Source organism: Paenibacillus sp. RC67 (assembly GCF_030020805.1).
Taxonomy (GTDB): Bacteria; Bacillota; Bacilli; order Paenibacillales; family NBRC-103111; genus Paenibacillus_S.
The window spans coordinates 2,387,348-2,445,018 of sequence record NZ_CP125098.1 but is presented as its reverse complement, the minus strand read 5'-3'; the positions used below and the strand labels follow the sequence as shown (position 1 = coordinate 2,445,018).

The 57,671-nt window shown below is 46.6% G+C and carries 56 protein-coding genes and 1 pseudogene (2 of these 57 running past the window's edge); 9 read left to right on the top strand and 48 right to left on the bottom strand.

All coding sequences use genetic code 11. The features are described 5' to 3' along the window. From QMA13_RS11030 to mntR, 9 genes are all read right to left on the bottom strand, one after another. Nucleotides 1-809, bottom strand: partial view of a CvfB family protein gene (locus QMA13_RS11030; RefSeq protein ID WP_282941416.1) — the 5' portion only. The gene continues 97 nt to the left of window position 1, outside the view; the window shows 809 of its 906 coding nt (coding positions 1-809); it begins with the start codon at nucleotides 807-809; the stop codon falls past the left edge of the window. Then, nucleotides 806-1,153: a ribosome silencing factor gene (rsfS, locus tag QMA13_RS11025; RefSeq protein WP_282941415.1), complete on the bottom strand. Its 348-nt coding sequence runs from the start codon at nucleotides 1,151-1,153 to the stop codon at nucleotides 806-808. Before rsfS ends, QMA13_RS11030 begins: the two co-directional genes overlap by 4 nt. Nucleotides 1,154-1,188: 35 nt before the next feature. Continuing rightward, nucleotides 1,189-1,791 (bottom strand): bis(5'-nucleosyl)-tetraphosphatase (symmetrical) YqeK, encoded by a 603-nt coding sequence (gene yqeK, locus QMA13_RS11020; protein WP_282941414.1) that lies wholly within the window; start codon nucleotides 1,789-1,791, stop codon nucleotides 1,189-1,191. After that, entirely contained in the window at nucleotides 1,781-2,368 is a 588-nt protein-coding gene (locus QMA13_RS11015; protein WP_282941413.1) for a nicotinate-nucleotide adenylyltransferase, read from the bottom strand. The genes yqeK and QMA13_RS11015 overlap by 11 nt, the downstream gene beginning before the upstream one ends. An 82-nt stretch (nucleotides 2,369-2,450) precedes the next feature. Then, complete coding sequence (gene yhbY, locus QMA13_RS11010) at nucleotides 2,451-2,744, bottom strand: ribosome assembly RNA-binding protein YhbY (protein ID WP_282941412.1); 294 nt, start codon at nucleotides 2,742-2,744, stop codon at nucleotides 2,451-2,453. A 248-nt stretch (nucleotides 2,745-2,992) separates the two neighbouring features. Then, complete coding sequence (locus tag QMA13_RS11005; protein ID WP_282941411.1) at nucleotides 2,993-3,847, bottom strand: shikimate dehydrogenase; 855 nt, start codon at nucleotides 3,845-3,847, stop codon at nucleotides 2,993-2,995. 23 nt (nucleotides 3,848-3,870) lie between these two features. After that, nucleotides 3,871-4,992 carry a ribosome biogenesis GTPase YqeH gene (gene yqeH / locus QMA13_RS11000; protein ID WP_481858159.1) on the bottom strand — a complete coding sequence of 374 codons (1,122 nt, stop codon included), beginning with the start codon at nucleotides 4,990-4,992 and terminating at the stop codon, nucleotides 3,871-3,873. 13 nt (nucleotides 4,993-5,005) lie between these two features. Further along, a complete protein-coding gene (locus QMA13_RS10995; protein ID WP_282941410.1) occupies nucleotides 5,006-5,503 on the bottom strand; it encodes a YqeG family HAD IIIA-type phosphatase in 498 nt (165 codons plus the stop codon). A 136-nt stretch (nucleotides 5,504-5,639) separates the two neighbouring features. Then, nucleotides 5,640-6,062 (bottom strand): transcriptional regulator MntR, encoded by a 423-nt coding sequence (mntR, locus tag QMA13_RS10990; RefSeq protein WP_282941409.1) that lies wholly within the window; start codon nucleotides 6,060-6,062, stop codon nucleotides 5,640-5,642. Nucleotides 6,063-6,284: 222 nt separating this feature from the next. Between mntR and splB the strand changes: the two genes are divergently transcribed. Further along, complete coding sequence (gene splB, locus QMA13_RS10985; RefSeq protein WP_282941408.1) at nucleotides 6,285-7,346, top strand: spore photoproduct lyase; 1,062 nt, start codon at nucleotides 6,285-6,287, stop codon at nucleotides 7,344-7,346. On the opposite strand, the gene QMA13_RS10980 is transcribed toward splB, so the two are convergent. From QMA13_RS10980 to QMA13_RS10965, 4 genes and pseudogenes are all read right to left on the bottom strand, one after another. Continuing rightward, complete coding sequence (locus QMA13_RS10980) at nucleotides 7,343-8,050, bottom strand: cytochrome c biogenesis CcdA family protein (protein ID WP_282941407.1); 708 nt, start codon at nucleotides 8,048-8,050, stop codon at nucleotides 7,343-7,345. The genes splB and QMA13_RS10980 overlap by 4 nt on opposite strands. Nucleotides 8,051-8,113: 63 nt before the next feature. Next, nucleotides 8,114-8,917 (bottom strand): metal ABC transporter permease, encoded by an 804-nt coding sequence (locus tag QMA13_RS10975; RefSeq protein ID WP_282941406.1) that lies wholly within the window; start codon nucleotides 8,915-8,917, stop codon nucleotides 8,114-8,116. A gap of 39 nt (nucleotides 8,918-8,956) precedes the next feature. After that, a pseudogene (locus QMA13_RS10970) lies at nucleotides 8,957-9,634 on the bottom strand (metal ABC transporter ATP-binding protein); the annotation flags it as partial. 134 nt (nucleotides 9,635-9,768) lie between these two features. After that, nucleotides 9,769-10,725: a metal ABC transporter substrate-binding protein gene (locus QMA13_RS10965; protein WP_282941405.1), complete on the bottom strand. Its 957-nt coding sequence runs from the start codon at nucleotides 10,723-10,725 to the stop codon at nucleotides 9,769-9,771. 293 nt (nucleotides 10,726-11,018) lie between these two features. On the opposite strand from QMA13_RS10965, the gene QMA13_RS10960 reads away from it, so the two are divergent. Continuing rightward, nucleotides 11,019-11,612 carry a PDDEXK family nuclease gene (locus QMA13_RS10960; RefSeq protein ID WP_282941404.1) on the top strand — a complete coding sequence of 198 codons (594 nt, stop codon included), beginning with the start codon at nucleotides 11,019-11,021 and terminating at the stop codon, nucleotides 11,610-11,612. A gap of 220 nt (nucleotides 11,613-11,832) precedes the next feature. Here the strand turns inward: QMA13_RS10960 and QMA13_RS10955 are convergent, their stop codons facing one another. The 9 genes from QMA13_RS10955 to QMA13_RS10915 form a co-directional block, all read right to left on the bottom strand. Beyond that, nucleotides 11,833-12,906, bottom strand: coding sequence for a Gfo/Idh/MocA family protein (locus tag QMA13_RS10955; RefSeq protein ID WP_282941403.1), 1,074 nt, complete (start codon nucleotides 12,904-12,906; stop codon nucleotides 11,833-11,835). A gap of 67 nt (nucleotides 12,907-12,973) precedes the next feature. Next, nucleotides 12,974-14,980, bottom strand: coding sequence for a methionine--tRNA ligase (metG, locus tag QMA13_RS10950; protein ID WP_282941402.1), 2,007 nt, complete (start codon nucleotides 14,978-14,980; stop codon nucleotides 12,974-12,976). Nucleotides 14,981-15,087: 107 nt separating this feature from the next. Continuing rightward, nucleotides 15,088-15,231: a hypothetical protein gene (locus QMA13_RS10945; protein ID WP_282941401.1), complete on the bottom strand. Its 144-nt coding sequence runs from the start codon at nucleotides 15,229-15,231 to the stop codon at nucleotides 15,088-15,090. A gap of 168 nt (nucleotides 15,232-15,399) precedes the next feature. After that, nucleotides 15,400-15,642 carry a membrane protein insertion efficiency factor YidD gene (gene yidD / locus QMA13_RS10940; RefSeq protein ID WP_282941400.1) on the bottom strand — a complete coding sequence of 81 codons (243 nt, stop codon included), beginning with the start codon at nucleotides 15,640-15,642 and terminating at the stop codon, nucleotides 15,400-15,402. A 204-nt stretch (nucleotides 15,643-15,846) separates the two neighbouring features. Further along, nucleotides 15,847-17,151, bottom strand: a complete 1,305-nt coding sequence (locus QMA13_RS10935) for an ABC transporter substrate-binding protein (RefSeq protein ID WP_282941399.1) — start codon at nucleotides 17,149-17,151, stop codon at nucleotides 15,847-15,849. A gap of 108 nt (nucleotides 17,152-17,259) precedes the next feature. Continuing rightward, a complete protein-coding gene (locus QMA13_RS10930) occupies nucleotides 17,260-18,639 on the bottom strand; it encodes a sulfatase family protein (protein WP_282941398.1) in 1,380 nt (459 codons plus the stop codon). A 33-nt stretch (nucleotides 18,640-18,672) separates the two neighbouring features. Then, nucleotides 18,673-20,325, bottom strand: a complete 1,653-nt coding sequence (locus QMA13_RS10925; RefSeq protein WP_282941397.1) for a DUF4091 domain-containing protein — start codon at nucleotides 20,323-20,325, stop codon at nucleotides 18,673-18,675. 153 nt (nucleotides 20,326-20,478) lie between these two features. After that, nucleotides 20,479-21,999 (bottom strand): sulfatase family protein, encoded by a 1,521-nt coding sequence (locus tag QMA13_RS10920; RefSeq protein WP_282941396.1) that lies wholly within the window; start codon nucleotides 21,997-21,999, stop codon nucleotides 20,479-20,481. Between the two features lie 66 nt (nucleotides 22,000-22,065). Next, the gene (locus QMA13_RS10915) at nucleotides 22,066-23,454 is read right to left on the bottom strand and encodes a sulfatase family protein (RefSeq protein ID WP_282941395.1); all 1,389 of its coding nucleotides are present in this window, start codon (nucleotides 23,452-23,454) and stop codon (nucleotides 22,066-22,068) included. Nucleotides 23,455-23,607: 153 nt separating this feature from the next. Here QMA13_RS10915 and QMA13_RS10910 point away from each other — a divergent pair, with 153 nt between their 5' ends. Next, nucleotides 23,608-24,474, top strand: a complete 867-nt coding sequence (locus QMA13_RS10910) for a helix-turn-helix transcriptional regulator (RefSeq protein ID WP_282941394.1) — start codon at nucleotides 23,608-23,610, stop codon at nucleotides 24,472-24,474. 85 nt (nucleotides 24,475-24,559) lie between these two features. Here the strand turns inward: QMA13_RS10910 and QMA13_RS10905 are convergent, their stop codons facing one another. From QMA13_RS10905 to QMA13_RS10860, 10 genes are all read right to left on the bottom strand, one after another. Beyond that, nucleotides 24,560-25,126 carry a hypothetical protein gene (locus tag QMA13_RS10905; RefSeq protein WP_282941393.1) on the bottom strand — a complete coding sequence of 189 codons (567 nt, stop codon included), beginning with the start codon at nucleotides 25,124-25,126 and terminating at the stop codon, nucleotides 24,560-24,562. Nucleotides 25,127-25,236: 110 nt separating this feature from the next. Further along, nucleotides 25,237-26,055: an inositol monophosphatase family protein gene (locus tag QMA13_RS10900; protein ID WP_282941392.1), complete on the bottom strand. Its 819-nt coding sequence runs from the start codon at nucleotides 26,053-26,055 to the stop codon at nucleotides 25,237-25,239. Between the two features lie 37 nt (nucleotides 26,056-26,092). Further along, nucleotides 26,093-27,388 (bottom strand): UDP-N-acetylglucosamine 1-carboxyvinyltransferase, encoded by a 1,296-nt coding sequence (gene murA / locus QMA13_RS10895; protein WP_282941391.1) that lies wholly within the window; start codon nucleotides 27,386-27,388, stop codon nucleotides 26,093-26,095. Nucleotides 27,389-27,452: 64 nt separating this feature from the next. After that, complete coding sequence (locus tag QMA13_RS10890; RefSeq protein WP_282941390.1) at nucleotides 27,453-28,196, bottom strand: FHA domain-containing protein; 744 nt, start codon at nucleotides 28,194-28,196, stop codon at nucleotides 27,453-27,455. Nucleotides 28,197-28,463: 267 nt separating this feature from the next. Next, nucleotides 28,464-29,342, bottom strand: coding sequence for an aldo/keto reductase (locus QMA13_RS10885; protein WP_282941389.1), 879 nt, complete (start codon nucleotides 29,340-29,342; stop codon nucleotides 28,464-28,466). Between the two features lie 53 nt (nucleotides 29,343-29,395). Further along, nucleotides 29,396-31,411 (bottom strand): GTP-binding protein, encoded by a 2,016-nt coding sequence (locus QMA13_RS10880; RefSeq protein ID WP_282941388.1) that lies wholly within the window; start codon nucleotides 31,409-31,411, stop codon nucleotides 29,396-29,398. A gap of 23 nt (nucleotides 31,412-31,434) precedes the next feature. After that, nucleotides 31,435-32,403 (bottom strand): aldo/keto reductase, encoded by a 969-nt coding sequence (locus QMA13_RS10875; RefSeq protein WP_282941387.1) that lies wholly within the window; start codon nucleotides 32,401-32,403, stop codon nucleotides 31,435-31,437. 27 nt (nucleotides 32,404-32,430) lie between these two features. Then, the gene (locus tag QMA13_RS10870) at nucleotides 32,431-32,841 is read right to left on the bottom strand and encodes a VOC family protein (RefSeq protein ID WP_282943370.1); all 411 of its coding nucleotides are present in this window, start codon (nucleotides 32,839-32,841) and stop codon (nucleotides 32,431-32,433) included. A gap of 199 nt (nucleotides 32,842-33,040) precedes the next feature. After that, the gene (locus QMA13_RS10865) at nucleotides 33,041-33,535 is read right to left on the bottom strand and encodes a hypothetical protein (protein WP_282941386.1); all 495 of its coding nucleotides are present in this window, start codon (nucleotides 33,533-33,535) and stop codon (nucleotides 33,041-33,043) included. Between the two features lie 218 nt (nucleotides 33,536-33,753). Further along, a complete protein-coding gene (locus QMA13_RS10860) occupies nucleotides 33,754-33,936 on the bottom strand; it encodes a hypothetical protein (protein ID WP_282941385.1) in 183 nt (60 codons plus the stop codon). A 328-nt stretch (nucleotides 33,937-34,264) separates the two neighbouring features. Here QMA13_RS10860 and mgrA point away from each other — a divergent pair, with 328 nt between their 5' ends. After that, entirely contained in the window at nucleotides 34,265-35,251 is a 987-nt protein-coding gene (gene mgrA / locus QMA13_RS10855; RefSeq protein WP_282941384.1) for an L-glyceraldehyde 3-phosphate reductase, read from the top strand. A gap of 149 nt (nucleotides 35,252-35,400) precedes the next feature. Here mgrA and QMA13_RS10850 read toward each other — a convergent pair whose 3' ends face one another. The 5 genes from QMA13_RS10850 to QMA13_RS10830 form a co-directional block, all read right to left on the bottom strand. Continuing rightward, nucleotides 35,401-36,342, bottom strand: coding sequence for a DUF4367 domain-containing protein (locus QMA13_RS10850; protein ID WP_282941383.1), 942 nt, complete (start codon nucleotides 36,340-36,342; stop codon nucleotides 35,401-35,403). 50 nt (nucleotides 36,343-36,392) lie between these two features. Beyond that, a complete protein-coding gene (locus tag QMA13_RS10845) occupies nucleotides 36,393-37,142 on the bottom strand; it encodes a hypothetical protein (protein WP_282941382.1) in 750 nt (249 codons plus the stop codon). Further along, nucleotides 37,139-37,720, bottom strand: coding sequence for an RNA polymerase sigma factor (locus QMA13_RS10840; RefSeq protein WP_282941381.1), 582 nt, complete (start codon nucleotides 37,718-37,720; stop codon nucleotides 37,139-37,141). Before QMA13_RS10840 ends, QMA13_RS10845 begins: the two co-directional genes overlap by 4 nt. Before the next feature lie 241 nt (nucleotides 37,721-37,961). Next, the gene (msrA, locus tag QMA13_RS10835) at nucleotides 37,962-38,948 is read right to left on the bottom strand and encodes a peptide-methionine (S)-S-oxide reductase MsrA (RefSeq protein ID WP_282941380.1); all 987 of its coding nucleotides are present in this window, start codon (nucleotides 38,946-38,948) and stop codon (nucleotides 37,962-37,964) included. 98 nt (nucleotides 38,949-39,046) lie between these two features. Then, on the bottom strand, nucleotides 39,047-40,069 hold the full coding sequence (locus QMA13_RS10830) for a ketoacyl-ACP synthase III (RefSeq protein ID WP_282941379.1): 1,023 nt from the start codon (nucleotides 40,067-40,069) through the stop codon (nucleotides 39,047-39,049). A 201-nt stretch (nucleotides 40,070-40,270) separates the two neighbouring features. On the opposite strand from QMA13_RS10830, the gene QMA13_RS10825 reads away from it, so the two are divergent. Further along, on the top strand, nucleotides 40,271-41,533 hold the full coding sequence (locus QMA13_RS10825; RefSeq protein WP_282941378.1) for a TolB family protein: 1,263 nt from the start codon (nucleotides 40,271-40,273) through the stop codon (nucleotides 41,531-41,533). A gap of 17 nt (nucleotides 41,534-41,550) precedes the next feature. Here the strand turns inward: QMA13_RS10825 and QMA13_RS10820 are convergent, their stop codons facing one another. After that, a complete protein-coding gene (locus QMA13_RS10820) occupies nucleotides 41,551-42,129 on the bottom strand; it encodes a helix-turn-helix domain-containing protein (RefSeq protein WP_282941377.1) in 579 nt (192 codons plus the stop codon). A gap of 120 nt (nucleotides 42,130-42,249) precedes the next feature. On the opposite strand from QMA13_RS10820, the gene QMA13_RS10815 reads away from it, so the two are divergent. After that, on the top strand, nucleotides 42,250-43,485 hold the full coding sequence (locus QMA13_RS10815; protein WP_282941376.1) for a CynX/NimT family MFS transporter: 1,236 nt from the start codon (nucleotides 42,250-42,252) through the stop codon (nucleotides 43,483-43,485). 96 nt (nucleotides 43,486-43,581) lie between these two features. Here QMA13_RS10815 and thrC read toward each other — a convergent pair whose 3' ends face one another. After that, a complete protein-coding gene (gene thrC, locus QMA13_RS10810; protein ID WP_282941375.1) occupies nucleotides 43,582-44,973 on the bottom strand; it encodes a threonine synthase in 1,392 nt (463 codons plus the stop codon). Nucleotides 44,974-45,175: 202 nt separating this feature from the next. Between thrC and QMA13_RS10805 the strand changes: the two genes are divergently transcribed. Beyond that, a complete protein-coding gene (locus QMA13_RS10805) occupies nucleotides 45,176-45,928 on the top strand; it encodes a 3'-5' exonuclease (protein WP_282941374.1) in 753 nt (250 codons plus the stop codon). A 67-nt stretch (nucleotides 45,929-45,995) separates the two neighbouring features. On the opposite strand, the gene QMA13_RS10800 is transcribed toward QMA13_RS10805, so the two are convergent. The 4 genes from QMA13_RS10800 to QMA13_RS10785 form a co-directional block, all read right to left on the bottom strand. Beyond that, nucleotides 45,996-46,718 (bottom strand): DsbA family oxidoreductase, encoded by a 723-nt coding sequence (locus QMA13_RS10800; RefSeq protein WP_282941373.1) that lies wholly within the window; start codon nucleotides 46,716-46,718, stop codon nucleotides 45,996-45,998. A gap of 61 nt (nucleotides 46,719-46,779) precedes the next feature. Beyond that, complete coding sequence (locus tag QMA13_RS10795) at nucleotides 46,780-48,174, bottom strand: multi antimicrobial extrusion protein MatE (protein WP_282941372.1); 1,395 nt, start codon at nucleotides 48,172-48,174, stop codon at nucleotides 46,780-46,782. Nucleotides 48,175-48,288: 114 nt separating this feature from the next. Next, nucleotides 48,289-49,698 carry a glucuronate isomerase gene (uxaC, locus tag QMA13_RS10790; protein WP_282941371.1) on the bottom strand — a complete coding sequence of 470 codons (1,410 nt, stop codon included), beginning with the start codon at nucleotides 49,696-49,698 and terminating at the stop codon, nucleotides 48,289-48,291. A gap of 84 nt (nucleotides 49,699-49,782) precedes the next feature. Then, nucleotides 49,783-51,279, bottom strand: a complete 1,497-nt coding sequence (locus tag QMA13_RS10785) for a tagaturonate epimerase family protein (protein ID WP_282941370.1) — start codon at nucleotides 51,277-51,279, stop codon at nucleotides 49,783-49,785. Between the two features lie 187 nt (nucleotides 51,280-51,466). Between QMA13_RS10785 and QMA13_RS10780 the strand changes: the two genes are divergently transcribed. After that, on the top strand, nucleotides 51,467-52,315 hold the full coding sequence (locus QMA13_RS10780) for an AraC family transcriptional regulator (protein WP_282941369.1): 849 nt from the start codon (nucleotides 51,467-51,469) through the stop codon (nucleotides 52,313-52,315). Here QMA13_RS10780 and QMA13_RS10775 read toward each other — a convergent pair. From QMA13_RS10775 to QMA13_RS10760, 4 genes are all read right to left on the bottom strand, one after another. After that, entirely contained in the window at nucleotides 52,312-53,427 is a 1,116-nt protein-coding gene (locus QMA13_RS10775) for an AbrB family transcriptional regulator (RefSeq protein ID WP_282941368.1), read from the bottom strand. The two genes, QMA13_RS10780 and QMA13_RS10775, sit on opposite strands and share 4 nt — an antisense overlap. Before the next feature lie 284 nt (nucleotides 53,428-53,711). Beyond that, nucleotides 53,712-53,933: a hypothetical protein gene (locus QMA13_RS10770; protein ID WP_282943369.1), complete on the bottom strand. Its 222-nt coding sequence runs from the start codon at nucleotides 53,931-53,933 to the stop codon at nucleotides 53,712-53,714. A 26-nt stretch (nucleotides 53,934-53,959) separates the two neighbouring features. Beyond that, complete coding sequence (locus QMA13_RS10765; protein WP_481858158.1) at nucleotides 53,960-54,664, bottom strand: peptidylprolyl isomerase; 705 nt, start codon at nucleotides 54,662-54,664, stop codon at nucleotides 53,960-53,962. A gap of 130 nt (nucleotides 54,665-54,794) precedes the next feature. Continuing rightward, nucleotides 54,795-56,081 (bottom strand): Gfo/Idh/MocA family protein, encoded by a 1,287-nt coding sequence (locus QMA13_RS10760; protein ID WP_282941367.1) that lies wholly within the window; start codon nucleotides 56,079-56,081, stop codon nucleotides 54,795-54,797. A 141-nt stretch (nucleotides 56,082-56,222) separates the two neighbouring features. Here QMA13_RS10760 and QMA13_RS10755 point away from each other — a divergent pair, with 141 nt between their 5' ends. Continuing rightward, nucleotides 56,223-57,110 carry an AraC family transcriptional regulator gene (locus QMA13_RS10755; RefSeq protein WP_282941366.1) on the top strand — a complete coding sequence of 296 codons (888 nt, stop codon included), beginning with the start codon at nucleotides 56,223-56,225 and terminating at the stop codon, nucleotides 57,108-57,110. 264 nt (nucleotides 57,111-57,374) lie between these two features. Here the strand turns inward: QMA13_RS10755 and QMA13_RS10750 are convergent, their stop codons facing one another. Continuing rightward, a protein-coding gene (locus QMA13_RS10750) for an aminopeptidase (RefSeq protein WP_282941365.1) crosses the window boundary here: on the bottom strand, nucleotides 57,375-57,671 show its 3' portion. Its footprint extends 819 nt past the window's final position; the window shows 297 of its 1,116 coding nt (coding positions 820-1,116); the start codon falls outside the window, past its right edge; its stop codon occupies nucleotides 57,375-57,377.

The following is a 57,671-nucleotide window of genomic DNA, read 5'->3' as shown; positions in this document are numbered from 1 at the left end:
GCACGCTTAAAGGCAGATTTGCTTATTTTGAAGCGTTGTAAAATAACATCGGCTGGAGTTTCATCTGAGTAAGGCATGGAGCCGTTTGGTCTTTCTCGTAAGAACTGTAATAGCTTCTCAGCATCCTCATCCCGCCCGATTTCTTTGGGAGCACGCATCGTTAAATTCACTTTGCCATCCTCCCGGATATAGCTAACTCGAACATCGACTTCTTCTCCAAGCCGGAGCAGCCTTGTCCGTTCCGAAGCGTGAACCATACCAATCACACCAAAACCGACTACACCGCCATCGCAGACCACGAAGGTACCGATTTGCAGTGTCTTGTACACTCTGCCCTTAACCCATTTATTCCTCCATGTTTCCGGAGCATCGAAGCAAAGCGGCAGCAAGTCCGCTTCCCCTGCAAGCTTGGCCACCAAACGTCCCTGTCTGTCATGAGCCAGCAGGACGAAGACTTTATCCCCTATCTGGGGACGAAGCTCTGGCAATTCAGGCAGCTCACGGAATGGAAGCAGCAGGTTACGTCCTAAGCCCATCTCCAGGAAACATCCAAAGCGACGATGAATATCGACCACTTCAAGCAAGGCCACTTCGCCAAGTTGAATTAACGGTTCTCGCATCGTAGCCGCCAAACGATCTTCCGTGTCATAAAACAAAAATACGTCAACCCGGTCGCCTATCTCAATCTCACCAATCACTTCACTATAATGGAGCAGAACGTCCTCATAGCCATCCGTGAGAAAATATCCGTTGGGCGAGACTTCTCTCGCCACCTCCAGATTCATTCGGGTTCCTGCTTCGAACCTCATACCTGCTCAACCACTTTCGCGTCGGACCAGAGTCTCTCGATATTGTAATACTCCCGGTCATCGCGGTGAAATACATGAATAACAACGTCTCCCAAATCTACAAGAACCCAACGCGCCGTATCCATTCCTTCCATACCGCGAACTCTTGTGCCCTTCTCCTCGGCCCGCTTACGAATCTCTGTAGCAATGGCCTGCACTTGTGTCTCCGAATTCCCGTGGCAAATCACGAAATAGTCGGCGATCAGGGAAATCCCCTGCAGATCCAACGTCACCACATTCATCGCTTTTTTATCATCAGCCGCTTCTACTACTAGGGCCATCAATTTATCCGGGCTTATACTCATTCATTTTCCTCCTCTATGTTTAACCCACTGTTATCCTATTGCACATTATCCATGTTAAAGGCAATTTGTTCCTGCCTTTTGATTTCATCAATGAGACTATTACGTGAATACATGGTTAACGGGTAAACCTTCTTACCCTTTTCTAATAAAAATCGAATCGTTCCGTCAAAAGCGGCAACTAATGCCTTCTCTACACTATGTTCGGCGATTTCACGGATATTATTCACTCCTGGGAAATCCCGTCCCGGCTCGATATAATCGGCCAGACAGACCACCTTTTCCAAAAGCGTCATGTCCGCTCTGCCTGAAGTATGATAGCGAATTGCACCTAGAACCTCTTCGTCCTCGATACCATAATCCCGTTGAGCAATAAATGCACCGGCAAAGGAATGCCAAAGCTCTTTGTCGTAATCGAGCAAATCAGGAGGCAAGCCGTTTTCCCTGATGATGGTTTCCTGATCCTTGACAGGCCAGTATTTGCACACATCGTGAAGAATGGCTGCCAAGAATGCCTTCTCGGGATCACATCCGTATTGACGCGCGAGCATGACAGCCGATTCCATCACGCCTAGCGTATGCTCCCACCGTTTAGCCGGCATTTGAGCTTTAACCGAATCCATCAGCTGTTTACGATCCATAAATCCCGTTCACCTCAATATAGTCATATACACCATCTGGAACCATATACCGAATCGATTTGCCTTCAGCTACCCGTTCTCGAATGGATGTCGAGGACAGCTCCATAAGTGGCATGGACACTATTGAAACGGCTTGCCTCACTTGATCCGATAACTGCTTGACATCCAATTCGTACCCGGGCCGCTGAAGTCCGATAAAAGAAATCAGCTGAACCAGCTCATCGAATTTGTACCATTTGGGTAAATATTGCACCATATCAGCGCCGATAATATATGAAAAATGAATTCCGGGGTGCTGCTGTTTCAACAGCTTCACCGTATCAATGCTGTATGAAACTCCGCCCTTTTGCAATTCTATGTCGATGGGCCGGAAATAAGGATGTCCCTCCACCGCTTTGCACACCATCTCCCAGCGCTGCTTTGGAGTCGCCCCCGGAGCTTGCTGCTTATGCGGCGGCACGTTAGTCGGCATGAACCATACCTCATCCAACGCAGATTGTTCGAACGCACATTGCGCCGCGATTAAGTGGCCGATATGAATCGGATCAAAGGTGCCGCCCATGATGCCAACCTTCATGCTCCCACCTCGTTTTGCTCCAGTTATTATAGCGTTTGAACAACAGTAAGCCCCAAAGGCGAGGCTTCTTCACTATCTCAGCCTAGACTGGCAGAACTATCGTTTTTTTATCGCGGGATTCCTTGTAGAGAACGATGATTTTGCCAATGACCTGAACCAACTCTGCACCTGCTTCGTCAGCCAACTGTTGACCTACTTCGTTACGATCTTCCATGCAATTGTTCAACACGGTTACTTTAATCAGTTCCCGAACCTCAAGCGCTTCCTCAATGTGACGAATCAAATGCTCGTTGACGCCGCCTTTGCCTACTTGGAAAATCGGGTTCAAATGATGCGCCATAGAGCGCAAATATCTTTTTTGTTTACCTGTTAACATTTTTTTGCCTCAATTCTGTTGTGATGCGTGTTGGGCGATAGTTTGAAACCAAAATGAGAAATTAAATCAGATTACAAGCTTCAGCAAGTTCCTCCGATCGCTGTTGTTTCCGGATTTCTTATTATATATCGTTCATGGATGAAATCCGTAAACAAAGGCGAACACTATCGTTTCTACGGTACTTGCTAAGCTCTCCATCTTACATTTTCTCTGGGAAAAGATCAAAACAATCGCTCAACACGTGTGTGTTATTTAAAAGATTGTTCTACGACTTGGCGCATAGCAGTGATAGGAGCTGGAACGCCAGTCCAATATTCAAAAGCATACGCGCCTTGATAAATGAACATTCCCAATCCACAATGGATTTTGGCGCCTCTGGCTTCAGATTCACGCAGAAACCTGGTTACCAGCGGGGTATACACGGTGTCGCTTACGACAAGCTTGTCATGAATTAAGGATGTATCCATAGGAACAGTATCCACATTAGGATGCATACCTGCCGGTGTAATATTAACGACCAGACTTACATCACCGACAACCTCTGGTATCGCATCCGTCCCCAACCCGGTTGTTTGGGTGAACTGAGAAAGTGAGCGGGCCAAATCAACTGCCTTTTCAGGATTCCTGTTGGAAATGTAGATATGGGAAGCGCCTTCCTTGGCCAGCGCATAGCCTACACCGCGTGCAGCCCCACCGGCTCCTAGCATAAGCACTTTTTTGCCGCGCAAATCAATGCCCGTCTCTTCCTTCAACGAACGAACGTAACCGATACCATCTGTGTTGTATCCCGTCAGACGGCCGTTATCATTGACGATAGTATTAACAGCTCCGATAACGCGTGCTCCCTCATCGATCTCGTCCATATAGTCCATGACTTCCACTTTATGAGGAATAGTTACGTTAATGCCTCTAAACTGCAAGGCTCTAATCCCTGCTACTGCATCCTTAAGTTGGCCCGGTAATATATGAAAGGCCGCATAGGCAGCATTAATTCCTGTCTCTTCGAAAGCGCGGTTCAGCATGATCGGAGATTTGGAATGACGGATCGGATCTCCGAAAACTCCGTACATAATCGTATGGCTGTCCAGCTTATAATTCCCCATGCTCTAGTTCTCCCCGTTCCCCTTTAAATCATCGATTCACGAACAGCTACCTTCACTCCTTTAGGGACATGAATCACTAAGTCAGCCCCTGCATCACTGTTCACTTTTACCCAACCAAGCCCCGAAATCGATACATCGTACAGCTTGCCCTTGGCAATCCTTACAGGATGCTTGGTCAGCTTGGGCAACAGCTCCAACGCTTCGCGGCTAGGCGGAGCAAGAAGCTCACCCTTGTGTTCTTCGTACAGCTCATCCGCCCGCTCCAGCTTGGTACGATGCGGTGACAGCGCATTGGAAACGTAGAAGGTGAATGACTGACGTTGGCCCTGCACAAAATCAAAACGAACGAAGCCTCCAAAGAAAATAGTCTGCTTCTCATTCAACTGGAATACTAACGGTTTAATCGGCTTTTCCGGCATAACCTTGTTAAGATCCTGCTTGTTGACCAATTCCGTCAGACGGTGTGTATACACGATTCCTGGAGTATCAATAATGAACGTCCCGTCATCGAGTGGAATTTTTACCAAGTCGAGGGTAGTACCTGGATACTGTGAAGTCGTAAGTTCAGCGTCAAGGTCGCTGTAGTCGCGAATAAGCCGATTAATCAACGTAGATTTCCCAACATTCGTAGCTCCCACAACATAGATATCACGGCCGTCCCGATGCTTATCCAACGATTCAATAACCCGTTCAAATCCCATATTTTGCTTTGCGGAGCACAATACGACATCCACAACCTTCAGACCGAATTCCTTGGCCTGTCTTTGAACCCAATTGACGATTCTATTGAAATTGGTCACTTTGGGCAGCAAATCGATCTTGTTGACGGCTAGCACCACCGGATTGTTTCCAACGAAACGGGCCAACCCGCTGATCAAGGTTCCCTCGAAATCAAAAATATCGACGATGTTCACAACCAAAGATTGAGTGCTTCCCACATGACCCAGAAGCTTCAAAAAATCGTCCTGATTCAACGTGTTTCCTGACATATCATTATAGTTCTTAATTCTAAAGCAGCGCTGGCAAATAACCGGAGTACGGTCCAAAGCCTGTTGGGGAACATACCCAAGCTTATCCGCATTCTCGGTTTGCAGCTTTACTCCGCAGCCTGCACAGGCGGCATCTACATGTTGCATTTCTGTCATATTGTGTGTGTACCTACTTTCTCATCCAAGTTAAAGCGGCTTTTTCCAAGGAACGATTCACCACTTTAGTAAAAAAGCCTTCGTCCCGCCTTGCAATCGGAAGCACCAAGATAGTGTATAATCCCATTCGGTTACCTCCAAGTACATCAGTCATCATCTGGTCGCCAATAACAACAGTTTCCTCGGGAGCAAGTTTCATTAGATGCATCGCTTTTTGGAAAGCGGCGCTTGTCGGTTTCTTGGCACGATAAATAAAAGGAAGCGAGAGCGGCTCCGCAAATTTACTCACTCTGGGCTTGTTATTATTCGACACTATCACGACTTGAAATCCTATCTGTCCAACCACCTTAAGCCAGTCAATCAACTCCGGTGTTGCCAGAGGAGCCTTCGCACCAACTAACGTATTGTCAAGATCTGTGATGATGCCGCGCTTGCCTTGCTTCCATAAGTCATTAAGGTCAATATCGTAAATGGTATTTACTTGCAACTGTGGAACAAGCTTTTTTAGCAAAAATAGTCACCTCAAAACAAGCATATATACGCAAACTATACCATAATTGGCCTTTTTGTTGCAAAAAGAAAAAGGATACTGAGATGGGTTCACTTGAACAAAAAAAGCACCCGATTCAGTCGTCGGATGCCCGCTTTTACGATTCGTCCATTTCCTTTTTCAGCTTCAACAAATCTTCTATGCGAGAAGGATCTTTTCTGAAATATTCAATCAACGTTTCGATGCATGTAATGGAATCCCAGCTCAAATGATGCTCAATACCTTCTACATCTTTATAAATCGTATCTTCCGAAACGCCGATCAGAGTTAAAAACTCCTCTAATAATTGATGACGGTCAACGAGTCTTTTCCCCATTTTTTGTCCTTTAGAGGTCAGCACGAGACCACGGTACTTTTCATAAACCAAATAATTGTCTTTATCCAATTTTTGGATCATTTTCGTAACGGAAGAAGGATGCACTTCCAACCCCTCGGCGATATCGGACACACGAGCATATCCCTTCTCGTCGATCAGCTTGTAGATCCTCTCCAGATAGTCCTCCATACTAGGTGTAGCCATTTTCTTTCCTCCCGTACATCATAAACCATACGTAAGTATCCCGTAAAAACCTGGATGAACAATGAAAAGCGCTCATCGATCTGTTATTTCCCACGAATGAGCGTAAGCGTTCAGGTTCAAACTATGGTCATTATAAGCGCCTTTTACTATAACACAGCCGAATGATCGAAGCAAGTTAGTCACCAAAATCGACCGGATACGGTACCCAAAAGGAGATCTTTTATGACATTAGAAACACTGATACCTCCGGTACGACAAACCGAAGTCTTCGTCCCCGAGCTCGTTTATTTTGAACCTGATGCGCTAAATTATCCTAAAGGCCAAAAAATTATGGAATGGGCGAAAAAACAAGACTTGCCTATCCACATGACGACATCTCATAACCGAATTACGAATCTGCCCGGAGACAGCGATTTGGAGAAATACCGGATAGCGAAGCGGACGCTTGTCGTAGGAATCCGTAAAACGTTAAAATTCGATACGTCCAAGCCATCGGCTGAATATGCAATCCCTATTGCTACTGGATGTATGGCCCATTGTCATTATTGCTATTTGCAAACCACACTCGGCGCCAAGCCGTATATTCGAGTATATGTGAATACCGACGATATTTTGAAAGCAGCAAAGCAATATATTGAAGAGCGTGCTCCTGAGATCACCCGTTTTGAAGCCGCATGTACGTCGGATCCAGTGGGTTTAGAACATATCAGCGGCTCTTTAAAGGAACTCATCGAATTTATGGGACAAGAGCCTTTAGGTCGGCTTCGTTTTGTCACTAAATTTCATCATGTGGAGCCCCTGCTCGACGTTAAGCATAACAAGCACACAAGATTCCGATTCAGTGTCAATGCAGATTACGTCATCAAAAACTTCGAGCCCGCAACGTCCAGCTTCTATGAACGAATTCAAGCAGCTGGGAAAGTGGCGAAAGCAGGATATCCTCTAGGCTTTATAATCGCCCCCATCATATGGCATGAAGGATGGGAGGATGGATATCGTGAGCTGCTGGAAAAACTAAAAGAGGCGCTTCCCAAAGAAGCAACCTCTGATTTGACCTTTGAATTGATTCAACATCGCTTTACGAAAACAGCTAAAACCGTCATTCAGCAGCGTTACCCTAAGACTAAGCTGGAACTCGACGAGACTAAGCGTAAGTATAAATGGGGCCGTTGGGGCCAAGGCAAATATGTATATCCAGACGAGCAAGCGACGGCACTGCGTGAATTTATAACCGAGCAAATATTTGATAAGTTCCCTAATTCAAGCATCGATTATTTCACCTAAAATTTAAGGTAGTCGGGGGTAATGGAATTCAGCCAAATCGTGATTCGAGTCATTTGGTCTGTATACAGCAGGACGGCCATGATAATCATTAAGCCCCCGCCTATCTTCATAATCTTTGATGAATACCGAAGAATCCATTTCGTGCTGCCAATGAAAAAAGCCAAAATAAAGAATGGAATGGCAAAGCCTAGCGAGTAAGCGGTAATCAAAGGCAGCCATGAATCCGGGCTTGTCGCAGCCAGTGCCAGTATAGCCGACAAAATAGGTCCGATACAAGGACTCCAGCCTGCCGCGAACCCCATACCGATCACTACAGAGCCAAGGTAACCCGCCGGTTTGAATTTCCACTGCAATTTCCGTTCCCTCATCAGCCACTGTGGCTGAAAAATACCTAGCAAAAATAATCCCATTGCAAAGATTAATATTGCGGCAATTTGCCTAAGCAAATCTTTGTAATCAATAAAAAAATTAGATACAAGTCCTGCACCCCAACCCAAGCTGTAAAAAATAATCGAGAAGCCCAGGATGAAGCATAGTGTATGCAACACTGTTCTTTTACGGACACCCACAGCGGAGCCGTCTTTCAGCTGGCTGACCGAGATGCCTGTTATGTATGATAAATAGGAAGGATACAAGGGTAAACAGCAAGGTGAGATAAACGACGCTACGCCTGCCCATAACGCGATCCATAAGTTAACTTCCATGTTGACTCCTTTCTAAACGTTTTCCCTGAGTTTCCTTAAGAAAACTGGCTTCGAAAACACGACTCACGACCTAAAACCACGTTTGATAAACATGCTGATAATAAGCAGCGCGATGAGACATAGCACGATAGTCGCGCCTGGTGCCGTTCCCCATACTCCCGCAGCTACCAAACCGCCGACTACAGCAATTTCGGAGAACAAAACGGACCAAAACAACGAATTCCGAAAGCTTTTGGCTATAAGAAGACTGCATGCAACCGGTATAGTCAACAGCGATGAAACCAAGAGCGCTCCAACGATCTTAATAGCCACTGTAATAACAAGAGCTGTCAATATAGTAATCATCATGTTATAAAAGCGCAGCGGCAAACCGCTAACCCCTGCTGCATCTTCATCAAAAAACATCAGGAATAGCTCTTTGTAGTTGACCAATATAACTCCAACAACGATGATCGTTACCCCTAGGACAACCCATAAATCGATGGAATCCAAGGTATAGATACTCCCGAAAAAATAGCTCATGACATTGATATTGAAGCCTTTTCCCAATGTAAACAATAAGGTAGCCAATGCGACGCCGCCGGACATAATTATTGCAATAGAGAGCTCGGCATACGTCTTGTAAGCCTTGCGCAGCTTCTCAATCGCAAATGAAGCCAGCACAGCAAATAGCAGCCCCACTCCGATTGGGTACACATTGATTAAAAAACCGAGGGCGATCCCCGCGATCGACACGTGCGCAAGGGTATCTCCAATCATAGAGAGCCTTCTTAACACGAGAAATACTCCCATCATAGGAGCTGCAAGCCCAATGAGCAAGCCCCCCAACAAGGCGCGTTGAAAAAAATATTCCGAAAAAATATCCACCTGTTTCTCTCCTAGCTTCAGCTTCCTTGCCTATCGTTCTTACGATAAGACTTCAATTTGTTCCCGCAGCTGCTGGATGGAATGAGTCAAATTCGTCTCCTGGCAGTTTTCAGGCTCATGGGTGTGCTTAACATAAAACGAGAGCGAACCGCTCTTTTGAATAGGCTCATTTCCAATATACGATTGTACCATATCCATGTCATGGGATACCATAATAAACGTGATGTGATGATGCTGATGCATATGACGGATCATTCTGAAGAAGCCCGCTTGAGTCTCAGCATCAATACCTACCGTAGGCTCGTCCAAGATGAGCAGCTCCGGGTTGTTAATAAGTGCACGTGCCAAAAACACACGCTGCTGTTGACCACCAGAAAGCTGACCGATACGGCGGTCGGCCAAATCCTCGATACGCATGACATAAAGTGCGTCCTCACATTTTTGAAGATCCTCTTTGGTCATGCGACGAAACATCTTTTTCTTACCATACAGTCCAGACAGTACTACCTCACGTACGGTAGCAGGGAACAAAGGATTGAACGCATTCTTTTGCGGCACATATCCTATTCGTTCCCAGTCGCGAAAAGTTGAAATGGGTTCCCCAAACAACCGGATCTCGCCTTGGGATGGCTTCAGTAATCCGACAATCATTTTAAGCAGCGTTGTTTTACCTGCTCCGTTGGACCCGATCAAGCCGATAAAATCGCGCTCAAGTACGGTAAAGTTAAGATTTTCAATGACTTTTTTATTTTCGTAGAAAAAAAGACGTCATCAATCGAGACGATGCTCCGATGACATCCTGCATTTACTGGCTTCATAGCTGCAAGCTCCTTTTTCGCAGGTTCCTACTTCTATTGTAATGCTTTTATTAAATTATTCAAATTCGCTTCCATCAATGATATATAATCAGCTCCGGATTTCAGCTGTGCATCCGTCAATCCTTCTAAAGGATTCAGCACCATCGTCTCGACTTTGGCGTCTTTCGCTAACGTTTTGGCCAAACGGTCCGAGACCAGTTCCTCGAAGAAAATATACTTAATATTGTTGGAACGAATAAATTCATTAATTTCTTTCAAATCCTTGGAGGTCGGCTCCGCATCGGGAGACAAGCCCATAATGGCCTTCTGCGTCAAACCGTACTCCTTTGCCAAATAAGCGAATGACTGATGGGTTACAACAATTTCTTTTTTCGTCGTTTTGGATAGCGCATCTTTGTATTTGTTATTTAGCTGATCCAAATTTGCCGCCAGCTGCTTAAAATTAGCTTCGTAATCGGCTTGGTTGGCAGGGTCTACTTTGACAAGCTGGTCCTTAATATTTTGGGCAATGATTTTGGCATTAACCGGGCTCAACCACACATGAGGATCATAGTGAGCTTCATTCGTATGATCGTCTTTCTGGCCCTGCTGCTCATGCTCGTCACCGGTAGAAGCCAGAAGCTGAACGCCTTTGCTTCCCTCCACGATAGCTACCTTGGAATCCTTCGGCAAGCTGTCGAGTGTATCTTTCACCCAGCCCTCAAAACCGGCTCCAAGGTACACAAACATTTGAGCCTTGGACAAATTCTGCATATCCCGGCTTTTAGGCGTCCAATCATGCGGTTCTACACCAGTTGGTACCAGGTTAATTACGTTGACATGATCCCCGCCTATTTTTTTCGTAAAATCATATAATGGATAAAAGCTGGCTACGACATTCACTTTGCCGTTGATCAGCGTTGCCTGCGACTTGCCGCAGCCTGTTAGAACAACAGAAACTATCAATACCAACAAAATAGGAATGATGATGGTTTTATTACGCAACGACATGTAAAAACGCTCCTCCTGAAATGTAAATCGTAAACTTTTTTATTAGACGAATACGATTATACGTCCGGCTTTTGCCCATGTCAACAGTTAATAATATTTACGATTAACGGGATGCAGTAATATAATAGAAAGCTAGATTCTTATCCTACGAGACTTAAGAATATCTATTGACTATACCAACGAAAACAGGATACAATTCCTTTGAAAATCAAAGGTTGTGAAGCACACGCCGCTTATTGGTCAAGCATATTGCTTGCCGTAGGCGGCTTATTTTTTTAAAGGAGTTACCATTTATGAGTTTTCATAGTGCTTATCAAGAAATGATAAAGCGGCATGAACAAAAGCGTACTGGAGAGCGATTGCGAAGACTTAATGAAAGGCATGGACATGCAGAACGAATGTTTATGGAGCATGTCTGGTGGCCTGCCTTCAGAGATTTTGAAAATCTTCATCCAGAGTATGAGGTCCAAGATTTCCGCGACGGAGTCCGTTTTTTGGACTTTGCTTATGTAAGGGGGCCGCTAAGGCTCGCAATAGAGATCGATGGTTTTGGTCCCCATTATCAAAAGATGAGCAGGACTCAATTTTCTGATCAATGGATTCGACAAAATCATCTTATCATCGATGGTTGGAAAGTATTAAGGTTCTCCTATGACGATGTGAACGATCGCCCTAGAATGTGCGCTCAGCTGCTTCAGCAATTCATGGGGATATGGGTTACTAGAAAAATAGAAAAAGCCGGTCTGCTAACCATTGAGGAAAAGGAGATTATAAGGATGGCTGTAAGGCTTAATCACAGCTTTATTTCGCCGGACGGACGTGGTATCGAACGCGTTAGAAGCTATAAGCTGGCCCAGGATGTACATATTGATTCTATTCAGATGTAGGTAGGTGTTCTCGTTGAGATCGCGGCAGATCTACTATCGATAATCCGCTATTTATATCGAGTATACGTGCAGAGGAGTGCTATAACGCTGTTTTACAGCGCTAACTCTTCCCTTCTCGCGCCGCCGGCACACGGCGCAACAAAAAACCTCCATCTCCCCGACCAAAATCGGGAAGATGGAGGCTTTACCTCACTTGATGCCCCGTGGCATCAAACGTGAACTACTCTACACGCACAGCTTGCATCTGCGCTTTGATGCACAGCTCGCCTGCCTTGAAAGCATGCTCCTGTGTCATTGCATTTTCCGTACGGTTAATGCAGTCGAGAATAAGTTGGCCGAAGAATGGATAGCCTACTTGGCCTTTCAGCGAATAGTGCTTCTCGCCTTCTTTGTTAACCAGGTATAGATGGTCGCCTTGCGGATCGCGTGCGATGTCGATGTACTTACGGATTTCAATATATCCTTCAGTACCGAGAATCGTCATACGTCCGTCGCCCCAAGTACCCAAGCCCTCCGGAGTTAACCAGTCTACACGGAAGTAGTTGGTCGCGCCGTTATCAGCAACCAATGTAGCGTCACCGAAATCTTCAAGCTCCGGATAATCCTTGTTGTTGTAGTTGGCAATTTTACTGTGAAGCACTTGTGCATCCTTCGCACCAGTGAAATACAGGAACTGCTCGATTTGATGGCTGCCGATATCGCACAGGATGCCGCCATATTTTTCATGCTGGAAGAACCATTCCGGTCTGGATGGCGCATTCAAGCGATGTGGACCAAAGCCGATAACTTGTACTACGCGGCCGATAGCGCCTTGCTCGATCAATTGACCTGCAAAGACAGCACTCTCTACATGCAAGCGTTCGCTGTAGTAAACCATATACTTCTTGCCGGTTTCCTTAGCTTTGGCTCTAGCTTGCTCTACCTGCTCCAAGGTGGTGAAAGGAGTTTTATCCGTAAAGTAGTCTTTTCCGTGATCCATTGCGCGAAGACCCAGAGCGCAGCGTTCAGATGGTACAGCTGCACCGGCAATCAGCTTAATAGATGGATCGTTCAAAATTTCAGCTTCAGAGGAAGCTGCTTTGGCTTGCGGAAATTTTTTGACGAATGCTTCCACTTTGGCAGGATCTGGATCATACACGGCAACAAGATCAGCACCTGCTTCGATCAAGCCATTGCACATGCCATAAATATGTCCGTGATCCAACGCGATTGCAGCAAAAGCGAACTCTCCCTTAGCAACAACTGGATTCGGTTTGCCTTGCGGCGCGTAATTCATTCCGTCTTTGGTTTGCATAATGGTTAGGCCTCCTGGTAAGAGTCATGATTATTCATTTCAAAAAAAATGTTAACGTGAACAATCCTCATTTTACCACAGATCCGTTAGGAAGTGCATCAGAAATTGTAGCTAAAGTTAATTGGTCTCCATGAGATGCTGCAAGGATCATACCTTGAGACAATTCGCCGCGTAATTTCACCGGTTTCAGGTTCGTTACGCAGATGACTTTACGTCCTACCATTTGCTCAGGCGTATAAAATTTAGCGATTCCCGATACGACCTGACGCTGCTCGGTACCAAGATCCAATTGCAGCTTCAGCAGCTTGTCAGCTCCTTTTACAGGCTCTGCCGCAATAACTTCAGCAACGCGAAGCTCTACCTTGAAGAAATCATCGATGGAGATTTCTTGAACGCCTTCCGCCGCTTCTTTCTTCTCTTCAGCGGAAGCCTTGGCTTTCCCTTCGCCTTTAGCTTCTGCCTTCACTGCCGCCGGAGCTGCTTCAGCGCCACCGCCCATAGCTTGAGCGATATAAGAGACCTCTTTGTCTACTTCCAATCTAGGGAACATCACTTCACCCTTCTCCACGCGTGTACCGCTTGGAAGAGTTCCGAACTGATGAATCGTATCCCATGCAGTTAGAGGACCTTCCTGAATGCCAAGCTGCTGCCACATTTTACGCGGCGTCAAGGTCAAGAACGGCTGCAGCATAACCGAAGCTATGCGCAGCGATTCCGCCAAGCAATATAGCACGGAGCCAAGCGTCGAATGCTTGCTTTCATCTTTAACAAGAGCCCATGGCTGAGTCTCATCAATATATTTGTTTGTACGACTAACCATTTGCCAGATCGCACCAAGAGCAACCGAAAACTCCATGGTTTCCATCGATTCTTCTACTTTACGAACAGTTGAGCGAATCGTATCTAACAGTGCTCCATCGAATTCAGTAGCGTCCTTAATATACTCAGGTACCGCTCCGCCGAAGTACTTGTCAATCATAACGACAGTACGGCTCAGCAGGTTCCCCAAATCGTTCGCCAGATCGAAGTTAATTCTTTCCACGAAGCTCTCCGGAGTAAACGTGCCGTCAGAACCAAATGGCACTTCACGAAGCAAATAGTAGCGAAGCGCATCCAGGCCATAGCGGTCGATCAAGGTTACAGGATCAACTACGTTGCCCTTGGATTTGGACATTTTACCGTCTTTCATCAACAGCCAGCCGTGGCCGAATACTTTTTTAGGCAGCGGTAAATCCAACGCCATCAGCATAATAGGCCAGTAGATGGTATGGAATCGAACGATTTCTTTGCCGACCAAATGCACGTCAGCAGGCCAGTATTTCTTGAACTTGCTCTCGTCCTCGCTGCCATATCCAAGCGCCGTAATATAGTTGGACAACGCATCAATCCATACATAAATGACGTGCTTCGGATCGTTAGGTACTTTTACGCCCCAATCAAATGTAGTTCGCGACACGGCCAAATCTTCAAGACCCGGTTTAATAAAGTTGTTGATCATCTCATTTTTGCGTGATTCCGGCTGAATAAACTCAGGGTTGTCTTCGTAATATTTCAGCAGGCGGTCCGCATATTTGCTCATCCGGAAGAAATAGCTTTCTTCCTTAATCAATTCCACTGGACGTCCGCAGTCGGGACAATTACCGTCAACGAGCTTGTTCTCCAGGAAGAAGGATTCGCACGGTGTACAGTACCAGCCTTCATAAGTACCCAAGTAAATATCATCCTGCTCGATCAGACGGGCAAAAATTTTCTCTACAGATAGCTTATGCCGCGGTTCTGTCGTACGAATGAAGTCATCATAAGAGATGTCCAGCTTGCTCCAAAGCTCTTTAATTCCAGAGACGATATCGTCAACAAATTGTTGAGGAGTAACGCCTTTTTCCTGCGCTTTGCGCTCAATCTTTTGCCCGTGCTCGTCCGTACCGGTAAGGTACATTACATCATAGCCGCGAAGTCGTTTGTAACGCGACATAGCATCTCCCGCAACGGTAGTGTAAGCATGCCCGATATGGAGCTTGTCACTCGGATAATAAATCGGGGTCGTAATGTAAAACGATTTTTTGGAATCTGCCATTGGTATCACTCCTTTTTAAAATTCAGAAAAATGCAAAAAAAGCCCTGTCCAGCTTGGGACGAGAGCTTGTGCTCACGCGGTACCACCCAACTTCCCCCGCTAATCGGTTACGAGTAGCAAGGCTCAGTAGTCTTCATGCGACTTTCCGTTAACGCCGGAATTACGACGAAGGCTTGCGGCATCACAGCAGCTCTAGCTGTTTCAAGCTCGCCTTCATTACCTCCAGGACCATCTTCCCCTGCTTCCGTCAACCGGCTCTCAGCAAACCCGGCTCTCTGTGTGGCGTCGGCAAAGTACTCATCCGTTCATAGGCTATACAAAATATAGGGTTAAGGCAAATATAGCGATAAAGCCGAACTATGTCAAGTAACCGAACCCTCATAGGTCAATCAAGTGTTCAGCTTTCCGTTCACCGATCTTCATCTATTTTCTTTGCGTTGCTTTTCCGTCGCTGGAGGAACGTAATCGATCCCTCCTGGATGAAACGGATGGCACTTGCATATTCTTTTTACGGCTAACCAGGTTCCTTTGGCAGGACCGTGTATTTCCAGCGCATCCAGCGCGTATTGGGAACAAGTAGGATAAAATCGGCATGTCGGCGGCTTCAGCGGCGAAATAAACTTTCGATAAAATTTGACCCCGCCCTGCAGCAATTTTTTCATAGATGCGCCTCCTGACTGTCAGCAGCCTCTGCTCGTCCTGTGGTTTTAAAGTCATGGGGACGTCAACAAGCCGTTTAACAGTATCATGCCTGATCAGCAACCGCGAGTCAAGGTAAGTCATTATCTAAGGCAAAGGCGCAAGCTTCCTCTACTCAAAAACACTCGCGCCCGCAAAGGTCCAATTCGTTCCGTACCTTACTCCTTTTACTTTTTCACCGAGGCAATATCTTTCGTTGCTCCCTCTTGGGCTTCGCGCAATGCGCTGATGGAATCTTTTTCGCCTGCTACTATTGCATTGAAGGCTGTAGTCATTCGTTTGGCGACGATATCGTCATATTTGGTCACGAAGGATGGTTTTGCTCTTTCTTTTGCAAAGAAGGCACCGACATTTTTCCCTTTGAAGTTTCTTCCATTAGATCCATCGGCAGATTGACCGAAAGCCTTGATAACCTCAGGAGTCGTAACCACAGGAAGTGTACCGGCTTTAGATATTTTCATCTGGTACTCATCGGACGTCAGTGCCGTCAATATTTCAAACGCCAAATCTTTATTTTTACTTGTACTGGAAATATTCATATACGTTGCATAATCCTGCGGTCCAATTCCCGGCGCTTCTTTAAAGGTAGGCAGGCTGACCATATCCCAGCTGTCAAAATCCCATCTCCCAATCTGATAAGCCATCATAGCGACGTTCTTTTCTTTGCCGAACATATCCGTATTCACCTTATCATTGCCAGGAATTTGACTGAAACGCGTAAAATTCTCCATAAACAGCTTGAACTTGTCATCTGTGACTTGAACGTTTTGCGTTGTCGGGTTGTAGTACGAAAGTGACAGCTGATTCGTGTTATACATAAAAGGATATCGGGTCGCAAAGCCGTAGTAAGTCGTGCCGGCATCCGTACGTGTCATTTTTTTGGCCAATTCATATGTCTCATCCCAAGTCATCCCATCCTTCGGATACGGAACACCGAATTTGTCAAAGATGTCTTTATTGTAAAATAGGGCCGTCGGAGCGCTCGACACTGGGAAACCATAGATCCCTCCACCAAACTGCTTCTGAAATTCAACCGTATTGGGACCAAGACGATTGAGATCGTAACGGTTTTTCTTTATCAGTTCGCTCATGTCGAACAATAGCTGGGTGTCTGCAAGAGACGGAAACGAAAACACCGAGCATAGAACCAAATCCACCGCTTGTCCAGATACGATAAGCTCGTTAGGCGTCGTTCCTTTTCCCGTAGCAATAAACTTGATCGTTACCTGGGGAAACTTGGCCTTAATTTCCTTTCCTATATCACTGTCCATAAAGGCTTCCGCCGTAGCCGTCGAGTTGGATGCATTATAGACGACCAGCTCAACAGGCTCTTTGCTGTCTTTGACCGCTGGAGCTTCTTTAGGCGCTGTTGCTGCACTATCAGTCCCCGAGCTGCAAGCGGTTACAACAGTGGACAAAAGAGCTGCCGCAAGTGAAGCTGTACCTAATTTTTGAAAACGTTTTCTTTTCATTGTGTAGTCCCCCTAATTTATATGTACTGTATATAGCTGAAGGATTTGCTGAAGGACGGTAATTAGCCCTCCAGCAGTATCCAAAGCTTGCAGTCAAACTTGATTTTTTTAAGGCTCTAGGCTAAAAGGATCTTGAAGCTGTTCCAGCCAAACTTTCAATTCCTGCTCAAGCGCAGACGCCGGTCCCTCTGATGGGGTGCTCTCCAGCTTCAAAGGATTCAATTGATACGGGTCATTCTCGTTGTCATAGCACAACCTTACGACTGTGTTCTCACCGAAATTACGTTTGGCCACATAGGTGTATCGATTCGTGCGAACTCCACGCCAGCCATATGCGTTAATGTCCAAGCCCTGCACCCTCGCTTGCTCGTGCTCTCCTATTGCTCCAGGATAATGGCAGATGAAGGTGGATGAAGGACGATCTCCTCCCTCTCCTCGAAGAAGGGACGAATAGTCGCTCCCTTGAACCTGTGCCGGGGCAGTGATATCCATTAAGCCTAGCAGCGTAGGCACAAGGTCGGAGCTGTTGAACAGGCATTCTTCGGTGCCTGCCTTAACATGACCCGGATAGCGTATGAAGCATGGAACGCCGATGGACTCTTCGTACCAAATGTTTTTATGCTCCAGCCATCCGTGGGAGCCCATCATCTCCCCATGATCCGAAGTAAGCACAACGATTGTATCGTCGGACACCCCCTCATCCTCCAGCGCTTGAAGCAAGCGAGCGAACTGATCATCCGTAGCCGTCACTGCGGCGTAATAGTTACGAAGATGCTGCTCTGCCTGAGCGAGCCCCTTTCCCTGGACATTGGGACGGTACGTAACAGGCTTATCGGCATACATCTGCTTGTAGGTTTCCGGCACCTGCTCAAAAGGCTGGTGAGGCGGATTCCAGGATACATATAAGCAAAATGGCTGCTCGTGGTTCCGATTGCGGATGAAATCGATCGCAACGTCCGTCTCATGCTTGGTTGACCATTCGTTAGGCTCGATCATTTGCGGCGTATCCTGCCAATAATGCGGGCTTAGGTGCTGATCATAGGCGTTATACGAATACCAGAAATCAAATCCGAATCTTCTTGGTCCTGACGGTATGTAGGCATCCCAATGCCTAGCGCCCGACACCGGTTCCTCCACTGTGGACTGCTCCGGCAAATCAAGATGCCATTTTCCGATGTAGCCCGTCTGGTATCCTTCCCTCTTCAAAACATTTCCTATCGTTAACTCATCGTCGTTCATTTTCACGGGAAGACCCAGCTTGCAATTCGTCGTAACCCCCGTCGATAGCGGGTACCTTCCTGTCAGCATAACCGAGCGGTTAGGAGAGCACAGCGGAAAGCAGCTGATCGCATTATTCATAACCAGACTCTCCTGGGCAAAACGATCGATATGCGGCGTGATCACTTCGTCTTCCTTACGGTAACCTACGGCCTGTCTTCGCCATTGATCTGGGAAAATAAACAGCAGGTTTGGTTTTTTATGACTCATCTCATCTTCTCCCAGCGGCTTTCATGATTGTACTTAATTCGTTATATACTGCTGAATGCTGCGATTGACTTGTTCTCTTTTGGCCAACAGCCATTCCATGGACCGAGGGTACTCGCTGAACGTCAAAGGCTGCTCCAAGCCCTCTTCCAGCAGAGCGACGACTTGTTCCTTTCCAATGAAGGTTTCCAGCAGCTGAAGTGCACGCAAATCCTGCAGCGCCTCATAAAAGACCTCCATACGAATCGATTCAATTGGACCCTCCGGACCTGGATACACAAGAAAAGCATCGCCAGATGGGAACGAATGATTAGCGTCCGTGTTTAGGAACGGGTTGATAGGTTTCTTGGAGTACTGAGAGAACCAGAAGTTGTAACCCCAGTGCAAGAAGCCCTCCGCCTCAAATTTATACAGCTGCATACCGATAATCCGGTTTCTAGCTGACGGCATATTGAAAAAACGATTGGAAACGAGCTTTCTTTGCGAGACGCAATAATAGGTCCATAATGGCTTAACCCCGTTCTCAATGAACGGCTCGATGTGATTGTTCGCAGGTATCGGCCTCTCCACTACGCCCTTTTCATAAAAGGCATAATCCGAGAGCGCATCGATGATCGGGTAATCGCCCAAGTGCTTTTTCGTAAAATCGCTGATACGTTTGTACTGCTCCATGTCTTCCATTCTTGGCTCATCGGAATTATGGAAATAGCTTCTTTCTTCTAATCCATTCGCTTGGATGAAGGCAACCAGTTCTTGCAAAAACTGCGTCAGGAAACTGCGATATTCATCGCTGTTGGCGTCGGTCTCCCAACCGAAAATCTTTTTGTGCTCCCCATTTTCCACTGCGACGATTTTTGGGGCATGCTTTGCTCCCCATTGGGTGAATAAGTGAGAGAACTCGAAGAAACGTATTCCCCGCTCGGTACAAAGGTCAACCCAACGTTTCAGCTTGTCAAAAGCAAACTCGTACGTGTCTCCCGACTTCTTCACATCAACGAGTTGGACCGTAGGTCTCTCTGCACCGATAGCCGTATCCAGAGGCGGAGTGAAAATTGGAGTCAGAATCATATTGATGCCGTGCTGAACCGCTGTATGGATATACTTATCGATCAGCTCCCAATGGCGTTCAGAGAACACTTCCACCCCATAATGAACAGCTAGACAGTCCACATGGAACCATTCAGTATGGATGAGCTTTTGTTCCGGTAAATCAGCATCAATGACCTCAAGCTCCAGCTTCTGTGAGCCCAACTCCTCGCCCTGTGCATTTTCGAAGCCAACTTCAATTTCGTAAACTCCTGGCTTCACCGTTCCGTCTAATGAAACCGTGATCCAAACAGATCGCCATTGCTCAGGAAACAGAGTCAGCCCTTCCTGATCATCCACCGAGTACAGCGGGTCTGGGTAAAGTCCAGGCGTAGTGCGCAGAACGTGCAGATCGGCATCATGCATCCATGGAAGCTCTGAGGGCACAAGACCGACCGTTCTTGCCATTGTCATTTCTTCGAGCTCGCCTCGTACTTTTACTTGAACGGATTTGATGAGCATTGGAGATTGAATGGCCACTTGAAAAGAGTATGTCTCGTTTTTGAATGCGCTTGCTTTTTTCAGTAATGGTTCCGATAAGGCTTCATCTGCGAACACCTTGGATAGCGAACTTAACACTTGGGTTTTCAATAAGATTGTCAATTGACTTACCTCCCATAGTACCCGGTGAGCGCCGACCTTCTATCATTACATGTCTGGTCGGCTCACTGCCAGATTAATAAAATTGAATTCCACTTGTATATAAGTCATTTTTTACGGCATATGCCAAATTTGCACAAAGGCCCCAGAAGCCTTCTACGCGTGGGAAACTCTCGGCATAGGCATCGGTTCTTTGCCCAGCTCCGCCCATATATATTTCATTAAGAGCTTCAGCTTTAGCTCCTTATATTTCTCATCATGCCACAGATTTCTGACTTCGCCTGGGTCCTCTTCCAGATCAAATAGTTCACCGTAGGTCTGGTTATAGTACACCGTGATTTTATATCTTGAATTGACGTAGGTTTTCTGATGAATGGTATTCGGCTCGTGATGAAATTCGCAGATCACATGATCTCTTGCTTTAGTTTGCGGATCTTTCCATACATGGAGCTGGTTCACTCCCGTCATAGTTGGGGGAACGGGCACTCCTGCATAAGAAAGGAACGTCGGAGCCAGATCCACTAAGGATTGCATCGAATCGGATACCTTGCCTGCAGGCACCTCACCTGGATACCTGACGATGAACGGAACCTTGATCAGATCCTCGTAGTGGAAGCCCCCTTTGGCTTGCAGCCCGTGATGGCCGAAGAAATGACCGTGATCGGTCGTGAAAATGACAATCGTGTCTTCCTTCAGCCCGAGTGCATCCAATTTATCCAAAATGGAACCAATATATTTATCCATGAAGCTGATCATTCCGTAATAAACCGCTACCGCTTTCTTATGTTCTGCTTCCGTCATTTTGACATGTGAATGATAGCCATGAATGCCGAAGCCCGTTTCCTTATAATCAGAGAAGTCAGGCTCGAGCTCTTGCGTCATGCCGAAATGAGGCGGATTGCTATCGTGCTCTCCTGGCGTCAATCCAGGTATCGTAAGCTTCTCCGGGTCATACATGCTCGCCCATGGTTCAGGAACCAAATAAGGAGGATGCGGGTCCGGAAAGCTGGCCCACAAGAAGAAAGCATCGTCTGCTTGCTGATATTGCTCCAGAAGATCGTTCGTTCTCTCTGCAATCCAAGTATTATAATGATATTGCTCGGGAATGGGCCAATGAAACTGTTCCTTAGCATCCATAGTTCCTATCGGCGGTGTGAAATAATCACGCCAGTTCGTGCAGCCCTTCTCTTCCATCCATAAAGCGTAATGCTGTCCCACCAGCCATTCATTTGTATGATTACGCAGCATTTCCGCCCGTTCAAAGCCGTAGTAGGGGCCAGTGAATGATTTCCAAAAATCAAAATCATGCAGCTTCTCTCTACCTTCCAGAGAGGAGTACTGCTCAGTAGAGCCAATGGGATGGAAATGCGCTTTTCCAATCAAGGCCGTTCTGTAGTTGGCGCTGCTGCTAAGCATTTCGCCTACGGTTTCCCTGTCTTCCAACAACTTAGTGCCCAAAGTCCATGCACCGTGCTGACTCGGATACATGCCAGTGACAATCGATGCCCTTGTCGGTGTGCATGTAGGATTAGGGCAGTAAGCTCTGTCAAATGTTGTCCCCTCATGAACGAGCCGGTCTAAATTCGGAGTCAGAAGCTCCTCGTTGAAGGCGCCTATCGTATTCCAGTGCTGCTGATCGCTCGTAATTAAAAGGATGTTCGGTTTATTACGCTTCATGCCGCTGCCTCCATTTGCTCGTTGTCTAATTGTGTGTTGCCATTCCTACATTGCAAACTATTAGCTCTATGAGAACGCCTTCTTACCTTTACCTAAGGTCCCCGCCAGTGTTAACTGACCTCCCCCACTGACCGGTTCACGAACGCCATCCAGTTTAGGGTTCACATAACGCACGAACCATTCATCAAGCTCGGCTTTCAATTGAACGGCATATTCGTGATCCTCACCGGCAAGCATCAGATTATCGCGCTCGTCAGGATCATTGATTAAGTCATATAACTCGTGAGGTCCATAAGGATAGCGATGAATGTACTTCCAATCGCGGCTTCGGATCATACGAACAGGCCCGTATTCGTCGAACACGAATATATGCTCGCGTTCCTCCGTCGGCTTACCCATAAGCAATGGAGCAAAGCTACGTCCAGGCAATTTGATATTATCGGAAGCCTCGGCTGAATTGCCCACCCCAAGATAATCCAATAAGGTTGGCATGAAGTCATACCCGCTCAGTAAGGAGGAGCAGACCCTCCCTTCGGGAACCGTTCCCGGTTGGCTGAATATAGCCGGGACCTTCACTGAAGTATCGTACATATTTTGTGGGAATGTCCCGTTTCCTTTGCCCCAAAAGCCGTGATGCCCGCAGTTGAAACCATTATCCCCCATGAATACGACTAACGTGTTTTCCCTCAATCCCTTTTCCTCCAGCTTGTCGAGTAATCGTCCAATCTGGATATCCATCGCTGTGACCGCAGCAAAGTAGCCTTTCAAATTAGCTTGCCAATCGCTGCCCCACGGCGCGTCAGGTATTGTCCACGGATGTTCGGGTTCTTGAGGACATGATTCAAACTTGCAATCATCATAAAGCGCGACGATTTCCTCCGGATGATTATTGATCCACGGACTATGCGGCGCCGTATAATGAACGCTTAAGTAAAACGGCTGCTCTCCAGCCTGTCTATCCAAAAATTGCAAGGCATCCTCTGTAATAACATCTGTTACATAGCCGGGCTCCTTGCCGGGTTTGCCGTCTCTAATCATGGGCGCATCGTAATAAGGGCTCCCTCCGGATTGATGCACAAACCAATGAGAAAATCCGTGCTGCGGCGTTATGCTATCACCGAGGTGCCATTTGCCGCTTATTCCGCAATAGTAGCCTTCAGCAGCTAGTATATTCGTGTAGGCCGTCTGGCCTTCTAGGTAGGCCAGTGCTCTCTCGCCCATACTGCCTTCTTTAATCCAGTCGTGTACTCCGTGCTGCGACGGTATGCGTCCCGTTAACAAGGTCGCCCTTGCCGGTGAGCAAACTGGCGATGTACAGAAAAAATTATCGAAGCGGATGCCCGTAGCAGCGAGCCGATCCAAATTAGGCGTGCGGATCTCCTTATTCCCTGCACACCCCATGGCCCAGGCTCCTTGGTCATCTGAAAGAATGAATAATACATTTGTGCGAGTCATTGGCAGAAAGTCCTCTCAAGTTTGTAATGGTTTCAGTCCTAGCACCAATATAACGTCATCCCGTACGACGTACAATTGCATTATGTCCGATGGACTTTGCATTTTGTTAGGTTGCGATTATACTAAAAAGAAACGATAAAAGAAGGGATACACGTGCAGGAATTCGCTCAGGAATATGCGGACACGATGTACTTTACTCCAGACGAGATAGATAAATCTTTAGGACTATGGCTCGTTCGATCTGGACGCAATAAAGCCAAGCCGAACTACAACGCAGGACCGCGCGCCATTGGGCATTACAGCATGCATTTTGTCAGGTCAGGAACGGTACGTTTTCAATATGAGGACACCACCGTTATGTTGAACAAAGGGGATATGTTTTGCTTGTTTCCCGACCTTTCCTACAAATACCGACCGGCCGATCTGGATGTTGTTCTGGAAATGACTTGGATCGGCATTCACGGAGCACAGGCTCCAACATTGCTTTCCTTAGTGGGTATATTACCTAGCAAGCCCTATGTAAGAGGGGTGGTTTCTACGGAGGTTGAATTAACACTGCAACATTTCTGGTCGGTGGGGACGCTTCATCCGGGTCGAACCCGATTGATGTTCCTTAGTCTGCTGTATCAATTATTCGACCTTATGCAACGGCAAACAGATACGACCATAGAACCGCAAAGAGATAGCCAGAAGGAATGGATTCAAAAGAGTCTTGATTACATGAACACTCATTATTGCGAACCCATTGACGTTCATCATATCGCTGAACATGTCGGCATTCATCGGTCCTATTTCTCCAAAGTGTTTACTGAGCATTTGGGACTGACGCCTATTAAATATTTAATAAAGCTCCGTATGAATAAAGCGATGCAGCTGCTAAAAGAAACGTCGTTCACCGTTGCGGAAATTGCCTTCACGCTGCAATATTCGGATGCGGCCTCATTCTCTCGTTCGTTCAGCTTGTACTTTGGTTCTCCTCCAAGCCATTTTCGCATCCCTGTACAAAATGCCAATCGATAAAGGTCCATAACCTTTACAAACAACACAAAAAAACGGCTGCGCCATGTTGGGCACTGCCGTTTCTCTTTATATGATCAGCCTCCGATTATTGTTCAGACGCTTTCTTTTTTTTGCTGCTGTGCTTTTGAGCTGCAAGCTCCTTGTGCTTAGCTTTGATTGCTTGCCCAAGCTCTTTCGTAGTTTTATTGGCAGGATCAATGCCAAGCTTGACCGCTTCATCCTTCAGCTTTTGGAGTAGCGCTTGCTGTTTCTGCTCTCTAAGTTGCTTTTGCTTCTCGTGGATTGTAGCTGACAGCTCCTTCGCCGATTGTTGTCCCGGCTCGATTCCTTGCTTAACCGCCTCTTCCTGAAGCTTTTTCAGCTTCTCCTCTTGCTTCTGTTTCGCAGACTCAGCTACCTTCTGTTTCACAAGCTCCTGCAGCTCTTTATCCGTCTTGCCTTCTGGATTGATGCCAAGCTTTCTTGCTGCTTCCTGCACCTTTTGCTTGCGCTCTTCTGCTGTAAGCTTTGTCTTAACATGAGTTCCCTTCTGGGCACTGTTCGAGCTAGATTTCGCAGCTTGAGTCTCTGTCGCTTCTGCCGCGCTGGCAATGCCACAGCTTAAAAGAAGGCTTCCGGCTATACTGATGGCAGCTATTTTTTTCATAAACATATGATTATTCCCTCCGCCTGATGAATTTGGATATATCCAGGTGACAGGGACATTGTAACGATCAAATATGACATAATTATGAAGACAAGCGTAAAAAAACGTTTTATGAATTAATTAAAGCTGCCTGCTGCTGAAAGCATACCTTCCTGCACCAACCGCAGCATAGCTTGTTTTCGTTCCGGAGGACAGGCGATAATGTAAGGCTCTGCATTCATACCTTCGAAAGGACGGCCCTCAAAGTCCATTATTAGCCCTCCGGCTTCCCGTACTAGCAGGAGACCGGAATATAGATCGTCACCTTCTGAATTGTAAAGAACGATTCCGTCGATTTGACCACGTGCAAGCATTACCCACTGAAGGGTTGGAGCCCAGAGCCGCAGCATCCGCTTCGTGTTGGCTTCAATATGCTTTCTCAAACGAAGAGCATGTGCATCCTGCTGCACTGCATGGCCCTGAATCCAGCCGACTGTCAAACGTTTCGACTCCGGTTTCCACGGCATTCGAAGCTCCTCTTCATTGCAAGCAGCTCCTAATTCATGTTTTGCAACATAAACCTTGTCCTGCATCGTATCATAAATAACACCCAAAACAGGTTGATTCTGATAAACCAATGTAATGGATACACCGAACAAAGGAAGACCGATGGCAAAGTTATTCGTTCCGTCCAGCGGATCTACCATCCACAGCCAATCCCCTTCGTTTCCGGACAGGCCTGACTCTTCGCTACGAATTTGATGATCAGGGAATATTGTTCGAATGCTATGTATAATGATTTGCTCGGCCAACAAATCCGCTTCCGTCAGCAAATCTCCGCTCTCATCCTTCTCTTCGACCTTGAAGCCTTGTTGAAACAAATTTCTGGCCACAGCTCCCGCCGCTTTTGCTGCCTGTACCGCAATCTCCTCAGCAAGCGTTAGTATAGGGTCCATCCGCAACATCCTCCCCCGAATATATCGTGATTACTGTCTAGATTCGTCCCCATTCCAATGGGGATTCTGTATGATCCGATAGCTCTTCTAGTGAAATCCGTGCGCCTAAGGAGCTAAATAGTCCAATGGCGTCTTCATAGCCCCGTTCAATATGCTCGATACCGGTAATCTTCGTGCTGCCTTCAGCCACAAGTCCGGCCAAAATGAGGCAGGTACCCGCACGAACATCCGTCGCATGCACCCAGTCGCCCTTCAACGGAACTCCGCCCTTGATATAGGCGCTTTCCTTGCGAATCGACACATCGGCACCCATTCTCTTCAGCTGCATAATGTGGTTGAATCTTTGGGTAAAAATTTTCTCCGTCACAATGCTTTTTCCTTGTGCCTGCGTAAGGAGAGCGGTCAATGGCTGCTGAAGATCGGTAGCAAAAGCCGGATACATACCGGTTCTCACACGAGTGGCGCGCAGCCGTCCATAAGAATGCGCCGTTACGCTCTGATCCCCGATTTCAAGCTCCAAACCAATTTCCTTCAGCTTTGATATACAAGATCCCATATGCTCCGGGATGACATTGTTTACAGTAACGCTTCCTCCTTGCATTCCTGCTGCCATTAAAAATGATCCCGCAATCAAACGGTCTGGAATGACAGAATACTTCCCACCGCTAAGATAGGGTACGCCTTCGATGCGAATTTGCTCGGTTCCGGCACCGACAATTTTAGCTCCAAGCTGATTCAGGAAATTGGCGGTATCCACTACTTCCGGGTCCAAAGCCGCATTGAACAACCGTGTGCGCCCCTTAGCCCGAACGGCTGCCAGCATGCAGTTGATGGTAGCACCGGACGTGATCATATCGAAGTAAATATCGGCACCCTTCAGCTCTTTGGCTTCAACAACGTAGTAATCGTTATAATTCGTTATTTGAGCGCCTAACGCCCTTAAGCCCTTGAGATGCTGGTCTATCGGACGAGATACAAAGTTATCTCCACCTGGAAAACCGACAGTCACTTTGCCGAATTTAGCCAGAAGCGCACCAACAAAGTAATACGAAGCCCGATAGGCGGAGGACTTGCCTGGATCAATGGAAGCACTGTGGATATAACGAGGATCGATATGCATGTCCCCTGAAGCTTGACGTTCTATTTTAAGTCCGATATCTTTGCCGATTTGACGGATCGTTTTAAAATCGTTGTTATTGGGTATCCCCTCGAGTACGACTGCGGCATCCGCCAGACAGGTTGCGGCGAGCAGCGCTTGAGAGCTGTTCTTGGAGCCTTGAATCGTTACCGATCCATGAAGCGGCCCGGACGTTTGTACTTGAATATATCTCACAGTCGTTCCTTCTTTCCTCATACATTACTTTTGGATTCCCAGTTCACTTACTCTACGAGATGGATCAGTCTTTCTCCAAAACATACCCGCTTCCGCGGACAGCGCTGATCGTAAATGTATCTTTTCCGTACTTCTTACGGATTCGATAGATTAAAGCATTCAGTTCATCCATACTGACATCTGGAACACCGTCAGCACCGGAGGTTCTTTCCGGCCAGACCGTTTTCTTAATCTCGTCGAACGGCACAAGCTGATTGGCCCGATCATAAAGCAGCTTGATAAGCCCATATTCCTTCTCCGACATCACGATACGCTGGCCTTCTACCGTGCATTCCCGCTTCTCCCAGTTAATCGAAAAACCAAGCTCCTGAAAGTTGAACTGCTGCGTATAGCTGATAGGCTCGAATTCTAACGTCTGATCGGCGAATAAATACGAGAAATGGATGACTACCATCCCTTTGGCGAGCTTAATAATATCGAAGGCTTGCAGCGGGTGTGGGGTATGCGGTTCGATACGTGTACCGTTCAGCTCCGTACCATGCCTGCTGCCCATATCATATAAAATCGCTTTTTCCCCTTCTTTTCGAATCATCAAATGTTTGCGTGAAATGAATGCAGTAGAAAATGCAAGGTCCGGAACCTCGTCATTGGACGTTCGTCCGACAATCCATTCATCTGTGCTTAAATTAATGCAGGTCCCTGCTCGATGAGGTTCCCCCCGGATTATATAAAGACATGCGTAAGTGTCCAGCTGGATTCCCTCCGATGTATGCTGTTCAACTAGTAGTGTTGAAGTTACTAAATTCATTTTATAATATTCCCATGATTTTACAATATCTTCACATTAAATTATTATGGATTGCATAAATGCATATGATCTTATTCTACCCTATTTTAGATTCATATGGTAATGCTCGTTCACTGACAAATCCCTTACGCTTCACTGATGCTGAATGTGTTTGTATAAAAATACAGCCCCCATATTCCCGCAGGAAGCGGAAACTGGAGGCATGTTCAATAGAAATCAGTCGTGCGTCAGAAACTCCACGAAAGACTCCGTGTGTACGAAACCACGTTAGGCAATGGAAGTTGACGCTCCGAACGGCGAGCTGTAGCCACTGATGGCACTCAATATGCGTGTCGCCTCCTCGTTACTCATAGAACCGTAACGTTCTACTGCATCCACAATTTTGGGGAACAAATGAATGTCCCCTGCGCTCGCAAACCCTGCAACGCCTTGGAATGACAATACAAAATGGACGCAGGCGTCGATAACTTCCTGACGGTCGAACGGCTCGTACCAGGTTGCGTATGTACGTTCCTGCTGCTCCCCCCATGGTCCCTTGGCAATTGCTTTAATAACTCTAACCGCTGTATCCTGCTGACCTGCTTCCTCTACCAACGCGTCGAATGCCGTACGGTAGTCTGGTAGGGAGTACAAGTAATAATTTAACGGCAGCAAGACCGTATCGAAAGGGAATCTCCGTATCGCTTCCAAATGAGTCACAGGAGCCATATGTCCATGGCCTGTGATTCCAATGGCTTTTACAATGCCTTCTGCCTTCGCTTCGAGAACGGCTTCCAATGCTCCGCCTTTAGCCGTACATTTATCCAGCTCCTCCACCGTCCCTACCGCATGAAGCTGCAATAGATCAATATAGTCGGTCTGAAGCCGCTCCAAAGAACGATAGATCTGTGCCTTCGCCTGTTCCTTCGTTCGTTCTCCTGTCTTGGTTGCCAAAAAAATATCGCTGCGAACTCGTGGCATCCACGGTCCCATTCGAAGCTCAGCTTCGCCATAGCTTGCAGCGGTATCAAAATGATTAACCCCGCGCTGTAATGCGAACGAAATTGATTCGTCTGCTTCCTTTTGTGTCACGCTGCCTAAGCTTGCAGCTCCGAACATGACAACAGAACTTTGATGGCCTAGTCGACCTACTTGACGTGTTAACATGACTGAAAGCCTCCTTTTGTAATTGCAAATAAACACATTGATTCCTCTGCTCCCTAAGACCGTTGTGATCCTAATGCATTGCGCATGCTGAGAATATATTTCGATGTATCGAGCGGATTTATCCCTCTTCGCTGTCTCGTCATTTCTGATCCTGAAGGGCATTCTCTGTAGCCGTCGAAGCGGGTCGTAAATGTCCCTCTTCCGCCCGTTAAAGTACTTAGCTTGACAGGAAAATCAAGCGAGGTAGCTGCAGGAATCGTTCCTTCCACCGTAAACCGTTCGCCAGCAATAACCGGATAGTCGAATACCGCGCGCATCAGAATGAGCTCGTGCATAATTTTTCCGTTAGCTTCCTCTGGAGCGGTAATTCGAAAATGCAAATAGGGCTCCAGCAGAGTCGTATCCGTATTGGATAATCCGTCCATGATCCCCATCGGGGTTGCCAATACAAAATCGAGCGGATGCGTATGCCAGACATGGTGCTCCCCCTCGACAAGAGTCACTTTTAAATCTGTGACCTCCCATCCGCGTAGCCCCTGCTGAAGCGCCTCGGGTACTCTGCGCGCGACTTCGTTCTGGTAACCCGGCAGCAGCTTTTCCGGTTTGACGATCGAATGATAAACAAGACCGCTTCCTCTGGGACCAGGCTCAATGTGAAACTTGAGTATCGCCCAACAAGGCTTAGGCATCGTATAGGCAACGAAACCGAATCCGGCACACGTGGGCGTTTCCTTGTAAATAATAGTCGGCTGCCCGAACAATGCCTGAAGACCGAAGCGAGTTTGCAGCACATGGGTCAGCACTTCAAGCTGAATCGGACCCATGATCTTCATATGCAGCTCGCGTTCTTCCTGATGCCATTGCAAATCCAGCAGTGGGTCTTCGTCGGAAAGCTCCTGCAGAGCAGCAACCAGCTGCGGATAATCCGCCGTTTGAACAGGGCTTACCTGTACCGTCAATAAAGGCAGCGTAAGCCTATGAGCAGGAGGAACGGAATCCTCACTGCCTAGGATGTCCCCGATACGCACACGGCTTAACCCGCACACCCCCGCAATGTCTCCCGCTTCAAGCATTCCTACATCATCGTGATGACCTGCATGTACTTTGCGGATTTGCGTTATCTTCTCATCCAGCTCCAATGTCGTATTTCGGATGACGTCACGATTCTGAATACGCCCACCATAGAGGCGCACCATCGCGATTTTCCCCATTACCTTATCTCGTTCCAGCCGGAACACAACACCGGATAAGGGGTCCTCCGATTTCCCCGCAGGGGCGGGCAAATACTCTACTATCGCATTCATCAGTTCTTGTATGCCTACTCCTTTACTCGCCGCGCCGAATAATACGGGATAGACCTCTGCTTGACGGGTCAGTCCGATCAATCGTTCGACCAATACTGAATCCGGAACCTTATTCCCACTAATATAGGCATCAAGCAGCGACTCGTCATGCTCGGCCATTCGCTCCAGCACGCCTTCGTAAAGCTCCTGCGAGTCGGCTATTCTGTGATTCTCGCCTTCTTCGTCAAGATCCCACAGTCCCTTTACACCAAGAAAAGCTTCCTCTAATCCATCATACTGCTGAATGGGGATTACATCCGGCGATAAATACTTCTTCATTTCATTCAACACACGCTGTGCGTCTGCACCGACACGATCCATTTTATTAATCAATACAATGGTTGGGATTCGCAATGTCCGAAGGGCATTCCAGAGCGTTTCTGTATGGGCCTGAACGCCCTCCACAGCAGAGACGATCAGAACAGCTCCATCCAACACCCTAAGCGAACGTTCCACCTCTGATGAAAAATCGACGTGTCCGGGTGTATCTATCAAATTAATCGTGCAATCATTCCACTGAAATACGGTAGTTGCCGCCCGCACTGAAATGCCTCGTTCCCGTTCGACGTCCATCCAATCGGTTGCTGCCGTTCCTGCGTCAACCCGGCCCAGGCTGCGAATCCGACCGCTTTCGAACAGCATATGTTCGGTGGTCGTCGTTTTGCCGGCATCGACGTGGGCAACAATGCCGACATTTCTAATACGAGCTGTTTTATGTATGCTCATGCTGCCGCTTACGAGCGTTCACCTCATCTTTCTTCGGTTCGGTCGGTTGCCGGGGGCGGTGTTATTGACAATGCGGACATTTCCTCGCGCCATTCAGGCGTCATGGGGATATCCAGCGCCGCAAGCGACGGTTCCAGCTGTTCGACATTACGTGCTCCAATAATAGGAGCGGTAATCGCAGGATGGTGCATAACCCATGCAACCGCTAATGTTGCAGGATGGATGTCACGCTCAAGCGCGTAGTCTGTAAACTTGTCGGCAATGTCGTAATAGATCGATTCCCGATAGCGCTCGGTATAATTTTTTTGATCGACCAGCCGCCCTTGTTCAGGCTTGCGGTCTTTCCCGTATTTCCCTGTCAACAAGCCTCCTCCAAGCGGACTGTAGGAGATAACGCCAATTTGCTCTGAAGCCGCCAACGGCAAAATTTCGACCTCTGCTTGACGCTTTGCCAAATTGTACATGGGCTGTATGCATTCGAATCGTGCCAAGCCTTCTTTGGCTGATATGCCTTGAGCTTTCGCTATTTGCCAGGCTGCCCAATTGCTGACCGCCGGATACACAATTTTGCCCTGCTGCTGGAGGTCGTCCAAAGCGCGCAGTGTTTCCTCCATTGGAGTTTTCGGATCAAAATGATGAACGAAATACAAATCAAGCCGATCGGTACCGAGCCGTTTTAAGCTCTGTTCCACCGCCAGCATTATGTGTCGGCGTGATAACCCTTTCGCATTGACATCTTGTCCCATCGAGAAATTCACCTTGGATGTCAACACGATCTCGTCGCGACAATCTGCAATGCAGCGTCCTAATATTTCCTCTGATAAACCCCGGTTATAGACGTTAGCCGAATCGAAAAAATTAATGCCCGCCTCTCTGCAGCGGTGAAACATGGCCTTGGATTCCTCTTCATTAGCCGGACCTCCAAACGACATCGTTCCAAAACAAAGACTAGACACTTGAATTCCTGTTTTACCCAAAGTACGGTATTCCATTTGATATAACCTCCTGATTTTAAATAATTAACGAACGGTCAATTGCGGAGAACCAGGCATCAACTGCATAAATTCAATCCGGTTGCCGTCCGGGTCTTTCGCCCAGCACTGATAGTTCGTGTCTTTACCCTGTTTGGGCTCTACATCAAGCGTAATGCCGTGTCTCTTTAAATGGCTAGCAATCTCATGTATGTCGTCTACTTCTAAGCAAAGGTGATTAAAGCCTATCGGACGCTGCACCGGCTCTGGCTTGTTCATGCCACCATAAAACAACTCGATAAATTGTCCCTCACAAATGCGCAAGTAAACAATCCATGGCTTATCCTCTGCGTCATGCAGCTCAAAGGCTTTCGTAAAACCAAGAACATCGCAATAAAAATGAAGCGATTTCACCATATCCTCTACAGTAAGAGCCAAATGTCCGATCCGTTTGATCAACATAGATCATTACCTCCCGTCATCTATTATCTATCCACTGCGCTTGAAGGTATGTACAAAAGCTTAAGCACTCCTTACCATCATATAAAATAATGCGAAGAAATATAAGGAGTGAAGAAGAATTCATTAAGTTACTTTTAGGTAACGGAGCCTTTATAAAAAAAGAAAAAGCCTGGTCTGTGACCAGACTGGCTTCAGCTTAACGCCTTCCTTTTCGCGAACGCATAGCCTTCGTTCCCCGGCTCGTTCTTACACTAGCTGTTGTCGCTTTTGCTCCACTGAAAGATCCGATCAATTTAAATATCGGACCCATCTGCTGAAACAACTTGAACATTTGCTGCGCCTTCGTCATCATCGAGATGATACCGTCGAATCCTCCGAAGCCACCTAATAACGAGCCAATGCCTCTTTCGTTTCCTCCCGCTGGAGCTGCTGCTTCCTGGGCTGCAGGCAGAGCAGCCGACGCTTCGTCCGCTCCCCCCATCAGTCCGTTGATGCCAGCGGACCTCGATGAAATAATATCACTGTCGCGAAACGTATCTCTTGCATATCTGTTTCTTTTTTGCTTTAGCCTCGCGGGCTGCTGCTTACGTGGGCTCACGTTTCTGGTCGTGGCACGAGCCGACGCTCTCGTCTGTGGTCTGGAGGCATGCACAGATGGCCTCGTCGGTCTGGACACAATGGTCTTTTTCATACGAATCCCTTTCCTTTGCAGTATCCTCATTTGTATGGGAAGTGGAAGATAACCTGCTAACATCCACTTTTCTGTACTATACACTATTCGACTTTGGCCTTGAGAGCTTGGGTACATGAACAGCCCACACATAATTGTGCGTTTGTCCTTTCCTGCTAACAACGCAAAAAGATCGCCGGAACGTCCCGACGACCTTTTCATATTCTTATCTCTTTTAATTAGCTCTGGGAGGGAACCGTAATCCAGCCCTGATAGATGGAATAATAGAAAAAGAAGGTTGCTATTATGCCGAGGATAAGCATGACAAATCCCATCTTCGTTTTCTTTTGAAAAAACAAAACCAGCGCACCACTAAAAAAGGACCCCATGATTAAAATAAACAAGATAAACAATAATATCATTCCTGCGAATCTCCTTTTACCAACCGTTTCTCAATCTTTCTTTTACTAAAACCTACTTTACCATTTTTTTCGAATAAAATCCAAAATGCATACATGAAAATAGACCTTACTTACCCAAATGTTACTTAGGCAACATCTTTTCAGTACTTTTCTCCGCTGCCTGTATTCCTTATACTGAGACCAGGCATTACAACATTACCTACTAGCAGATAATTGGCGCAAAAACTCAGTGTATGCTTTCGTAGCCAGTTTTTGCTGGCGCAAAAACTCAGTACATGCTTTCGTAGCCAGTTTTTGCTGGCGCAAAAACTCTTAGGAGGAATCCCTTATGTATCAAGCTAATGAAAATCGGTATCAAGAAATGAAATACAACCGCTGCGGGCGGTCAGGCCTTCTTCTCCCAGCAATTTCCCTTGGGCTCTGGCATAATTTCGGCGGTGTAGACACCTTTGAAAACGGACGTGCTATGATTAGAACTGCGTTTGATCTCGGCATCACGCACTTTGACCTTGCAAATAATTACGGTCCTCCTCCAGGCTCTGCGGAAGAAATGTTCGGCAGGCTGCTGAAAGCAGACTTGGCACCTTACCGCGATGAGCTCATTATTTCGACCAAAGCAGGTCATCGGATGTGGCCTGGACCTTACGGAGAATGGGGATCGAGAAAAAATCTCCTGTCCAGCCTTGATCAGAGCTTAAAACGGATGGGTCTCGACTATGTCGATATTTTCTATTCACATCGGTTTGATCCGAACACGCCATTGGAAGAAACGATGGCTGCTCTTGATCAGGCCGTTCGTTCAGGCAAAGCGCTCTATGTGGGCATTTCTCAGTACACTCCTGAGAAGACTGAAGAAGCTATCCGCATTTTAACGGAGCTTGGTACCCCACTGCTTATCCATCAGCCTGTTTATTCGATGCTTAATCGTTGGATCGAGAATGGCTTGCAGGATGTGCTCAAGGAACGCGGCGTTGGCAGCATTGCCTTCTGCCCACTGGCACAAGGACTGTTGACAAACAAGTACTTAGGCGGCATTCCAGAGGGCTCCAGAGCTGCTAAACCTTCAACCTTCTTGAAAGAGTCCGACGTAACGGAGGAAAAAATCACCAAAGTTCGCCAGCTCAATGAAATAGCAGCACAGCGCGGCCAAAGCCTTGCGCAAATGTCACTTGCATGGGTGCTTCGTGAAGAGCGTGTAACTACGGCTCTTATCGGCGCTAGCCGTCCAAGCCAAATCGTAGAAAACGTAGCCGCATTGTCCAATTTGTCATTTAGCAGTGAGGAATTGGCTGCCATTGATCACATCTTAGCCTAATCAGTGCAAAATATCCCCACAAAGTGGAGCTTTTAGCTTAGAAGTGGATTCAGGTACTTAGCGGGGAGCCCCGAAACTTATAAATTATATGTCAAAAAACCGTCCGGGTCACCGGACGGTTTTCTATATTCATCTTACACAACCAACCATTACTTAAGGCTTTCCGCCATTCTTATCAACTGCTTGCCGTCAATCTCTCTGCCATTGATACTGATAAAGGTATCGCTTTCCAGCCAATCCAATTGGACGAAATTGCTTTTCGTTTTGGTAAGAAGCCCTTTGCTGCCTCGTAAAAAAACTTCCTCCGTGCTTTCCGGCATATTCACGCCGGTAGACAACACGCTCCGGGGAGCTAACTTAAAATAAGAGACTCTAAGCAGGTGCTCCTTCTCGTTGGTATATACCAAAATGATATTGTTAGATTTGGTTTTCCGTTCATCCAAAAAAACTCTAGCTTCTTCAAAATGATATCCGTCCGGCAAAAACAGCGGAAGCCCCATCTTAAAATTCGCATAGCTTTTTGCTTGATCAGCCGTCACCTTCAAATCCTTGACTTCGTGAACACGGACATCCGTTGCCGATTCATCTGTCTCGTCGGAATCTTCGCCGCTTGAAGCTGCGACCTCTTTACCCGCCTTTTGTGCAGGAGCTTCTGTACTGAAGGCAATTCCTCCGACAAGCAGCATGATAGCCAATGAGCTAACGGAAATCATCAGACGAGCGCGACTTCGTCGTCTCCGTTTTCTTTGGAGAACCGAAGTAACATCGCTCCACGCTTCCAATAGCTGTGAAGGTAGTATCGCGTTCTCTCCAACGATGTGAGCCGCTCGAAATGGCTGTCGTGCCGCTAGTCCTTCTGTCATTTCTATTAACCGTTCCGCTATTTGCTCTTCGTTCCTTTCTGTAAATCGTCTGGAGGATGCCTGAAGAAAGACACTCTTTACGACATGCCGAGCGCTAGTTCCGTCCAGTCTTAGCAGCAGCCCCTGTTCGAAGACGATTTTGACATACTCCTCGAACAATGCATATTGTATGGAAGCCCCGAGGGCAACGATATCTTCTTTAAATAACAGTAGCCACCCTGTATTCATAAAACCTCCTAAGGCTTATTTGCTTGTGAGCATGCTATCTGTAACTCGGTTCAGCACACCTTCCTCCAGTGCTCCTTCACAATGAGGTTTATGTCCCCGACATTCACCTCAAGCTCTTTTATACCAGATGGAGACGCTGTCAATTCTCTTTTACCGTCTGGCTGATCTGCTTTTTCGCTGAACGAACGTTTTCGAACCAATATAGAAAGCTGTCCGGAATCCTCCTCGTGAGAATACGTTAGCTTAGCGGCACTCGCTTTCGATTCCCCTATCGAGTAATGGATCGTGACTTCTTGTAAAATATATCCTTCTGGAATATAGCCCGGTACCGGCAGCACAAACTGCGTTTTTACCACAGCCTCGTCCATCGTAACTTTTTCCCGTCTAAAAGCGTTCTCCTCTGGCAAGTCCCGATTATCCTTCAACGGTTGAGGCGCAAGCTCGTCATCCGGCGGGGGCGGTGCCGTCTTAGCTCCTTCCGTGGAGCCTCTGTCCGTACTCCCCACGTTCATACTTACCGATCCACCCTTTACCTTGTACACCATCTCAAACATCGGACGAAACGCTTCTGTAGGCTGTAAAGATTGAAACAGAAAGGTGCCCAGTATTAATGAAGCCGCAGCAATCCCAGACCACTTGGCCGCACGCAGCCATTTCGCTCTAAGTCGCTCCCTGCGGAGTTTAGACAGCATACGCTGCCAAGAAGGATCGGCGTCGGGTGCGGGAACATTCTTCTCGCTTTTGGAGACTGCTTCTTCAAACAAGCGATCAAATTCATCCTCAAATTCAGAACTGTTCAAGGCTCGTTCACCTTCCAATCACGCTGCAGTTTTTTCTTGATAGCTTCTCTGGAGCGGTGCAGCGTTTGACGGATCTTTTCCTCCGTGACGCCTAACCGATCCGCCATTTCCTTGTAGGATAAACATTCGGTCCAACGCATTTGAATGACCTGACGATAAATCGGCTTCAACTCATGAATATAGTGGATAATAGCTTCTTCCAGAAGCTTGGCCTCTACCTCGGATTCCGTAGAACATACAGGTTCATGCAGAAAAGAAGCAGCATGTTCTATATAGACGTCATCAGAAAGAAGTTCGTCACGCCTTTTTTTATTTTTTCTTAAATAACTTATAGTTGCGTTTCGGGCTACCGCACGAATCCAGGCATTTAACCGGACTTCCTCGATATCATGAGGGCTTTTCCGAATAATGAGTAGAAATGTTTCGTGAATAATATCTTCCGTAGTCGGATGATCCTTGACAATATATATGATTAACGGGTAAATGAGCCGGTAAAATTCTTTATATACTTGTTCCTGCAGCATCGGGTCAATGGACCTGATATCACCGGTCAATAAAAGTAATATGGATTTAGACATAATTCCTCCGAAATAAGTACGGTTTACAATTCTGCTCCATCATATAATGCATCTGTGGAGAATTGCAGTACTTTTTCAAAGATTTTCCATATTTAAAAACGTCACGTTCACATTTTGGACAAATCTATACCGATTATTTCATGCTCATATGCTAATTATTGTATCTCGAATTACAAATTTCGACAATTGCTTTACAATAAAAAAAGACGCACCTAAGTGCGCCCGCGTGCTTACCTCAAGATTACTTTTGTCCTTCAAACAATGCTAAATACGAGCCATAGCCTTCCTGCTCAAGCTGATCCTTAGGAATAAACCGGAGTGCGGCAGAATTGATACAGTAACGAAGTCCTCCTGCCTCCTTAGGACCGTCGTTAAATACATGGCCCAGATGCGAATCCGCTTCACGACTCCGCACCTCAGTACGTATCATAAAATGGCTGTAATCCTGCTTCTCTTTAACATTTGCCGAAATCACCGGTTGAGTAAAGCTCGGCCAGCCGCAGCCGGAATCGAATTTATCCTTGGAGCTGAACAACGGCTCTCCTGATACGATATCTACATAAATCCCCTCTTCGTGATGATCCCAAAACTCATTTTGGAATGGAGGCTCCGTCCCGTTGTTTTGTGTCACTTCGAACTGCATAGTTGACAGTTTATCTCTAAGACGTTCTTTATCTTTAGCCGTATTCCAATGCTGCTCGATAAAGGCATCGCGCCCGGAGCCTTTTCTGTACATTTTATAGCGAAGCGGATTTTTCGTATAGTAGTCCTGATGATACTCCTCAGCCTCGTAAAACTCGCTTGCTGGGACAATCTCTGTCGCAATCGGACGAGCGAATCGGCCGCTCTGCTCTAGCACTGCCTTTGAAGCTTCCGCCTTCTGACGCTGCTCTTCTGTATGATAAAAAATGGCGGTACGATAGGACGGTCCACGGTCGTGGAACTGTCCCCCAGCATCCGTAGGATCTATTTGCTGCCAGAATGTGTCCAGCAGCTTTTCATAAGGAAATACAGAAGGGTCAAACGTAATCTGCACCGCTTCCGCATGTCCTGTTGTCTCGGAACATACCTCCTGGTAGGTGGGATTGGGCTTGTGACCTCCCGTATAGCCTGATACGACCTTTATAATGCCGGGCAGCTGGTCGAACGGGGTTACCATGCACCAGAAGCATCCTCCCGCAAATGTGGCCAACTCCTGCTGATTTTCTTGTTTTGTATTGGAATCCACTTCTTATCACTCCTCCATCTAGGATAATTATCCGCCTACCTACCATCATACCAAGAAATCGGCAGGCAACCAAATGGATTCTGGAAATTATACCTTTTTCACAAAGGCATGGGAGCGTTCAACTGGGAATCCATATGAATGCGGATAACCATTCCCGCTTGGACAAGTCCAGCTCCAAATCCATAAATAAGTGCACTATCCCCGTTATGCACCTTTCCCTCGCGTAAGCCTAAATCCAAAGCAAGAGGAATCGTAGCGGCAGAAGTATTGCCGAAATGCACCAAGCTATATAATGCTTTCTCCATTGGAACGCCGCTCCGTTCACAAAGGGGCTCGATTATCCGCAAATTCGCGCTGTGAGGAATAAACCAATCCACCTGTTCTAGTTCCATCTGGGCTTTTTGAAGCACTTGCTGCATTCCATCCGGTACCGTCCTCACAACCCATTTGAATACTTCCCTGCCATTCTGCACTAATAGCTGCTTATCGATTAATTCTACGCCATTCCATTGATTAGCGATTCTGGTTTGATAGATGTGTGTGCCCCCGCTGCCCTCGGTAGACAAATGGGTGGAAAGGAAGCTCGACGGCAGCTCTCCCTCCTCCTTCTCTACGAGTACGGCACCCGCGCCGTCCCCGAACAATACGCATGTCGTTCTATCTGTATAATCTGTTATTTTCGTTAACGTCTCTGCTCCAATGACGAGAACCTTGCGGTGCAAACCGGCTGCAATCAATCCGTTCGCCATATGTAGTCCATATACGAACCCCGCGCAGGCCGCGCTTATATCAATAGCTCCTGTTGCGGAAGATATGCCAAGCTGGTCCTGAATAATAGATGCCGTACTGGGAAAAGGAAAATCCGGCGTACTCGTCGCTACAATAATAAAATCTACATCTGTCACAGATTTCCCGTATCTATGCATTAAATTGCTGACGGCGGCTACGCACAAATCGCTTGTATATTGTTTGGGTTCGCTGATTCTACGCTCTCGGATTCCAGTGCGCTGAACAATCCATTCGTCACTAGTCTCAACCATGCGTTCCAAATCGTGATTCGTTAATCGTTTTTCTGGCACGTAGGTGCCGATAGCGGTTATTCTGGCCTTTTGGATTTCCATAGCCCTCACCCTTTTATTATCAAGTATTAGTACCTAGTACTAATTTTAATATAACCTGCGCTAACGGTCGTGTCAATGGACAATTCGAGAGAAATGACCAGCCGTAAACACTGATGGCTTGTAGATCAGGCTGAATGAAGCGACTGCCTAAAGAGCAAATTAAGGAAGAACTGCAGATGAAATGGTAAAGGAGGAGAACATTTGCGAGCTATAGTGTTCATTTGTGTCGTTTTGATAGGGATTTCCGGTTTTTATCCGATAGCGGAAGCGTCTCCCGACAATCCAGTAAAGGCGGCTTTTATACGTGGCGGTAATTTGTGGATGAAAGAAGGCGAGCTGGAGAAGCAGTTGACCAAAGACGGAGGGGCATCGCATCCGAGATGGTCTCATGACGGGCTTTGGATTGCTTATATGAAGGCGACTGGACAACAAAGCCATGAAGTATGGGTATACAACTCGGATACGGACCGTCATGTGCAAGCGTATGGAAGCAGCGGAACGAATCTGCAGTGGTCGCCAACAACCAACATATTGGCCTTTCAAGACGAGTCGGTGTTGAATATTACAGATACCGGTCATATGACCGAAAACAGCTTTGAGAACGTGGCATTAGGAGTGAATAATTACTCTTGGCTCCCAGATGGATCCGGCTTTCTCGCTTCTTCCACTGCGGCTCGTCTGCCAGATGGCTGGACCCATCCTATGCTGTACAAAATACCAGTCGATGCCAAAATGGATGACAAAAAGATCAAGCATTTCTTTACGATCCCGTCTGAGCTAACCAAAGGGGACGTGATGGTGCTATCGATCGGGACGACTATTTTCAAATGGTCTTATGACCGGAAATGGATTGCATTCGTCGTTCATCCCACCGCATCCTGGTCGGCAGATAGCGATATGCTGTGCCTGCTGTCATCCAACGGTAAAAAATTCATTCCATTGGATGAAATGTTGGCCAATTCGAGCTGGTTTCAATGGGCCCCTGTAAAGACTCGCTTAGCCTATATTCAAGGCGGCGGAAGAATGGCGCTAGAAAATAAACATTTGAAAGTTAAGGAGCTCCCTGCACTGCGTTCGCCGACGTTAACCCCTGAAGGGTATGCCGATGGAAACTTTGTTTGGCTTAACGACGACACGATTACGGTGTCACGCACTACGGAGAGCAAATGGTCAAGCGACACTGCAGAACGTCCACTACCAGTATTGGTTCGCTTGACACTCCAGAGCCCGGTCCAACATCCCATTACTACGCCTCCGGCCGGCTTTGGCGACTATGCCCCTGCTTATCTTAAGGCATCTAACAAGCTGGGTTGGATTCGCTCAGATCGCTCGAAGGCTTATGTCATGCTTGGACAAACGGATGGATCTGGCGCAAGTACATGGATCAGCTCATTGGACACGGGTTCCAATTACTATGAGCAGTGGGACTGGGGGGAAGTTCTCAGCTGGTATGAGGCTGGGTAGGATTTGGACTTGTTCTCTTACACATACCGCTCAAAGGTAATGTAAAGAATAGCTACAGTATCCGTCTTGTTCACATAAGAATGGCTAGAATCGCCGCGGAATCGGATAGAATCATACATTTGAAGCTCATAGGGTTTATCACATACAAGAATACGGACGGAGCCTTCCATAACGGTAGCCGTCTCCATGACGCTTGTGGGATGATATTCGGCGGAATATGTGCTATGCGGCTGTAAAAAAGCGCGACAGCTATCCACCGTTCCGCTAGAGGAATGAGTAAATATCGGCTCCACCCGCCAAGGTCCGTCCGTAAAATAGATTCCTTCCCCTGCACGTGACAGCTGAATGACCTTCTCTGTCTCAAACAAGGAGGACATCGGAATGGCTAAACCATCTGCTATTCTCCAAATAACTGTCAAGCTTGGATTTGTTTCCCCACGTTCAATCTTCCCCAGCGTCAGCTTACTGACTCCCGTTCGATCTGCAAGATCGTCAAGACTCAGCTTCTGCTCCTTGCGCATCTGTCTGAGCTGATTGCCTATTCTACGAACCATCTCCATCATATCCTGCTGCTCGATATCTTTTGAAGAATCCAACTATTCCACGCCCCAATAAATTATAGTTTACTTTTTCATGTTATAAGTATATTATAATTTACTATTACAAGCAATGTCACACATACACATTTTGTTGCTTGAGAAGGAGTCAATTCATATATGAGAACTAATACATCATCATCCTTACATTCTCATTCAGCTGGAGCAGCCCGCAGCGGCAGTCTGCTATTAATGCTGGGTGTTGTACTGGTAGCCTCGAATCTTCGGGCTTCCATTACCGTAGTCGGCCCTTTGATCTCATCCATTCGCACGGATACCGGCTTGTCTAATGTGCTGGCCAGCTTGCTGACCGCACTTCCGCTGCTTGCTTTTGCCTTGTTATCCCCGTTAGCACCGGTCATTGCACGTCGCATCGGTACGGAGAAAACTTTGTTCGCAAGCTTGGTTGCTTTAACTTTAGGCATTATATTGCGTTCCGTTCCTTCAGTCGCAACTTTATTTGCTGGTACAGCGATTCTGGGAGCTGGGATCGCCGTCGGCAACGTATTACTTCCTAGCCTAATCAAGCGGGATTTTGCCGGAAAGGTCGGACTGATGACTGGGTTATATTCCATGTCAATGAGCACATGGGCCGCCCTAGCTTCTGGGATTAGCGTTCCTTTGGCTACGGGACTTGGTATTGGTTGGCGCGGGTCGCTTGGGTGCTGGGCCATCCTATCGGCTGTTGGGATCATAGTCTGGTTGCCGCAGCTGCGTTCTGCCAAACAATCAAGTAGTTCTACGAACACACAAACTGCTTCAGTAAGCTTATGGCGTTCATCTCTTGCATGGCAGGTTACCTTGTTCATGGGCTTACAATCCCTAGCCTTTTATGTAACAATCGCTTGGCTGCCCGCTATTTTGCATGATAGAGGCATGAGTGCCACAACGGCCGGTTGGATGTTATCTCTTATGCAGGCTGTCAGTCTGCCAGCTTCCTTCATTATGCCGCTGTTAGCTGGCAGAAGAGCAAGTCAGCGCGGTTTGGTCGCCTTCAGTGCCACTTCTGCTTTATTAGGCTATGTCGGGCTGCTTCTTACAAGCTCCCCTTCCATAGCGCCCCTTTGGATTGTTCTGATCGGTATCGGGCAAGGAGGAAGCATCAGCTTGGCGCTAGCCTTCTTTGCTCTTCGCACGACAAGCCCTTCGCAAGCAGCGGTACTGTCAGGAATGGCCCAATCGTTAGGATATCTACTCGCAGCAATTGGACCGATCTTAATCGGTTGGCTGCATGACTTAACTGGGGCATGGATTGCTCCAATACTGGTCCTTGTCGTCGTCACCGCGCTGTACCTTATTTTCGGAGTAGGTGCGGGCCGAAACGCACATGTCGGGGCAGCCTCTAAGCACAAATAGGAGCCGCGGGCATGAGAAAAACGTCTATCGCAATTCTTTCATAGTGATCAAAAAGACATCGCCCACGAGAGCGATGTCTTTTTGTGCATTTCAAGCTTATGCGAAGAAAGCTTCCAGCTGTTTAACCAGCTCCTGCTTCTCATTATCGATAACGGTTTGATACTGAGCTTTGTCAAACAACTGCTGAATTTCAGCAGGGAATGACTGCTCAATGTCAACAAGCGCGATCGACTCATTGAACTTGGCCGGATGAGCCGTTGCAAATACGACACACACTTCGTCATCGCCGCTGCAGGATTCATAAGCGGTAACGCCGCAAGCTGTATGCGGATCGAACAAATAGCTGTACTCTTTGTAATATTTATCAATGGTTTGCAGGCAGTCTTTGCCTTGAACCCCTTTGGCTTCAAAATCCGATTGTACTTTTTGAAGATCTTCAGCACCGATCTCGATTTTGCCTTCGGAACGGAATTGGTTCATGATGGAAGCAACCTTTTCCGAACTTTTATTAGTTAAGTAATACAAATACCGTTCGAAATTGCTGGCGATTTGAATATCCATCGACGGACTGTAGGTGCTGTGGAAATCTCCAGGCATATAAACGCCTTCTTTAACAAAGCGCTCCAAGATGTTATTCTCATTGGTTGCCAAAATCAGCTTACCGACCGGCAGACCCATTTGTTTCGCCAAATAGCCGGAGAAAATATTTCCGAAGTTGCCAGTGGGAACACTGAAATTGACTTTGCCCACCGGTTTTGTTTTGGAAATTTGGAAATAAGCATAGAAGTAGTACACAGTTTGGGACAAGATACGCACAAAGTTAATGGAATTGATCGCGCGCAGATGATATTGGTGCTTGAATTCCACGTCGGCAAACAATTCTTTAATGAACTGCTGGCAATCGTCAAAATTCCCTTTTACGGACAAATTCAATACATTATCATCTTGTACCGTAGTCATCTGAAGCTCTTGAACCTTACTTACCTTCTGGTGAGGGTGAAGGATACAAATTCGAATACCTTCCTTACCTTTTACCCCTTGAATTGCCGCAGCGCCTGTATCGCCCGAAGTAGCCCCGAGAATATTAATAATTTCATTTCTCTTGGTTGCTACGTAAGAATACAGATTGCCCATGAATTGAAGCGCGACATCTTTAAAGGCAAAGGTCGGTCCATGGAACAGCTCCAACACATACAGCGAATCATTGATATTTTTAAGTGGCGTTACGTTCTCATCCCTGAAGGTAGAGTAGCTGTCGTAAACCAGCTTTTTCAAGTCTTCATAAGGAATTTCGTCGTTTGTAAAATAAGAGAATATTTCAAGCATCAGATCCTGGTAGGATAGATTTTCCCATTCCTGCAGCTTCTGCTCCGATATGACCGGAATTTCACTTGGAATCACCAGACCGCCGTCATTGGCAAGCCCCATCAAAAAGGCATCGATGAATCCACACTTCTCTACTTTTCCTCGCGTGCTTATATAGTCCATACTAATCCCCTTCGCGTACGAAAATTCACTTTATTATACCAAAAACTCGTCACATTATGAACAAGAAAAGCGTTAAAGTACGAAAGGTTTGTGAGAAAACCGATAAATGACCTTCTGTCGACTTGTTTCGTCAAGGCTGGTAACGAAAAACATTACAAAAATAGCCCCCTAACGTGGTATGCTTGTACCAGGGGGTGAAAGAATGAATTACATCGTGATAGACCTCGAATTTAACGGTAGAAAGCATTACGATATTTATCCCATGGAAATTATCGAAATCGGAGCTGTTAAGCTAAATGAACAGTTGGAGGTCATCGATACGTTCCAAAGCTATATTAATCCTAATTTTTATATTAATAGATTTGCCCTGCAATTTTGCGGTATATCTAAAGAAACGCTGCACCGGAGCAAACGTTTTGCTGATGTGGTACAAGCCTTTCGAGATTTTTGCGGTGAGGAATACACCCTGCTGGCTTGGGGAGGCGGCGACTTTTTCCACCTGTTCCTGGACTGTAAGGTAAATCAACTGAGTGATGCATGGCTCGTCAATCTACTGGACGTTACGGCTTATTTTGAAGGCGGACTGCAGCAGGCGCTGGCGGATCATCATCTGGAGCCTATAGGACAGCATCATTCCGCGCTGGATGACGCTTTGAATACGGCCCAGCTGCTTCAATTGAAGCCTGAAGTCGTGACATCTACAGACTATTTTGTACCGAATCAATTCAAGCTATGTACAGGCGGAATAAAAAAATGGATTACTCTTTCATTGGACAGCGCGTTGGAAAAGGAACAAACGTTAACCTGGAATCAATTCATCAAGGATGAAAAAACGCAAAAATATGTGCAGGTGATGAGGCTGAAGCCTGAGGAAATCGAGATGGTCAAAGAGCTGTTCACCAAATTTTTTCAAGCCAAGTATGGCAGAAAAGCCAGAAAACAGCAGCTTGCATAAACTGAAGACGCTCCTACGACAAAAACCGTCCTGAATGAAGGACGGTTTTGCCATGTTTATGAACTACTTACTTGCTGCCTTGATTCGGTTCCCCCGGTGCGCAAACCCCGTCTGTGCAAGCTTGACCCGCATCACTTTGAATAACTTGAAGCGGTTTGTCTTCATCCCATACCTTCTCAAGCACTTCCAAGAAAGCTTCACTCGGCTGCGCTCCTGAAACGCCGTATTTACGATTAATGACATAGAACGGTACTCCGTTCACGCCAAGTCGGCGAGCTTCTTCTTCATCAGCCCTAACTTCCTCCGAGTATTGAGTGCCTGTCAGCATAGCTGCCGTTTCCTCACGGGAAAGTCCCGCTTTCTCGGCGATCTCGAGTAATGTCTCGTGCTCACCTACATGACGGGAATCGGTGAAGTATGCTTTGAAGAGCAATTCCGCGACTTCTTTCCCTTTACCGTGCTGAGTTCCGAACTGGATTAAGCGATGTGCGTCGAACGTATTCGTTAATACCATCGTATCAAATTCAAAATCAAGACCGACTGCCTTTGCTTGCTTCCCGACATCCGCATTCATAGCCTTTGCTTGCTCAATGCTCATCCCGTACTTGGAGGCAAGCATTTCATGAATGTTGTTCGTTGAATCTTTTGGAGAGTTCGGTGAGAGCTCGAAGCTGCGATAAACAATCTCTACATCTTCTTTGTGCGCAAACTGCTCCAGCCCGGCTTCAAAGCGTCTTTTGCCAATATAACAAAATGGACACATAATGTCCGACCAAATTTCTACTTTCATCGTAGAACCCTCCCCTATCTTGAATCTAGTTCATGTTTATTATAAAGCTTGAAACTAATATCTACAACGAACGCCCAAACGACGCTCCTAGCCGCGTATGACCAGTGGAACGGAGAATGAAAAGAACAATGAGGATCTCTCCCGTCAGTCCAAGCGACTGTGCCAATGCGCCGATAGATCCGCTCCACCCTGGTACTAGCTTAACCAGCACAAACAGTGTCACCAAAGTGACGACAACGTTGAACGCTTGCGACCATACCATGATTCTAGTCTGCCCTCTAAGCATGATGATCCCGTGACAATAGTCCAACCATGGAAACACCACATTCATAATCATAAAAAAACGCAGTGCCCGCAAGCTCTCATTCATTAACGGACTTCCAGCCTGTAGCCCCATTATATGTTCCAGGAACCATGGCCCTGCCGGCGTATAGGCTATAATCGATACCAAAGCGGCGGGAAAAAAGCTCATCAAGAGTGCAAAGCGAAATACTTTCCTCGCATTCACACGATAAAAATTCAATACGATCTGGTGCATATAGGAAAAAAAGCTTTGCATCAAATGAGCCAGATTCAAAGCAATGGCAAAAGAGGCGATCGCCAGCTCCATGTTCCCCGTTTGGCTAAGAAATGCGTTGATGGAAGGATCAATAATGACCGCTAGAAAGGAGGAATACATCAAAGGACGATAAAAGCGAAAGATTTGGCCTTTATTCGTGATCGAGTGCCCTTCCTGCTTTTCAGGGATCGAACGCTTCAATAAGGAGCGCCCTTCGATGACACTTATTACACACTCGATCGCCATCCCGATGAGAAAGATAAGCGCCCCTACGGCTCCGCTCGTTACTTTGTCAGTGACCACAAAATAAGCAGCAACGAGAAACATCCCTACCAAACGAATAGCCATCCCTATCGTCAGCCACTTCGTCCTTAAATTATAAATAATAATTCCGTGATACAAGCATCTTATCCCTGAAAATATAATAACAAAGTTGAGCAGCTTGAATACGTTCGCTATATCTGGGAGCTGTTCACGGTTCGCCCCAAAAAAGTTCAAAAAGACCCAGTCCCCTAATGGCGTGTAGCTGATCGCTGAGCCAATCAAAAAGCTGCATAACAGCAAGTACACCGCGATATGCGACATCGCCCGGAACGACACTCGATCCCGGACCAACGCAGAGCAGGTTTGCCGCAGCAGAACCGCAGGCCTCTCAATGACATCCATCAAGCTCATCGCTATGCTGTAGCTCGCAATCAGGAGCTCCGGATGAGCTGCCCTCGCCAAAGTTCCATTAATAATAATGTGGGAGATCATAACCAGACTGGCCGACGCTCCCAGCGGAATAAAGAATGCCAGCAGCTTCTTTAAAGGCAATGATGTTTCATGAGATTCATTGAGCCGCGACACCAAATTGCTGCTTTCCATCAGAAGCTCCTCCATCAGGTAAGTTAACATTTATTAACATCTCTTAACTGTATTCCATATCCACCTTGTGTATCCTTCAAGCAAAACAAGAAAAAAGCCCGGTATATGGACAATATACCGGACTTGCGCACTTCAATATGATGCTTACGAGAAGTTGAAATACTCGTTCGCGTTATTGTAAGAAATGTTCTGAACGATGTTACCGAGCAGCTCAAGATCGTTAGGTGCCTCACCATTCTCAACCCATTCACCGATCAGGTTACATACGATGCGTCTGAAGTACTCATGTCTTGTGTAAGACAAGAAGCTTCTGGAGTCTGTCAGCATACCGACAAAGCGGCTGAACAAGCCCAGGTTCGACAGAGCTTTCATTTGCTCCAGCATGCCATCTCTAGTATCAAGGAACCACCAAGCAGAGCCTAATTGAATTTTACCTGGAATGCCGCCGCCTTGGAAGCTTCCGATAATCGTGCCAAGCACGTAGTGGTCTTTTGGATTCAAGGAGTACAAAATGGTTTTGGCCAAAGCATCCTCGCTGTCCAATGCATCAAGCAGCTTAGCAAGCGGATAAGCCAACGAGCTGTCATTGATAGAATCGTAACCGGTATCCGGACCCAGCTCGCCGAACATACGGCTGTTGTTGTTACGAGCTGCATTAATATGGAACTGCATAGCCCAGCCGAGCTCTGCATACAGCTTGCCCATAAATACAAGAGTATACGTTTTGTATTGTTTTTCTTCCTCCAGGCTTACCGCTTCGCCTTTTAGAGCTTTTGCAAAAATTGCTGCTGCTTGCTCTTTTGTCGTTTCAGCGTAAGCAACGTAATCCAACGCATGGTCAGACACACGTCCGCCGACGGAATGGAAGAAACGAATTCTTGCTTCCAAAGCAGTTAGCAATTGATCATAGTTATCGATAGCTTGACCAGAAACTTGACCCAGCTTCTCTACCCAAGGAACAAATGTAGCACGGTTGATTTCGAGACCTTTATCCGGACGGAATGAAGGCAGAACCAATACGTCGAAATCTTTAATTTCTTTGATTTTGATGTGGTATTCCAAGGAATCCGTAGGATCGTCTGTTGTACACACGACTTTAACGTTCGATTTCTTAATGAAATCTCTCGCTCCGAAGCCTTCGCCGTTCAGCTGTGCGTTTACTTTCTCCCAAATTGCAGGAGCATTCTTCTCATTAATCAGATCATGAATGTCAAAGTAGCGCTGCAGCTCAAGATGGGACCAGTGATAGAGCGGGTTACCAATCGTTTGCGGAACGGTTTTGGCCCAAGCCAGGAAACGGTCATAGTCGGAAGCGCCTTCTCCACCAGTAACGAACTTCTCTTCCACACCGTTGGATCTCATTGCTCTCCATTTGTAGTGATCTCCGTACAGCCAAGCTTCCGTAATGTTCTTGAACGTTTTATTCTCGTAAATTTCTTGGGGGCTCAGGTGGCAGTGGTAATCGATAATTGGCATAGCTTTGGCATAATCATGATACAAACGTACTGCCGTTTCATTGGATAACAAAAAATTCTCGTCGAGAAATTGTTTCATACAATAATCATCCCTTCTCACCATGGTCTTTAATTATGACCAAGCCGAAACGTGCTCTAAGCACCTTCCGGCTCGGATTGTATATTACTTGCCCAACAGATCCAAATGTTTGCCGATGTGGGAAATCAGCGATTGCTCGAATGCTTCCTCTTGATCGCTCAAAGTGCTGAAGAACTCGTCCTTGAACAAGGAGTTGCCTTGAGCATCCTTCGCTTGCAGCAGGATACCGTAAGTGATATGAATCACTTGACGAGCATTGTTCTCGTTCATATAAGTATCAGCCAGATCAGCGTCAGCAACTTGATCCAAAGGAACGATTTTGCTTAAGTCTGTCGTTACATGGTAGTAAGCTGTTGCTTCTTCAAAATGATCCAAAGCGTATTGGTGCATTTTGCGGTACAGGCTTGGGTTCACTTTAGCTACGGTTCTTACAGCCTCCAGCCAGTTAGTTCCAGCGGTTTTCACATGGAAACGGCCTTTGGTGTATTTCCCGATAATAGGGAATACGCTGAACTTGTCACTACCAGAGTGGATACTGAGCTTGTAACCAAAATCGTCAGCAATACCTGCATGGATGATCAATTCTTTCTCGAATTGAGCGATGTCGCCGATGTAGTCGATCCCTTTTTGGAACTCACCGATAAAGCGTGGCGCCATGCTGTAGATTGTCAAGCCGCGACCGTACAACTCTTTGGCAACCAGGAAATGAGACTCAGGAGCCGTAGGAGTAGCCGTTTCGTCGATCGAAATTTCAAAGTCGATTTCGCGTTCAGCCGTTTTGATATATTTGTTGAAAATATGCTCCATGAAATCGATAGCCGGTCCATAGATCAACACGTTTTTAATCAAAGTTTCTTTATCGAACGTGATGGAAGTTCCAGCTACTTCGAAGGTTTGGTTCAAGTAACGGGACTCGTAATGATTGCGGATATCCGCAGACAGCGCGTTGTATTTGGCAGCTTGCTCTTCAACGGAAGTGCTCTCGATGGAATTATCGATATACTCGGAGCAATCCAAAGTCAGCATGGTAAAGCCAAGACCAAGTGCCAATTCAATGTCAGCTTCTACTTTCAAGTGGTCGCCGTCAGCGCCGAAGCCGTCTTTGTAGCCTTCTTGGAATGCTGCATAGCAAGCAGCGTCAACGACTTGCTTATAGTCACGACCAGTAAGGTTCAACTCACGAATACTTTGTTGAGCTAAGATTGGACGTACGTTTCTGCCAGCTACCGTTTTGATGTGACCTGGAGAAGCGATACCAAGACGGTCACCAAGACCGATGGTTGCTACTTGCGTACCGAATGCGCGAGGTACAGTGTAATCAAAATATTTATTTAAAACCAGACGGTTTTCATGTGTTAATGGGCAGGCTTTAATACCGCCTTCTACAGTTCCTTGCAGTTCGTCGAACAACGGACCTTCACCAACAGCCAAAATCAATTTGGTTTGACCGTCCTTCACCATAACCAGCTTTACGTTACCGGACTCCGACAATGAATGCGGATACACTTTGATACCATTAGCGTCGATTTGGCTTACGTTACCCTCTTTTACTGCTTGGGCGATCGCTTGAAACTTGCTCATGAAAAAGCCTCCTTGATTAATAAGATATCTCGATCATAGCGCAAAATCATACCACTTTCTTCGCCTATTTTGTCTAATTTCAACAAACCTATGCGCATCTTGCTATGAAAAAGTATCATTCTCTGCTACAATGAATGAAAAGTCCCGTTTAGCGGGATAAACCTAGTAGGGAAGTGATGTGATCCATATGAGCGAAACCGTGTCCTTCACCTATGGTGCGGAAGAAGGAGATTTTTATATACAGCATATTAAGCGGACGGAGCCTTTCGAGCGGACGAACCATTTTCACGGAACGTACGAAATCTATTATTTATTATCAGGACAACGGACGTATTTTATTAAAGACCGCTCCTATCTAATTTCCCCGGGCGATCTCGTATTCATCAATAAGCATGACGTCCACAAAACCTCGGATGTAGGGCAGCCCGGACATGAAAGAATCGTTATTAATTTTAGCGACAATTTCATCGGAACGGATCATCCCTTTTACCATGCCTCCTTGTTCGGCGTCTACCAGCAATCAGCTCATGTCTTAAGTCTTAACCTGCAGGATCAAATCTTTGTTCAGACCATTATGAACAAGCTAACCAAGGAGCTTAAAGATAAGCAAACCGGGTTTGAAACCTATATCAAGCTTTTGTTAGTCGAGCTTCTACTGTTCTCAAGCCGTTATGCCGACCGCCATGGGTCCGTGCCCTTCGAGCATGCAAGCCCGCTGCATAAAAAAATCTCCGAAATTGTCCAGCACATCAATGGGCACTATCAGGAGCCTATGACCTTATCTGGCATCTCGGAGCTTTTCTTTATGAGTCCCTATTATATGAGCCGAGCTTTTAAAGAAATTACCGGCTTTACCTTTATTGAATACGTGAACATGACCAGAATACGAGAGGCACAGAAGCTTCTCAGGGAGTCGAACCGCAAAATCATCGATATTGCCGACAGCGTTGGGTTCGAGAATATTGCTCATTTCGGCCGTATGTTCAAAAAGCTGACGAAGCTGACCCCTCACGAATACCGGAAGCATCAGCGTTAGCCACTGCCTTCAGCGGATCGTGAGCCGCTGAAGCGGCGGAAGCCCCAGCGTAGAGCGTAAGGAACAATAAATAAAATAAACAAGATTCGAAACATTTGATAAGCGACGACCATCGAAACATCCGCTCCTATTAGTGAAGCCGTTACGCCCATTTCCGTCATTCCGCCCGGAGAAGTACTCAGAAATCCGGTTAGCAGCGATATCGGGTGAACGATACTCAACACATAGGATAATCCTAGTGAAAATGCGACCACAGCAATGCTTCCTGCTATGGAGAACGGCAACAGCTTCTTCCAATTGGAGAGGCTGCTCAATTTAATGCCTAGTCCCATATAAATGCCAAGGCTCCATTGAGCGAGGATCGTAAGCAAGGTTGGCAGATGCGGCAGATCAAAGCCTGTCACGGTAAGTATACCTGCGGCAATAATGGGGCCAAGGAAATAAGGGGTCGGAAACCGGAGCTTAACGGCAAGCCAAGCTGAAGCAGCTATAAGAGCAACAACGATCACGAAGAACATCGGCCTTGATGCAGCATCGTGAAGCCATAACATTAAAGAATCAATAAAGCTGTTGCTGCTCCCCTGCTTGCCCAAGTCTGATGCAGCGTCTGTACTTACTCCGTTAGCTAATCCATGAACAGCAAGAAATGGAACCGTGAAAATCACCGTCAGCAGCCGTATCGTCTGCATGAAGGCCACGACCGTCGTCTCCGCTCCCTCAATCTCTTCACTTAATACAACCATTTGCGACAAACCGCCGGGGATGCTCCCGATAGCACTGCTTGACATGCTGATTCCGGTATAGCGCGCTGTGATGAACGCAGCGGCCAAACTAAAGGCAATCGTTAAAGCAGTTGCCATCAGCATCGTAGGCAGCTGCGAAGAAATCTGTCTGGCACTTTCCGCCGTGAAGGTAAGTCCCATTCCGTAACCCAAAATCGCTAAGCCCGCATTGCGAAGTCCGGCAGGCCATGTCAGCCTTCGACGAGTGAAGGCTGACCATAGAAGTACTGCCGTTAACGGACCGAGCATCCAGCTGAGCGGAACGTGAAGCAGCGTAAACAGCAGTCCCCCGGCAAACGTTACGAGGATCGTTTCCAGTATCCGATTCATGTTGATCTTCCTCTTTTCCTAGTGTAGCAAAGAAAAACGACCTGTTAGGTCGTATGAGAGTGGAGAAACCCAAGAAACTTGAAATATTGCTAGTATACTACGGTGGGATATGCCCCTCCAGCCGCTGTTGAAACCCGTGAATTTGATTAGAAATTCACAGGTATATTCACGGGTTTCAAAGGCGGACGTAAACTCCTCCGGGGCAAACCCCACCTACCGTATATAGCAAATTTCACGCAGACCAGGTTTCTCGTCAGACTTACGACCTGAGCAGGTCATTTTCTTTAATCTTTAATACCAGGTAGTCGTTCCTCCAGGCTGCGTATCAGCTCGCCATACACATCGCGAAGCTCGGTAAGGGTAAGAAGCTCCGGTGTATTAGATCGTTCTTCCTGCGTATGCTGCTTCAGAACACTGTCCATGCCATTATAATTAAACTGTAAATCCTTATACGTTTGATCGAGCTTTTCCAATATAACTCCAATCAATGTTGAATATTGTTCCATCTTATTCACCAACTTTACCTGTCATTCTACTTGGCATCATGCTCGATAATATCTACCTTCAGTATCTTAACCGATTCTACGGGTCGACTTTTTTCTCCACCCTGCTTAGACATAGCTACAGGAGTCCCAGCAATTTGGAGAACGGTGTCCATTCCGTCGGTAATTTTACCAAAAATCGTATAGTTCGGGTACTGATTCAAGCCTTTGCTGTCTTCGCCGGTGCAAATAAAGAACTGGCTGCCGTTCGTGTTAGGGCCTGCGTTAGCCGTAGCAACGATTCCTGGCTCGTACTTATAAGGCGATTTCAGCTCATCGGCAAACTTGTACCCAGGTCCTCCTGCCCCTGTCCCCGTAGGATCTCCAGTCTGTATCATGAACGATTCAATAATGCGGTGAAACTCAACATCCTCATAAAACCCGTCTCTGGCAAGGAATACGAAATTGTTGACCGTCAACGGTGCTGTTTTCGGGAACAATTCCATTGTAAAATCACCTTTGTTCGTATGTAGGGTAGCCTCATAAGTTTTGTTGACATCGATAGACATCTCCGGAGCGGTTGCATACGATTTGCTTTTCTCCTTTACTACTGCTGGAGGTTCGCTCGGCACAGCCTTTTCCTCAATGACATTGACTTCTTCAGGCACGACCGTTGCCACACCTTCATTACTCACTGATACAAAATGAACAAATCCTGCAATAAGCATGAAAATTGCTAGAAAGCCTTGACCCATTCTCGCATTCTCCTAACTGTCTTTATAGATTTTCATAGATATCCAAAGTATAAACGATTCGTTCCCGCAAAAAAAGCGTAGGATCGCTTCTTCAAGCGATTTCCCCACGCTTTATGATGGAATGAGTAGATTAGAACTTAACCAAGTTAGCGACTTGAACCGGAAGTCCGGTTTTGATAGACTGATTGCCCGCAATACCTGTCAGGATAGACATTGCGCCATCTACGTGAGAAGCTGCACGATTGAAGCGATCCGGCGCTTTTTCTCCGAACAAGTCGTTCAACAGAACAGGGTCTCCGCCTCCATGGCCGCCTTTTGTTTCTTCAACTTTTACCTCGTATGGAGCGTCAAACATTGGGAATACAGTAATCTTCTTCCCTTTGACCGCACCTTCCAACGCTTGCTCGCCGCCAGAATTGACGTAGGAAGCTTCAATAACGTTCATTTCGATACGGCCTTTGCTGCCGTTGAAGCATACACGGAAGCCTTCCCAAGGTGCATATGCATATAAGTTATACGTTAGGATCGCATTGTTCCGGTATTTAACCATGACACCCATCGTATCTTCGATGTTGATGCCGTCTCCGAACACGCTTTGATCACGATAATATCCGTCTTCCTTCTCGGCATCCAAGTACATAGCCTTCAAGTTCTCATTTTGCTCCAAATGCAGAGCGAATGGATCGTTCTTAGCATATTCACTTCCTTGAGCACGAGAATAGAACTCGGTCACACCGCGTTTCTCTGCATTTTCACGACCGTAGAACATGAGGTCACCCAGCGCAAATACGGTCTTAGGCTGTGTTCCAAGCCAGAAGTTAACCAGGTCGAAGTGATGTGTCGATTTATGCACGAGCAGACCACCGCTGTTGCGTTTATCGCGGTGCCAACGACGGAAATAGTCAGCGCCATGCTTCGTATTGAGCAGCCATTCGAAATGCACCGAGTGCACATCTCCAATCGCGCCATCCATAATGAGCTCGCGGATTTTCGTATTGTGCGGAGAATAACGGTAGTTAAATGTTACGCGCAGGTTGCGGCCTGTTCTGTTCACCGCATCCAAAATTTCTTGACACTTCACTTCATCCACTGTCATCGGCTTCTCTGTAATGACATCGCAGCCTAGCTCCATTGCGCGGATGATATAAGTATGATGAGTCCGGTCCACCGTTGTTACAATAACGATGTCCGGTTTCGTTTCTTCAATCATACGTTCAAAATCTTGTGATTTATAAGTAGGAATCGGGCCCACACCGAACGGCTCCAATTTTTGGTTAGCAACATTCATCCGGGTTTGGTTGATGTCGCAAAATGCAACTAGCTCAGACGTTTCTTTATAATCGCGAGCAATGGACGTGTAGAAAAATCCGGCTCTACCTCCTGTACCCACGAGTGCATAGCGTTTACGACTTGACATCTATATTTCCTCCCTTGTCTGTGTTATTGTGAGTATAGCGCAATAAATATTCGAAAACAGCACGGAAATTGCTTACATTTCATTTTTTTCAACTTATATTGCACAAGCCCCTTTTTCATAATTTCAGGGAGGTCGGTCTTTATGAAACATTCCATACCACCAGACATGTTGAAGCCAGCGCCAAATCCGTTTTCTTTCGTTGCCGAAAAGGATGGCTTTCATCTGGATCATTCCATTCGTAAGAATACGTTCAATATGAAGCAAAACCATTCTCATGATTCATACGAAATCTATTATATGCGCGCGGGGGAGCGTTATTATTTCATCAAAGATCGCTCCTACCATGTAAAAAAAGGGGATTTGGTCCTCATCCAGCCTAACGTGCTGCACAAAACAATGGAAGCGAATTCTCCTCATCACGAGCGGATATTAATTAATTTCAAAGACTATTTTATGGAACCGATGTATCGTTCGATCCTGGAAGATTTATTCGAGGTGTTCGAGGAAGGGCCTATTCTTCATCCCGATGCAAGAGAGCTCATTATGGTAGAGTCTATTGTGGAAAAAATGCTAAGGGAGCAGCGGCAAATTCAATATGGTACTGAAGGTTATATTAGGCTGCTGCTTGGAGAACTGCTGCTTATGATTTATCGCCACGTTCAGCATTCAGACAGCAGAGGCAAAACTTCCGAGCACCCAACTACATTGCATCGTAAAGTATCCGATATTGTGAAATATATTAACGAACATTTTCGTGAGCCGATGTCATTAAAGGAGTTATCAGGGCATTTTCATATTAGTCCTTACTACTTGTGCCGCATTTATAAAGAAGTAACAGGCTTCGGTGTCATTGAATACGTCAACAGCTTGCGTGTGCAGGAAGCCCAGAAGCTGCTCAAATCCACTCGAATGTCCGTAACCGGCATTACAGAGCAGGTTGGGTTCGACAGCAGTACTCATTTCGGGCGCATCTTCAAGTCGGCTTGCGGCATGTCACCGCTGCAATATCGCAAGTGGGCGGGGAAGTAAAGAGGATGCACCGTTTGGTGCTGGGATTTTTGAGAAAGCAACGAAACTAAAAATATTGCTAAGAAATTCCAGTGGGGTATGCCCCTCCAGCCGCTGTTGAAACCCGTGAATTGGATTAGATTAATTGGTATTTTCACGAATTTCAAAGGCGGACGTAAACTCCTCCGAGGCACACCCCACTTACTTTTCAGCATATTTCTCAAAGAATTCCTTTCACAAAAATCAAAGGACGCAGCATTTGTGCTGCGTCCTCTTTTTATTTAATTAAATTAGATTTTCCGGATTCAACTGCTCCAGCTCCGCAATAACGAATTTACCGTCTTTACGAATCAATACGTCGTCGAAGTAAATTTCTCCACCGCCGAAATCCGGACGCTGAATCAACACCATATCCCAGTGAACGGAGGAACGATTACCGTTATCCGCATCTTCATAAGCATTACCCGGCGTGAAGTGAATGCTGCCGTCGATTTTTTCATCGAACAATATATCTTTCATCGGATACTTAATGTACGGATTCACTCCAATAGCGAATTCGCCTATGTATCTCGCGCCTTCATC

Bases quoted from the DNA above. Each gene is read 5' to 3' on its own strand.
- rsfS (WP_282941415.1), bottom strand. From the start codon at position 1,153: ATGAGTATAAGCCCGGATAAATTGATGGCCCTAGTAGTAGAAGCGGCT.
- yqeK (WP_282941414.1), bottom strand. From the start codon at position 1,791: ATGGATCGTAAACAGCTGATGGATTCGGTTAAAGCTCAAATGCCGGCT.
- QMA13_RS11015 (WP_282941413.1), bottom strand. From the start codon at position 2,368: ATGAAGGTTGGCATCATGGGCGGCACCTTTGATCCGATTCATATCGGC.
- yhbY (WP_282941412.1), bottom strand. From the start codon at position 2,744: ATGTTAACAGGTAAACAAAAAAGATATTTGCGCTCTATGGCGCATCAT.
- QMA13_RS11005 (WP_282941411.1), bottom strand. From the start codon at position 3,847: ATGGGGAATTATAAGCTGGACAGCCATACGATTATGTACGGAGTTTTC.
- yqeH (WP_481858159.1), bottom strand. From the start codon at position 4,992: ATGACAGAAATGCAACATGTAGATGCCGCCTGTGCAGGCTGCGGAGTA.
- mntR (WP_282941409.1), bottom strand. From the start codon at position 6,062: ATGGCTACACCTAGTATGGAGGACTATCTGGAGAGGATCTACAAGCTG.
- splB (WP_282941408.1), top strand. From the start codon at position 6,285: ATGACATTAGAAACACTGATACCTCCGGTACGACAAACCGAAGTCTTC.
- QMA13_RS10980 (WP_282941407.1), bottom strand. From the start codon at position 8,050: ATGGAAGTTAACTTATGGATCGCGTTATGGGCAGGCGTAGCGTCGTTT.
- QMA13_RS10965 (WP_282941405.1), bottom strand. From the start codon at position 10,725: ATGTCGTTGCGTAATAAAACCATCATCATTCCTATTTTGTTGGTATTG.
- QMA13_RS10960 (WP_282941404.1), top strand. From the start codon at position 11,019: ATGAGTTTTCATAGTGCTTATCAAGAAATGATAAAGCGGCATGAACAA.
- QMA13_RS10955 (WP_282941403.1), bottom strand. From the start codon at position 12,906: ATGCAAACCAAAGACGGAATGAATTACGCGCCGCAAGGCAAACCGAAT.
- metG (WP_282941402.1), bottom strand. From the start codon at position 14,980: ATGGCAGATTCCAAAAAATCGTTTTACATTACGACCCCGATTTATTAT.
- yidD (WP_282941400.1), bottom strand. From the start codon at position 15,642: ATGAAAAAATTGCTGCAGGGCGGGGTCAAATTTTATCGAAAGTTTATT.
- QMA13_RS10935 (WP_282941399.1), bottom strand. From the start codon at position 17,151: ATGAAAAGAAAACGTTTTCAAAAATTAGGTACAGCTTCACTTGCGGCA.
- QMA13_RS10930 (WP_282941398.1), bottom strand. From the start codon at position 18,639: ATGAGTCATAAAAAACCAAACCTGCTGTTTATTTTCCCAGATCAATGG.
- QMA13_RS10920 (WP_282941396.1), bottom strand. From the start codon at position 21,999: ATGAAGCGTAATAAACCGAACATCCTTTTAATTACGAGCGATCAGCAG.
- QMA13_RS10915 (WP_282941395.1), bottom strand. From the start codon at position 23,454: ATGACTCGCACAAATGTATTATTCATTCTTTCAGATGACCAAGGAGCC.
- QMA13_RS10905 (WP_282941393.1), bottom strand. From the start codon at position 25,126: ATGTTTATGAAAAAAATAGCTGCCATCAGTATAGCCGGAAGCCTTCTT.
- QMA13_RS10900 (WP_282941392.1), bottom strand. From the start codon at position 26,055: ATGGACCCTATACTAACGCTTGCTGAGGAGATTGCGGTACAGGCAGCA.
- QMA13_RS10890 (WP_282941390.1), bottom strand. From the start codon at position 28,196: ATGAATTTAGTAACTTCAACACTACTAGTTGAACAGCATACATCGGAG.
- QMA13_RS10885 (WP_282941389.1), bottom strand. From the start codon at position 29,342: ATGTTAACACGTCAAGTAGGTCGACTAGGCCATCAAAGTTCTGTTGTC.
- QMA13_RS10880 (WP_282941388.1), bottom strand. From the start codon at position 31,411: ATGAGCATACATAAAACAGCTCGTATTAGAAATGTCGGCATTGTTGCC.
- QMA13_RS10875 (WP_282941387.1), bottom strand. From the start codon at position 32,403: ATGGAATACCGTACTTTGGGTAAAACAGGAATTCAAGTGTCTAGTCTT.
- QMA13_RS10865 (WP_282941386.1), bottom strand. From the start codon at position 33,535: ATGAAAAAGACCATTGTGTCCAGACCGACGAGGCCATCTGTGCATGCC.
- QMA13_RS10860 (WP_282941385.1), bottom strand. From the start codon at position 33,936: ATGATATTATTGTTTATCTTGTTTATTTTAATCATGGGGTCCTTTTTT.
- mgrA (WP_282941384.1), top strand. From the start codon at position 34,265: ATGTATCAAGCTAATGAAAATCGGTATCAAGAAATGAAATACAACCGC.
- QMA13_RS10850 (WP_282941383.1), bottom strand. From the start codon at position 36,342: ATGAATACAGGGTGGCTACTGTTATTTAAAGAAGATATCGTTGCCCTC.
- QMA13_RS10840 (WP_282941381.1), bottom strand. From the start codon at position 37,720: ATGTCTAAATCCATATTACTTTTATTGACCGGTGATATCAGGTCCATT.
- QMA13_RS10830 (WP_282941379.1), bottom strand. From the start codon at position 40,069: ATGGAAATCCAAAAGGCCAGAATAACCGCTATCGGCACCTACGTGCCA.
- QMA13_RS10815 (WP_282941376.1), top strand. From the start codon at position 42,250: ATGAGAACTAATACATCATCATCCTTACATTCTCATTCAGCTGGAGCA.
- thrC (WP_282941375.1), bottom strand. From the start codon at position 44,973: ATGGACTATATAAGCACGCGAGGAAAAGTAGAGAAGTGTGGATTCATC.
- QMA13_RS10805 (WP_282941374.1), top strand. From the start codon at position 45,176: ATGAATTACATCGTGATAGACCTCGAATTTAACGGTAGAAAGCATTAC.
- QMA13_RS10800 (WP_282941373.1), bottom strand. From the start codon at position 46,718: ATGAAAGTAGAAATTTGGTCGGACATTATGTGTCCATTTTGTTATATT.
- QMA13_RS10795 (WP_282941372.1), bottom strand. From the start codon at position 48,174: ATGTTAACTTACCTGATGGAGGAGCTTCTGATGGAAAGCAGCAATTTG.
- uxaC (WP_282941371.1), bottom strand. From the start codon at position 49,698: ATGAAACAATTTCTCGACGAGAATTTTTTGTTATCCAATGAAACGGCA.
- QMA13_RS10785 (WP_282941370.1), bottom strand. From the start codon at position 51,279: ATGAGCAAGTTTCAAGCGATCGCCCAAGCAGTAAAAGAGGGTAACGTA.
- QMA13_RS10780 (WP_282941369.1), top strand. From the start codon at position 51,467: ATGAGCGAAACCGTGTCCTTCACCTATGGTGCGGAAGAAGGAGATTTT.
- QMA13_RS10775 (WP_282941368.1), bottom strand. From the start codon at position 53,427: ATGAATCGGATACTGGAAACGATCCTCGTAACGTTTGCCGGGGGACTG.
- QMA13_RS10770 (WP_282943369.1), bottom strand. From the start codon at position 53,933: ATGGAACAATATTCAACATTGATTGGAGTTATATTGGAAAAGCTCGAT.
- QMA13_RS10765 (WP_481858158.1), bottom strand. From the start codon at position 54,664: ATGGGTCAAGGCTTTCTAGCAATTTTCATGCTTATTGCAGGATTTGTT.
- QMA13_RS10760 (WP_282941367.1), bottom strand. From the start codon at position 56,081: ATGTCAAGTCGTAAACGCTATGCACTCGTGGGTACAGGAGGTAGAGCC.
- QMA13_RS10755 (WP_282941366.1), top strand. From the start codon at position 56,223: ATGAAACATTCCATACCACCAGACATGTTGAAGCCAGCGCCAAATCCG.